Consider the following 57,671-nt stretch of genomic DNA (forward strand, 5'->3'; position numbering starts at 1 on the left):
CTCGAGGAGACCCGACGCTCCGGAGCCCGGGGCTCAGCGCGGACCGGTCCCCGGTCCAGGCCCGGAACCCCGGAGACGATCCCGCGGCCGCAGCCGCTGACCTTCGGGCACCTGCGCGCCGAACGCGTCGCCCGAGGCGCCTGGGAGGTCTCCGTGGTGTTCGGCGACGGCAGACGCGTCCGGGCATGCGCGCTGCGCCTTGAAGCCCACCGGCGGCGCTGGCGCGTGGTCGCGATGGAGCTGGGCTGAGCTCAGCCCTGGGTCGCGGTGGTGTCCTGAAGACCAGGTACGCGCAGGCGCTTGCCGGAGGCGAACAACCGTCCATCCTTGACCCCGGGGAGGTTCGGGGTCGCGGTCGCGGGCGCCTTCGCAGTGACCTCGGCGCTGAAGAGCAGACGCACCGAGTCTTCACGGACGCTGTCGGCCATGGTCTGGAAGAGCAGGAAGCCTTCACGCTGGTACTCCACCAGCGGATCACGCTGAGCCATCGAGCGCAGCCCGATGCCTGACTTCAGGTAATCCATCTCGTAGAGGTGTTCCTGCCACTTCTCATCGATCACGGTGAGCAGGACCCGGCGCTCGAGCTGCCGGATCGCGGTCTCCCCGATCTCCTCGGCCTTGTTCTCGTAGGCGACCTTGGCGTCGGAGATCAGCTCGCGCTTGAGCATCTTCGTATTGAGCTGATCGATCCCGCCGGCCTCTTCGACCAGGTCCTCGATGCTCAGCGATACCGGGTAGAGCGACTTCAGCTCTTCCCAGAGCGCCTCCAGGTCCCAGTCCTCGGAGGAGGAGGCGGTGGTCTTCTCCTCGATCATCAGGCCCACGGCGTCCTCGATGAAGTGCTGGACCTTCTCATGGACGTCGTCGCCCTCGAGGATCCGGCGGCGGTCGGAGTAGATGGCCTGGCGCTGGCGGTTCATGACGTCGTCGTACTTGAGCACGTTCTTGCGAGTCTCGGTGTTCTGACCCTCGCGCTGCTGCTGGGCGTTGGCGATCGCGGAGGACACGAACTTGTGCTCCACCGGAATCTCGTCGTCCATGGCCTTGGAGTTCATGATGCGCGCCGCAGCCGCCTGGTTGAACAGCCGCATCAGGTCATCGGTCAGCGAGATGTAGAACCGGGACTCGCCGGGGTCACCCTGACGGCCGGAGCGGCCGCGCAGCTGGTTGTCGATCCGGCGGGACTGGTGCCGCTCGGTGCCGAGCACGTAGAGCCCGCCCAGTTCGCGGACCGTGTCGCCGTCGGCCTTGGTCTCGGCCTTGGCGCGGTCGAAGACCTCGTCCCACTTGGCCTCGTAGGCCTCGGCGTCCTTCTCCGGGTCCAGGCCGAGCTTCTCCATCTCGCGGACCGCATTGAACTCGGCGTTGCCGCCGAGCATGATGTCGGTGCCGCGACCCGCCATGTTGGTCGCGACGGTGACCGAGCCCTTCCGGCCGGCCTGGGCGACGATGGCGGCCTCGTGCTCATGGTTCTTCGCGTTGAGCACCTCATGGCGGATGCCGGCCTGGGCCAGCTTCTTGGAGAGGTACTCGGACTTCTCCACGGATTCGCTGCCGACCAGGATCGGCTGACCCTTCTCGTGGCGCTCGATGATGTCCTTCATCACCGCGTCGAACTTCACGACCTCGTTCTTGTAGACGAGGTCGTTGTGGTCCACGCGCTGGCGGGGACGGTTCGACGGGATCGGGACGACGCCGAGCTTATAGGTCGACATGAACTCGCCGGCCTCGGTCTCCGCGGTGCCGGTCATGCCGGAGATCTTGTCGTAGCTGCGGAAGTAGTTCTGCAGGGTCACGGTGGCGCGGGTCTGGTTCTCGGGCTTGACCCGGACCTGCTCCTTGGCCTCGATGGCCTGGTGCAGACCTTCGTTGTAGCGCCGACCCTTCAGGATGCGCCCGGTGTGCTCATCGACGATGTGCACCTCGCCCTGGGAGACCACGTAGTCGGTGTCCCGGCGGTAGAGCTCCTTCGCCCGGATGGCGTTGTTGAGGTACTGGATCAGCGTGGTGTTCTGGGTCTCGTAGAGGTTCTCGATGCCGAGGTAGTCCTCGACCTTGTCGATCCCGGACTCCAGCACGCCGACGGTGCGCTTCTTCTCGTCGACCTCGTAGTCCTCGTCGATGTTCAACTTCTTCACCAGGGTGGAGAAGTCGGTGTACCAGCGGGAGATGTCACCGGAGGCGGCGCCCGAGATGATCAGCGGGGTGCGGGCCTCGTCGATGAGGATCGAGTCGATCTCATCGATGATGGCGTAGTGGTGCTCACGCTGGACCAGGTCGTCCAGGGACTGCGCCATGTTGTCGCGCAGGAAGTCGAAGCCGAACTCGTTGTTCGTGCCGTAGGTGATGTCCGCGGCGTAGGCCTCGCGGCGTGCGGCCGGCTTGAGGTCGTTGGTGATGGTGCCGACGTTGAGCCCGAGGAAGCGGTAGACGCGTCCCATCAGGTCCGCCTGGTACTTCGCCAGGTAGTCGTTCACGGTGACCACATGGACGCCCTTGCCGGTGAGCGCGTTGAGATACGCCGGGGCGGTCGCGACGAGGGTCTTGCCCTCGCCGGTGCCCATCTCGGCGATGTCGCCCAGGTGCAGGGCGGCTCCACCCATCAGCTGCACGTCATAGTGCCGCTGACCCAGGGTGCGGTCGGCTGCCTCGCGCACCGTGGCGAAGGCCTCGGGCAACAGGGAGTTCAGCGACTCGCCGTCGCGCAGGCGCTCCCGGAAGCGTTCGGTCTCGGCGCGCAGCTCGGCGTCGCTGAGTTCCTTGAACTCGTCCTCCAGGAGGTTCACCGCATCCGCATAGGAGCGCAGAGTCCTGAGGATCTTCTTATCCCCGGTCTTGAGGATTCGTTCAAGCAGTGTGGGCACAGCCAGTTCTCCATCAGTGTCTACTGGTTCCGCGGAGACCCACGATAGGCATGAGTCACCAGGTGTCATTCTACGCGCTCGCCCCAGGAGCCCCCGAACCGGGCCACCAGATCCCCTCCCGCACAGCGTTGAGGGGCGGATTCTGCGAGCATCTGCGCCCGCCGGGACATGAAGTCCCCGGGGAATCCGCCCCTCGACGTGGGGGTCACCCCTCTGCTGAGGGGTGATGGGTGGGTGTGGAGGTGATGGGTGGGTGTGGAGCGGGGGTCAGGAGGCCTGGTAGGCCAGTTCCTCGACCACCGGTTCATGCTCGTCGCTGCCGTTCTGGTCCAGCGAGATCACGCCGTAGGTCCAGCCGCGGCGGCGGTAGACCGCTGAGGGCTGTCCTGTTGCGGCATCCACAAAGAGGTAGAAGTCGTGGCCGACGAGTTCCATCGCATCCACGGCTGCATCCACGCTGACCGGCTTGGCCGGGAAGACCTTGCGCCGGATCTTGATGCTCGACTCCGCCTCATCCTCGGTGGGCGGCACATCATCAGCCGCCTCGGCATCGAGGACCTGTTCATAGAGCGGACGGTCAGTGGCGGCTGGGGGAACGCTCGCCATCGCGGCGGCGACGTCGGCGGCCCCATTATGAGGGGCGTGGGCGCGGGACTTCTTCTTGTCCAGGGTGCGCCGCAGCCGCTCGGTGAGCTTGTTCAGGGCGATCTCGAAGGCGGCGAACTTGTCACCGGCCTGCGCTTCGGAACGAATGACCTTGCCACGGCCGATGACGGTCAGCTCGACGGTCATGCTGGTGTCGGCTCGGCGGTGGGAATTTTCGCTGGAGACCTTGATCTCCAGGCGATGCCCCTTGTCGGTGAGCTGCTCGATCTTCTCGAGCTTCCCTTCGACGTGCTCCTTGAAGGCGGAGGGGATCGCGATATTTCGGCCAGTGAAGTTGACCTGCAGAGTCATTCTGTCCTCCTCGTATCCGATATTCAGACACAGCGGAGACAGGAACGATGTCCCCCTCGCCGCTGCGATGGGACTGTAAGAAGTACCCATACCTCAGACTAGTTCGCCGGAGCGACCCACGTCACCATTTACGCCTCGGGCGAAGCTCTCACCAGCGGAAATTCTGATTCCGCCCCAGGTCCAGGGGCTGCCGCGAAGACCGCCGCGCCGTGGATCCGGGCCCCGGCGGCGCCGAGCACCCGGTAGAGCTCGGCCAGCGTGGATCCGCTGGTGAGCACGTCATCGACCAGCAGCACATCCGCACCCGGGAGCATCTCGCGACCACGCGGGGTCAGCTCGAGGGTGCCCACCGTCCGACGGCGTCGGGCACGAGCGCCCCGGGTCTTCTGACGTCCCTGTGTCGGGTTCAGCGAGCGCAGCGCCGCCGCTCGCGTCTGGCGCAGCAGCCCCGACGTGGGCACCAGCCGCAGCTGACCGTGCTGCGGCGGCCGCGCGGACCTGGCGAGGGCGTGGCCCAGCAGCAGCTGCACCGGATCGAATCCACGGGTCAGCTGGGAGCGCAACGACGACGGCGGGCTCACCAGCAGCCAGGGATGCGAGCCGGTGGACACGGGAGCAGACCCCTGGGCGGCGCGCGCGGCGGCCAGCCGCAGCGCCCGGGCGAGCCCAGGACCCAGGGCCGCGCCCAGTCCGATCGCCCCATGATCCTTGAACGCGAGCACCGCCTGGGACAGCAGTCCCTCGTAGCGGCCGGCCGCGCTGACCGGCAGCACGGTGATCGTCTCGCCGGTCATCAGCAGCGGCAGGGCCAGAGCCTGCTGCTCGGCGGCGAACGGACTGCGGGTCAGCAGGTGCAGATCCTCGGCGCATAGCTCACAGAACACCTCGTCCTGCTCCGCGCAGCCGACGCACCAGACCGGTGTGAGGATCCCCGCCGCCGAGCGCAGCGCGGTTCGGACCACGACCCCGGCGGACCCGAACCAGAGCCGGTCAGCAGTGCGGGCGAGCTGCCCGGGGCGTCGGCGCGTCGGATCCATGCCCCGATCATCTGGCTGCCGCTGGGCCGCGCGACCACCTCCGTGGTCGCTGGGGAGAACCGGCGCGAGTCAGCGGATCCGCCAGCACCTGGGGCGGATCGCCGCGGACCTGCCCGCACCGCGTCATCGGATCAGCCGGATCAGCCGGGGAACGCGAGGTCCCGGACCTCGATCTCCTCCAGAGCCACCCAGGTGTCCCCGGAGAGGTTCTGGAAGGGCACGTCCACGGTCTCGGCGAAGACCTTCTGCTGGCCCTCTCCCACGGAGATGTTCAACAGTCCCAGCAACGGGCTGTCTGCACGGTTGGCGCCGGTAAGTGTCACCCGCTCCGGGGTCATGGTCTCCTGGTCCGAGCTTGCCCAGACGTAGAGCGCATCGGGCCCCTGCCAGCGCACCTCTTCGAGCTCCACGGTGGTCTCCAGGCGCATCGGCTGTCCGAGTCCGCGCGGGATGCCGCTGGAGTCCCGGATGACGCCGGCCACGTAGAGGTCACGTTCGCCGTCGTCGTCGAGGATCACGGCGGCGCGGGCTCCGTCCTGGGCGATGCGCAGCGAGGTGATGGTGCGGTCCTCGAGCCAGTCCGCGCTGACCTCCGCGCTGGAGGGCTCCAGGGACTCGTCATAGGCCAGGGCGTGGACCGTGGCGTTGTCCCCCTCCGAGGAGGCGGTCCAGGTCCAGCCGTAGTTGTCCATCGAGGGGCGGGTGAGGTTGTTCGCCTCCAGCACGAGATCCTCCGCCCGCTCGGGGCGCAGGTGGTAGAGCTGGTTGCCCTCGCCGTTGAGGAAGGCGAAGACCTCGTCGGAGGCGGACCCGGGGACCGCCGGGGCCTGCGGGTCGAGCTCGGAGATGTCAGGCAGGCTCCCGATGGAGAGCGTGACCTGGTCGTTCTGCCGGCGCAGGGTGCCGTCCTCGATGCCCACCTGGGTGGAGTCGACCTCCGGAGCGACCTGGATCCGCAGCTGCTCGGCCTCGGCCAGCTCCGACTCCAGCGGGATGTCCAGCTCGCGCTGGGCCACGGTGATCTCCACATCGTTGATCCGGGTGAGCGAGGTCAGGGCGAGGTCGAGCTGTTCCTGCATCAGCGCTCGTTCCGCCGGTTCGGCGTCCTCGACGCCTTCCGGGGAGAGGTCCACGGCGGCGGTGCCCTCATCGACCGGCACCGAGGCGCGTTCGAGCTCCACGCCGTCGTCGAAGGCGGAGATCACGGCGGGTTCGAGGTAGGGCGCCGGACCGGCGAGCAGCGCGCTGACGATCTCCGAGGAGATCCCCGGCCGGTTCAGGAACCAGCGCTGATCCGGCACCGCATAGCGCAGCTGCGGGTCGAAGAAGTAGAGCGTGTGGGCCTGGAAGACCTGCTGGAAGCTGCCGTCGATGAGCATCGTGCCGTCGGGAGCGTCGGTGATCCGCCACTCCCCCTCGATCTCCTCCAGGGTGAAGTCCATGACCTCGGTGGAGTCCTCGGGCAGCCGGGTCAGGATCCCGGCGCCGTCCACCACGGAGTCCACCTGGAACGGGACGCTCCAGCTGTTCTCCCCGGAGGCGAGCACCGGCGGCTCGGAGGAGTAGACCACGGTCCGCGCGTCGGGTCGCCAGTCCCTGGCCGCGTCCGGGGACATGAACTGCCGGGCGATGGCATAGTCGTCCTGGGCGCCGGCTCCGGCGCGGATGAACCCGTCGACGATCTGCTCGGCGGTGGCCCCGGTCTGCGGCGGCTGGGCCAGCGGTGCGTAGGTGAGCTCCTCGCCCGATTCTGGAGCGGAGGTGCCCACCGGCCCCTCGGTGGGCAGCAGGGGTGAGCAGGCGCCGAGCACGAGCATGAGCGCGAGCAGTCCGGTGATCAGGGTGATGAGTCGACGGCGGATCATGACTCGCCCTTCTTCGGCTGGTACAGCGCCTGCTCGTTGATCCGGTCATGTTCCTGCTCGTCGAAGGCGTCCTGGATGTTCTCGATGCGATACCTGTCGGTCGCCCGGTAGACCGGTGGCAGCGCCATCGGTGAGGCGCGATAGGGCACCGACTGCCGGCGCGGGAGCACGAGCCTGAAGCAGGAGCCCTGGCCCTTCTGCCCCCAGGCGTCCAGGGCGCCCTGGTGCAGCCGGGTGTCCTCGGTGGCGATGGAGAGGCCCAGCCCGGAGCCTCCGGTGGTCCGGGCCCGGGCCGGGTCGGCGCGCCAGAACCGGTCGAAGACGTGGGCGACCTCGGAGGGACTCATCCCGATCCCGTGGTCGCGCACGGCGATCCCGATGGCGGTGGGGCTGGAGGAGACGATCACGTCCACCGGACGGGCTTCGGCGTGCTCGATCGCGTTGTTGATCAGGTTGCGCAGGATCCGGCTGATCCGCCGGGCGTCGACCTCGGCGAGGAAGTTCTCTCCCTGGACCACCAGGCCCAGCGGGGTGTTCGAACTCTCCGCCAACGGCTTGGAGCTGATCAGGACCTCGCGAGCGAGATCGAGCAGGTCGACCTCGGCGGTGGCCAGCTCGGCGGCGCCGGCGTCGAACCGGGACATCTCCAGCAGATCCGAGAGCAGCGCCTGGAACCGTTCCACCTGGTGGTGGAGCAGCTCGGTGGAGCGCCGGTTGATCGGATCGAAGTCATCGCGGGACTCATGCAGCACCTCGGCGGCCATCCGGACGGTGGTCAGCGGGGTGCGCAGCTCGTGGGAGACGTCAGAGACGAAGCGCTGCTGCATCTTGGAGAGGTTCGCCAGCTGGGTGATCTGTTCCTGCAGGTTGGAGGCCATCCGGTTGAAGGACAGGCCCAGGCGGGCGATCTCGTCCTCCCCGCGCACGGCGAGGCGCTGGTCCAGCTGCCCGTCGGCGATCCGCTCCGAGACCTCGGCGGCCTGGGAGACCGGGCGGACCACCGAGCGGGCGACCCAGGCGGGGATGGCCATGTTGATCAGCAGGATCGCCACGCCGGCGACGAGCATGGTGCGGAAGACGAAGGCGACGTTCTCCTGCACCGGGGAGAAGTTGTAGACGAAGTAGAGCGCGTAGGGGTTGCCCTGCACGTCGACCTGGGTGCCGAACGCGATGCCCGGCTCCTCGGCTCCGTTGTTGGGGTACGCGACCGCCTGCCAGTACTGGCCGGTGCCCCCTGCCACGGCGTCATTGAGCTCATCCGAGATCAGGCTCGGCGGGAGCCCCCCGGAGGTGATCCCGTCGACGTAGAGGTTCTCTCCGCCCTCCAGCGGCAGCAGGATCACCTCGCGCTGGATCTGCGCGGTGGAGTCATCGACGTCGTTGAGGATCGACTGGATGTCCTGCTGCGCCTCGGTCCGGTTGCTGGTGCTCAGGGCCGCGAAGCTGCTCCGGATCGCGTCGAGACCGTCGGCGGCCTCGAGCTCGGCCTGATCGAAGCGCTCCTGGAAGAGCCCGGAGGTGACCTGCTGGACCAGGAAGGCGGCCACGGCCATGGTGCTGATCATGGTGAGCAGACCGGTGAAGAAGACTGCACGGATCAGCAGCGAGCGCGCCCAGAGCCGGGGCAGCCCGCTGACCTTCCGGGCGGTGCCGGCGAAGGTCCGCTTCGCGCCGGGGGCGGGCGGCTGCTCGGACTCTGCCTGCGCGGCCGCCTCGATCTCCTCCAGAGGGTCTCGGGTGCGGTCCCGGATCACCGGGATGCTGCCCGTGGAGGTCGCCGAGGACCGCGAGGCGGCCCGATCTGCGGTGTTCTCAGCGTGGACAGGAATGACTACCCCTGCCCTCCGGCCTTATAGCCGACGCCGCGCACGGTCTGGACGATCTCGGGGTTCTCCGGATCCTTCTCGATCTTGGAACGCAGTCGCTGCACGTGGACGTTGACCAGCCGGGTGTCGGCCTGGTGCCGGTAGCCCCAGACCTCTTCGAGCAGCATCTCGCGGTTCCAGACCTGCCAGGGCTTCTTCGCCAGCGCGGTCAGCAGGTCGAACTCCAGCGGGGTGAGCGAGATCCGGTGTTCGCCGCGGCGGACCTCATGACCGGCGACGTCGATGCTCAGGTCTCCGATGGTGAGGTTCTCCCCGTCGGGGCGGGCATTGTGATCAGCCGGGCGCAGCCGGGCACGCACCCGGGCCACCAGCTCGGCGGGCTTGAAGGGCTTCGGCACGTAGTCGTCGGCGCCGGCCTCGAGGCCGCGCACCACATCGGCGGTGTCGGACTTCGCGGTCAGCATGATCACCGGAGTGTCCGCCTCCTCGCGGATCTCGCGGCAGACCTCGATGCCGTCCTTGCCGGGCAGCATCAGGTCGAGCAGGACCACGTCGGGCTTGGAGCTGTGGAAGGTCTCCAGGGCATCCTCGCCGTTGAAGCAGAAGGTGGGCTCGAATCCCTCATTGCGCAGCACAATGCCGATCATCTCTGCGAGCGCTTCGTCGTCGTCGACGACCAGGATTCTGGCTTTCATCTGCTCTCCATCCATAGGGGTCCTGCGCCGCAGAGCGTCTCGCGGGCACAGGTTTGGGCCCAGTTCCATGCGGCACCTCACTCAGGATATATGAGAGCGGTAGGCTGGACGCAGAGGGCACTCGCGCAGACGCGCTTGAGGAGGGGCGATGATCCGTACAGCGGAGACACACCGGGGTGCACGGCCATGGCCGAGCACCGGTTCCGCGCCGTCTGGCGCCCAGGATCAGCCGCTGAGGCCGGGCTCGGTCTTCCCGCTGCGCCGGATGGTCGCCGATGAGCTCTTCAGCGCCGCGGTGGCGGTCATCCGCCGCTCCCCCAAAGCCGTGCTGGGCGTCCCCTTCCTCGCCGGACTCGTGAACTTCGGGTTCACCCTGGTGATGATGCTGGTGCTGCCCTCGTCCTCCTATATGCGCATGCTCACCGACCCGGGGGCCTTCGATGATCCGGACCTCGCGCTGGGCGTGGCCACCGACGCCGCCTTCCTCTGGGTGACCTTCGCGAGCTCGGCGGTGACCTCCCTGGTGATCGCGGTCGCCACGGCGTATATGGTGCTGCCCACGCTGCGCGCCGCCTACGGCCTGCACACCGGGATGGCCCAGACGGTCCGGCTGCGCCTGCGCCGACTCGTCCCGACCGTGCTGAACCTGCTGGTGCTGGGTCTGATCCTGGCCGTGGCGGCGCTGCCGGTGTTCTTCGTCGCGGTGCTGCTGCTGGTGGTCACCCTCTTCCTGGGCGCGATCGTGGTCTTCCCCGCGCTCTTCCTCGCCCTGTGCTGGGTCACCGCCGCGGTGATGTACGCCCCGCTGACCGTGGTGGTCGAGCGCATGGGCCCCTTCGCGGCCATCGCCAGGTCCTGGCGGCTCAACCGGGGACGCTGGTGGCGCAACATCGGGCTGGTCGCGCTGCTCTATGTGATCCTCGGACTGGCCTTCACGATCGCGTCGGTGCCGCTGATGCTCACCGTGGGCATCTCGGAGCTGCTGGAGTCCGGGCTGACCTCCGGGGGTGAATGGGCCGGCTTCGCGGTGTTCGCCCTCACCGAGCTCTACGGCACCGTGCTCTCCACCCTGTTCATCGGGGTCGTGGGCACCGTGATCTCCCTGATGTACCTCAACGCCCGGATCCGGCAGGAGGCCCTGGACGTCACGCTGCTCGCGGCGGCCGACCCGGTCCGCGCCTCGGCGTCGGTCGCCCGCGGCGTCTCCGGAGGGGCGAGACCGGCAGGACAGGCCGGGTGGCCGGGCGCGGCACGGCCGGCAGAGGCGAAGGGCACACCGTCTGAGGCCCTCGTGCCAGGCTCGATCGAACACCTCCACGAACACTTCGGGGAGGTGAACGCCGGTGCAGCCCGAACCTGACGAGGCGCGACGGCTCCTGGAGCAGGAGCTCAGCGATCCGCGCTACCAGCGCGACGCCACCGGCCCGCTGCGCGAGGCCGCGGAACGGTTCTTCGGCTGGCTCGACCAGCTGAGCCTGAACCTGGGACCGGTGAACCTGCCCATGGGCCCGGTGCTGCTGCTGATCCTGCTGCTCGCCGCGGTGATCCTGTGCATCGTGCTGGTCCGGCCCCGGCTGCAGCGCGGCACCGACCCGGAGGACCTGCTCACCAGCCCGGCCGACATCACCGCTGATCAGATGCGCCAGCGCGCGGAATCCCACGCCCAGACCGGACGCTTCGACGAGGCCTGCCGGGAGCTCTTCCGCGCGGTGATCCGCGCCGCCGAGGAGCGTCGGGAGCTCGCAAAGCAGGCCGGACGCACGGCCACCGAGGCCGGGGCGTCGCTGGCCCGGGCCCATCCCGCTCAGGCGCGGGCCGCCGTGCACGCCGCGGAGCTGTTCAACTACTCCCGGTACGGCGGCGGGTCCCTGCAGCGCGCCGACTACGACACCCTGCTCACCCTGGACGCGCGGCTGCAGTCCGCGCAGCCCGAGACTGCGCACCCCGAGACTCTGCTGCACGATGACTCCCACCCTGAGGGTGAGCTGCCGCGGCAGGACTCCGGGATCCAGCCGGGTCAGGGGGTGCCCCGGTGACGACGACGGCGACGCTCGGCTCCACGCTGCGCAGCGGCTTCCAGCGGTGGCAGTTCTGGCTGCTCCTGCTGGTCCTGGGGCTGCTCTCCATCGCGCTGGTCCAGGCGCTCAGAGACGAGGACATGGACCGGTTCGGCCTGGAGAACACCTCGCTGGACGGCTACGCGGCAGTGGCCGAGGTGCTCTCGGACAACGAGGTCGAGATCCACCAGGCACCCTCGGCAGAGATCGCCCGGGAGCTGCTGAGCGAGCACCCCGAGGCCCCGCTGGTGGTCCTCTCCACCGGGGACGTCCCTGATGACGCCTTCATCGAGCGGCTGCGCGACCGCGGGGATCGGTCGGTGCTGCTGCTCAGCGAGGGTCCCGAGCTGCTCAGCGCGGTGCACCCGGAGGGACCGGAGCTCTACGCCGGAGCACACCCCGACGGCGGATCCGGCTCCGCGCTCGAGGCGGGCGCCCAGTGCCCGGTCGACGCCGCGGTGAACGCCGGCACGGTCCAGGCCCCCGGGGCGCTGTTCTCCAGCGATGAGCCGGGCTGCTTCACCGGATTCTCCGACGACGCCGGGGACGCGCAGCTGCTCATCGAGACCGACGCCGGCGTGTTCTTCGGAGCACCCGCGGCGTTCACCAATCAGAACATCAGCGACGCCGGGAACGCGGCGCTGGCACTGTGGCTCCTCGGCGCCGAGGACGACCTCATCTGGTACACCCCGATGGGCCTGGACACCCTGGAGGATCAGCAGTGGGCCTCCCCCATGGACTTCCTCCCCGGCTGGGTGATCCCGCTGGCCTGGTGGCTGCTGCTCTGCGTGCTGGTGATGATGCTGGTGCTCGGGCGACGTCCCGGTCCGGTGGTCGGCGAGCCGCTGCCGGTTCAGGTGCCCGCGGCCGAGACCGCCGAGGGGCGCGGTCGGATGTATCAGAGCGCCAATGCGGTGGCCGCCTCCGCGCAGACCCTGCGCAGCGCGCACCTGATCCGGCTCTCCCGGCTGCTTCGCCTCGGCGCGGCACCGCGGGAGGCCAGCATCATCGACGCCGCCGCCCGGCAGGTGCGCCGCGACCCGACCCAGCTGGCCGAGCTGCTCGCCCGGCGGCCACGCAGCAACTCAGACCTGGTCGCCTACGCCCAGGCGCTGGCGCAGCTCGAAGATGAGGTCCAGCGCGCCGCGCTGAACCATCACCCCAGCGGCCGCCACGCCAACCCAGACCCCACACACCTGAACCACCAGCAAGGGAAGAACACCAGCAATGACTGAACCGCATATCGCCGTTACTGCGACCCACCACGCGGCACCCCCGGCCTCACCCCAGCTCGCGGACCAGGGCGCCCATCAGCTGCGCGACAAGTTCCACCAGGTCCGCGGCGAGGTGGCCAAGGCGGTGGTCGGCCAGGACGCCGCCGTCACCAGCGTGCTCATCGGTCTGCTGGTGCGCGGACACGTGCTCCTCGAGGGCGTGCCCGGGGTGGCCAAGACGCTGCTGGTCCGCGCGATCTCCGCCTCGCTGAGCCTGGACACCTCGCGGGTCCAGTTCACCCCGGACCTGATGCCCGGCGACGTCACCGGCTCGCTGGTCTATGACTCCAAGACCGGGGACTTCAGCTTCCGCGAGGGCCCGGTCTTCACCAATCTGCTGCTCGCCGATGAGATCAACCGCACCCCGCCCAAGACGCAGGCCTCGCTGCTCGAGGCCATGGAGGAGCGGCAGGTCTCGGTGGACGGGATCAGCCGCGCGCTGCCCGACCCGTTCCTGGTCGCCGCGACCCAGAACCCGGTGGAGTATGAGGGCACCTACCCGCTGCCGGAGGCCCAGCTGGACCGCTTCCTGCTCAAGGTGCACCTGGATCTGCCCCAGCGCGGCGAGGAGATCGAGGTCATCCGCCGGCATGCCGCGGGGTTCAACCCCTCCGACCTCGCCGGCGCCGGCGTGCGTGCCGTCGCCGGGGCGCAGGACGTCCTCGCCGCCCGCGAGCAGGTCCGCCAGGTGGCGATCGCCGGTGAGGTGCTCGCCTATATCGTCGACCTCGCCCGGGCGACCCGGGAGACCCCGAGCTTCCAGCTGGGCGTCTCCCCGCGCGGCGCGACCGCCCTGATGAACGCCTCACGCGCCTGGGCCTGGCTCTCCGGCCGCGACTTCATCACCCCCGACGACGTCAAGGCGCTCGCTCCGGCCTGCCTGCGCCACCGCGTCTCGCTGCGACCGGAGGCGGCGATGGACGGAGTCAGCATCGACGACGTGCTGCAGTCCATCCTGGCCACCGTCCCGGTCCCCCGCTGAGCGGCGCCCGATGGTCCTGACCCGACGATTCCTGTACCTGGCGCTGGGACTCAGCGCCGTCGTCGTCGTGTTCCCGGCCCAGGCGACGCTGCTGGTCTGCGCGCTGCTGCTGGTGCTGATCGCCGGGACCGACATGGTCCTCGCCGGCTCGCCGCGCAGCCTCCGGGTCGAACGTGTGCCCACCACCCCGGTGCGGCTGGGCCAGGCGACGACGGCGAGCACCACCATCACGCACACCGGGTCCCGCCGGCTGCACGGGCAGGTCAAGGACGGCTGGCAGCCCTCGGCGGGGGCGCGCCGGCAGATCAGTCCGCTCGAGCTGGGGCCCGGCCGCCCGGCGGGCAGAGGACCAGCGGGCGCCAGGTCGGCTGTTCCCAGGCCGGGCGCCCAGCTGGCCACCGCTCGGATCGAGACCAGGCTGCGACCCACCCGCCGCGGCGACCTGCACAGCGAGCATCTCAGCGTGCGCTCGATCGGCCCGCTGGGTCTGGCCGGGCGTCAGGTGACCCACCGGGTGCAGCATGCGCAGCGGGTGCTGCCGCCGTTCCATTCGCGCCGACACCTGCCCTCGAAGCTGCAGCGGCTGCGCGAGCTCGACGGCGCGACCGCCGTCCAGATCCGCGGGGCCGGGCACGAGTTCGACTCGCTGCGCGACTATGTGCGCGGCGATGATGTGCGCTCCATCGACTGGCGCGCCACCGCCCGGCGGCAGTCCTCCCAGGGCCAGCACCTGGTGGTGCGCACCTGGCGGCCCGAGCGCGACCGCAGGGTGATCCTCGCCCTGGACTCCTCCCGCACCTCGGCGGTGCGGATCGAGGATGAGCCGCGGCTGGACTCCGGGATGGAGGCCGCGCTGCTGCTCGGCGCGCTGGCGGCCGGCGCAGGGGATCGAGTGGACTACTTCTCCTTCGATCGCGCGCTCAGCTCGCAGGCCCGGTCTGGAATGCGCGGGGATCTGCTGCACCAGATGGCCGAGGCCATGGCCACGGTGGCACCTCGCCTGGTCGAGGCCGACTTCTCTCAGCTGCCCGGTCAGATCCGGGCCATCAGCTCCCAGCGCAGCCTGTTGGTGGTGCTGACCTCGCTGGACTCCGGATCCCTCGAGGAGGGCCTGCTTCCGGTGCTGCCGGCGCTGACCGAGCGCCACCTGGTGGTGCTCGCCGCGGTGCGCGACCCGGAGCTGGATCGGCGAGCGCGTGCCCGGGAGAGCGCCGGGGAGGTCTACCGGGCCGCCGCGGCCGAGCGGGCGCTGATCGAGAAGGAGGCGCTGCGACGCCAGCTGGCGTCGCTCGGGGTCGAGGTCGTGGAGGCCACGCCGCACCAGCTGCCCCCGCAGCTCGCCGACACCTATATCCGGCTCAAGGCCTCCGGACGGCTCTGACAAGGGCTCCGGGCCCGCAGCGGCGCCCGGCGAACCCCGCGCTGACCGGCGGGAATGCATCCACCCCCCGGATTGCTGAATACTGGGCAGCAGCACCAGCTTCGGCGCGCCCGCGCGGAGCAGACCAGCAACTGAAGAACCGGGAAGAGATTCATGAAGGTATTGGCAGCCATGTCCGGCGGGGTGGACTCCGCCGTGGCCGCAGCCCGCGCCGTCGACGCCGGCCACGAAGTCGTCGGAGTGCACCTCGCGCTGAGCCGGATGCCCGGCACGCTGCGGACCGGCTCCCGCGGCTGCTGCACCATCGAGGACTCCTCCGACGCCTGGCGCGCCTGTGAGAAGCTCGGCATCCCGTTCTACGTCTGGGACTTCTCCGAACGCTTCAAGGCCGACGTGGTGGACGACTTCATCAGCGAATACGCCGCCGGGCGGACCCCGAACCCCTGCATGCGATGCAACGAGAAGATCAAGTTCGAGGCGCTGCTGGACAAGGCGATCGCGCTGGGCTTCGACGCCGTGGCCACGGGTCACTACGCCAAGGTCTTCCGCGACGCCGAGGGCAGCCCGGAGCTCCACCGCGCCGCCACCTGGACCAAGGACCAGTCCTATGTGCTCGGGGTGCTCACCACCGAGCAGCTCGAGCACTGCATCTTCCCGCTGGGCGAGACCCCGTCGAAGGACCTGGTCCGCGCCGAGGCCGCCGAGCGCGGACTCTCGGTGGCGAAGAAGCCGGACTCCCACGACATCTGCTTCATCCCCGACGGGGACACCCGCGGCTGGCTGGCCGAGCAGATCGAGCTGCGCAACGGCCCGATCCTGGACGCCGAGGGCGCGAAGATCGGGGAGCATGAGGGCTCCGAGGCCTACACCGTGGGCCAGCGCCGCGGACTCAAGCTCGGCCACCCCGCCCCGGACGGCAAGCCCCGCTTCGTGCTGGAGATCCGGCCGAAGGACAACACCGTCGTCGCCGGACCGCGGGAGCTGCTCGAGATCGACCGGCTCACCGGCATCCGGCTCTCCTGGGCCGGAAGCCCGGTGCCCGAGGCCGCCACCGGTGAGTGGTTCTCCCTCGACCTGCAGATCCGCGCGCATGCCGACCCGGTGCCCGCCCGCGCCAGGGTCGAGGCCGAGCACCCCGAGACCGACGACGGCGCACCCCGGCTGATGGTGGAGCTCGACGAGGCGCTCCAGGGCGTCGCCCCCGGACAGACCGCCGTGATGTACCAGGGCACCCGGGTGCTGGGCCAGGCCACGATCGACACCGCGCGGTCGAAGAACTACCAGCCGGTGGCCTCGGCGGCCCAGTAGGCTGGGGGCATGAGCACTGATCCCCGCGCCGGTGAGGCCGGCACCCAGGTTGAGCCCGAGGTCCTCGAAGAGCTGCTGTCCATGCGGGCCAGCATCGACAACATCGACGCGACCCTGGTCTACCTGCTGGCCGAGCGGTTCAAGGCCACCCAGCGCGTCGGGGTGCTCAAGGCCAAGCATCAGCTCCCGGCGGCCGATCCCGCTCGCGAGAAGAACCAGATCTCCCGGCTCAAGCGGCTGGCCCATGAGGCGCAGCTCGACCCGGAGTTCGCCGAGAAGTTCCTGAACTTCATCATCGAAGAGGTCATCCGCCACCACGAGGCGATCTCCGCATCCTCGGGCGCGACGGGCCAGCCCGGGCCCGCCCGCGCCGGATCCTCCGACGATCCGACCGCTCGCTGATGCCGCTGCGCTCCGCCGCACCAGGGGTGATGCCCGGGACGAGTCTTCTGCGCAGCGCCGAGCTCCAGGCCGCCGAGCTGCCGGCACCACACCTGCCCGGACTGCCCGAGCTCCCCGGACGCGGACTGCACTCGCAGCTGCTGGCCCGCAGCCTCGCCCAGCTCTCCGAGCTCTCCGCCGAACTGACCTCCTACGGCTGGCGGATCACCCAGCGCCCCGGAGCCGATGATCAGCGCGCCCGCGGCTGGCTGCGCTCGGATGTCGACACCCTCGCCGACGTCCGCGGGCAGCGCCGTGAGTCGGGCCTGGACACCGACCACGACGGGCTCGGCGCTCCCCTGGTGCTCGAGCTGCTGGGGCCGATCAGCCTCATGGCGGGCCTGGCGCTGCACTCCGGGGAAAAGGTGCTCACCGACCACGGGGCACGCCGCGACCTCGCAGCCTCCTTGGCCACCGGGGCCGCCGAGCACCTGAGCCACGTGCGGCGGGCGGCCGCGCCGTCGTCGTCGACGGTGATCCTCAGCGAACCTGACTACATCCGCGCCCGCGGGGGCCTGATCCCCACCGTCAGCGGCTACCGGACGATCCGCGCGCTGGATCGCGAGGAGGCCCGCGGCCACCTCGGCCTCATGATCGAGACGCTGGAACGCTCCGGGGTGGATGAGATCCTGCTGGACCTCGGCGGCAGCGTGGAGTCCGAACACGTGCAGGACTTCCGGGCGGCGCAGGGCCCGAAGGCCAACGGCTTCGCGGTGGATCTGACCACCATGCAGGCACCCGAGTGGGAGCGCACCGCAGAACTGGTGGAATCCGGGGCGACCATGCTCGCCTCCACGCTGACCTCGCCCGAGACCGCTGCAGCTGCGCGGCCGGCCTCCCGGGACGCCGCCCGCCGCGGAGTGACGCAGCTCCCCCAGGTCAGCGACCTCGCTCGACGCCTGCGCGGGCCCTGGGACCGGCTCGGGATGCCGTTGGACAGCCTGGAGAACTTCATCCTGGTCGGTTCCGCTGACCGCCACCGGACGGAACCGGACCGCTCGCAGTTCGCCGCGCTGACCGAACCCGCCGCGATGCGCGTGCTCACCCGCGTGCGCGACACCGCCGAGGCGCTGCGCGACCAGATCCGCGAAGCCTGAGCGGGCCTCCCCCGCCCTTCCGGCTCTGCACCCGCCCCCTTCCCTCCATGGGGCACTGTGCGGTGGCATGGGCACCTCGGCGAAGCGCTGTTCCGCCACAGACCGCCCACTGGGTGCGCTCCGCACCCGAACGGGCGGGCTCTGCGCCCGGAGCATCGAGTTCAGCACCTGAAAGAGGCCCCCATGGAACAACGCATCTCACTGATCACCCTCGCCGTCGCAGATCTGCGCGCGACCCGCCGCTTCTACGTCGACGGCCTCGGCTGGGCGCCAAGTGTGGAGGCCCCCGGGGTGCTGATGCTGCGCGCCGGGGAGCACCTGCTGCTCTCGCTCTGGGATCGCGGCGAGTTTGAGGCCGAGGTGGCCCCGATCATGACCGGCCCGGGGGTCGCGCCGCTGACCCTGGCACATAACGTGACCACGGACCAGCAGGTCGATGAGGTGCTGGATCAGGCGCGCGACGCCGGCGCGACCGCCGTCCAGCCCACCGAGCGGCGGGAATGGGGCGGCTACAGCAGATACTTCGCCGATCCCGACGGGTTCCGCTGGGAGACCGCCTGCGCGCCGGGCGAGGTCAACGACATCGTCCTGCCCTGACCGAGACCCTCCCCCGCCTGCTCAGCGTCGGGCGGCGGCCATCCCGGCGCTGCGGGCCTGGGCGATCACCGCGGGCAGCGCGGCGGCCAGGGCGGCGACGTCGCGCTCCGTGGTCGTCCAGCCGAGGGTGAAGCGCTGGGCGCCGCGGGACTGTTCCTCGCTGAGACCCATCGCGAGCAGCACGTGGGACGGGCGAGGGACCCCGGCGGTGCAGGCCGAGCCGGTGGCGGTGTCGAACCCGGCCATGTCCAGCATGAACAGCAGCGAATCGCCCTCGGCGTCGTCCACGGTGATGTGCAGGTTGTTCGGCAGCCGCAGCTCGGGGTGCGTGCGCGGGTCCGGTCCGCGCAGCGTCACACCCTCAAGTCCGACGACGGCGTCCAGCAGCTGATCGCGCAGTCCCGCCAGGCGCTGGGCCTCCTTCGCCTGGGAGGCGACCAGCTCCTCGGCCACGGCGGCGAAGGAGCAGATCCCGGCGACGTCGAGGGTGCCGGAGCGGATGTCGCGTTCCTGGCCCCCGCCGTGCAGCACCGGGGTCAGCGTGATGTCCCGGCGGACCAGCAGCGCGCCGACGCCGACCGGGGCGCCGATCTTGTGCCCGCTGATCGCGAGCGTCGCCGCGCCGGAGTCGCGGAAGCTCATCGGGGCCGATCCTGCGGGCAGCGAGCCGAAGGCCTGGACCGCGTCGGTGTGCAGCGGCACGCCGTAGCGGGCGCAGAGCTCGCCGATCTGGGCCACCGGCTGGATCGCGCCGGTCTCGTTGTTGGCCCACATCACGGTGACCAGGGCCACCGAGTCCGCGGACGCGGCCAGGGTCGCCTCCAGCGCGGCCAGGTCCACGATCCCGCAGCCGTCGACGGCGATGATCCCCAGCTCGGCGTCCTCGTGGGCCTCGAGCCATTCGGCGGTCTCGAGCACCGCGTGGTGTTCGATCCCGGGCAGCAGGATCCGACGCCGGGCCTGATCCTCGGCGCGACGCTGCCAGTAGAGCCCCTTGACCGCGAGGTTGTCCGCCTCGGTCCCGCCTGAGGTGAAGATCACCTCGGAGGAATGGGCTCCTGCGGCGCGGGCGAGCTGCTCCCGGGCAGAGTCCACAGCCAGCCGGGCGCGGCGGCCGGAGCCGTGCAGCGACGAGGGGTTCGACAGGGCGGGCATCACCTCGGTCAGCACACGCATGGCGGTGGGCTTGATCGGAGTGGTGGCGGCGTGGTCGAAATAGGATCCGCCGGGCAGGGGGTCGGGTGCAGATGACATCGTGTCCACGATTGTACGCTTTTGGGACTATCGTGAATCCTCGATGAGCAGTGACTCCGGAGATCTCTACAGCGTGCTGGGCATCGGCCCCGATGCCGATGCCCAGGCCGTCCGCGCGGCCTACCGCAAGCAGGCCCGACGCGCCCACCCCGACGCCGGCGGCACCGCCGAGGCCTTCCACCAGGTGCAGTCCGCCTGGGAGGTCCTCGGCGATGAGGCCGCCCGGGCCGCCTACGACCGCAGGCTGCGCCAGCCGCAGCGCCCAGACACCGAGGACGACGCCCCGAGCGCCGGCCCCACCTATGGGCGCGGCGGCTCGGCTGCGGCGTTCCGGACCACCGCCTCGGGCAGCACCTCGGCGCGCTCCTGGAGCGCGGACTCTGCCCGATCACCGTCCGGGACCGCCCACCTGGCGCCGGTGTACCTCCCGGACCTCTCCGAGCCGGAGCCGCTCTCGCTGCCGCTGACCAGTCAGCGCAGCCATGGCCGCTTCGCCGCGCGTGGCCTCTTCGGCGGTGGCCGCACGCGCCGCGCCGAGCGGATGGCGGGCCTGCTGGAGAAGCATGTGCTGGCCGAGCTGCCCACCGCGCGACTCTTCAACGCGGTCGCCATCGAACCTGCAGCCAAGGATCGACGTGGAGCGAGCCGGCCCCCGCGCGGCCCGGCCGTCGACCATGTCCTGGTCTGCGGCGACACCCTGGTCGTGGTCACCTCCCTCGAGGTGCCTGCCGCGGCCGCGTCCTGGGACGGGCGGCGGCTCCACGCCGCGGGCCGATCACTCACCCTGCCCGACCTCGCGGGAGAGTCCCGGCTGCTGCGGGCCACCCTGGAGGCCGGGATGCGCGAGACCGGACGCGAGACCAGCCTCAACCTGGGTCAGCAGATCGTGCTGCTCTCCCCCGACGGCGGCATGCAGAGCCCCGTGGTCGAGTCCCGCGGCGGCGCCGGACGCGCTCCACTGGCCCCGGCGCGCGCCTTCCGCAGCATCCGTGAACAGCTCGCCGCCTCCGCGCAGGCCAACGTGATCGACCGGCACCTGCTCGCCGCGCTGCGCAGGCAGCTGCAGAACCCGCTGGAGTGACGCGTGGCCGCCGCAGTGCGCGCCTGACCTCGAGCACTCGCCTCGCCCAGCCTCTGACGTCCGGGCGCCGGTAGGATGACCGGCGTGAAGAATCCGATACGCGTCCTGGTGGACCAGCCCGAGATCCCCGGCAACACCGGCAACCTGATCCGGCTGGCCGCCGTCACCGGGGTGGAGCTGCATCTCGCGGAGCCGCTGGGCTTCGACTTCGCCGACGCGAAGCTGCGCCGCGCCGGTCTGGACTATCACGATCTGGCCGTGATGACCGTGCACCCCAGCCTGGAGGCCGCCTACGCGGCGCTGGTCCCGGAGCGGATCTTCGCCTTCACCGGCGAGGGCACCGTCGGGCATACCTCGATCACCTACCGCGGCGGCGATGTGCTGCTCTTCGGCCGCGAATCCACCGGGCTCGACGACGCGGTCAAGGCCGACCCGCGCATCACCGAGCGGGTCCGGATTCCGATGCTCGCCTCCCGTCGATCGCTGAACCTGGCGAACTCCGTCTCGATCGCCGTCTACGAAGCCTGGCGTCAGGACGGTTTCACCGGGGCTGTCTGAGCCTCAGGAGGGTGTTGGTGACGCTGGAGCGCCCCGAGGATCGCTACACTCACCAACCATGGACACCGCCTCTGACCGCTCTGCATCGGACCGCCCCGACGACCTTCCCGACGGCGGCCGGACCCCCGCAGAACACGACCGCGGATCCGAGCATCTGACCCCGGACCTCGACGACGCCGGCACCCGGGAGTCGTCCTCCCCAGATGCCTCGCCCGACTCCGCTGAGGACGCCGGCGCCGGCGCCGAGCATGGTGAGGCCGCGCACGACCATGCATCTCACAACGCCGAGTCCCGGCGCGACCCGACCCTCAGCGAGCTCCTCGCCGGGTCGGCCCGCGGTGAGCAGCCCTCCTTCGCGACCTTCTACGAGGCCACCTCCGACGTGGTCTACGGCCTGGCGCTGCTCATGCACGAGGACGCCGAGGGCGCCCTGGACTCCACGCTGGCGGTCTACCACCAGCTCTGGGAGCAGGCGGATGAGCGCGCCCAGGATCTGCGGCTGCAGTCCCAGGCCTCAGAGCTGCTCACCGACGCGCACGCCGCCGACGAACAGGACCCCGACGACGCCTTCCGACCCAGCGAGTACGAGCTGGTGCTGGAATGGCTGGTGCCGCTGGCGCACCGGATCATCGTGGAGCGCTTCCGCGAGGGCCTCGCCACACCGATCCGACTCACCGTCGTCTCGGCCGAGGAGGGCGGAGGCATCGCCGGTCTCCCCGAGGAGATCATCGAGGACATCAGCGTCCTCTCGGACTCACAGTCCCAGGTGCTGGCGCTGAGCTATCTCGCCGGCGGCACCCACCAGCAGGTCGCGGCGACGGTCGGCTCCGCCGTTCCGGCCGTGAAGTCCCGGCTGCGCGACGGCATGACCCGGCTGCACGCCCGGCGCACCACGCGGGAGGCGGAGCTGGACCCGATCCTGCGCGCCGCCGTGACGAAGAAGGACGTGGAGCGCTCCGGGGCGGTCAAGCGGAACTTCACCGAGGACATCGCCACCGACGTGGAGAACGGCCTGCTGGTGGAGCTCGCCGAGATCCACGCGCTGGACGCGATCGACAACCGCGAACGGGCGGTGCTCGATGAGGCGGCGCTGACCGCGAACGACGCCGTGGCACGTGCCTGGGACACCCGGGTGCTGGCCGCCCGGCGCACCCTCGCCGAGATCTTCACCGCCTACCCGGTGGTTCCGCCGAGCCACCTGCTCGACGAGGTGCTGCACAACCTCTCCGACCAGGACGTCGGCATGGGGATGGTGGAATCCATCTCCAGCCACACCGAGGTCGCGCCGAAGCGTGAACCAGTGGTCAAGCGCTGGATGATCATGTCAGGACTGGCCGTCGTCATCTTGGCAGCCATCGGGCTGATCTGGGGTCTCACCACAGGTCAGGACATCCAGGCCACCGCGGACGACGATCCGGAGGCCCGGGTGGTCGACGGCATCGAACTCAGCGAGGGTGGCACCGCGCGCGCGGTGATCTCCAACGCGGAGGGCGTCGGCTATGTGGACTTCTCCGATGTCGGCGAGCTCGAGGGCGACACCACCTACCAGCTGTGGCTGATGCCGCGCGATGAGGGTCAGCCCAGCTCGCTGGGCAACTTCACCGCCTCCGAGCTGGAGGAGGAGATCGTCACCCTGCGCGACATCGAGGCCAACCGGGCCCTGCAGATCACCGTCGAGACGATCCGCGGCGAGGAGCGCCCGATGGGTGAGACCGCCGGAGAGATCGAGCTGCGCGAACGCGTCACCGACGGCCCGCAGTATGGCGGATCCGTCGATGAGGACCAGGAAGAGGACGAATGAGCGGAGCATCCATGTCTACCCCGAGCCACCACACCGAGTCCGGCGCCGGCGCTGCGCCCGGCACCGCCGACTTCGCGACCTGCGACCTCTACGACGACGACGAGTCGCTGCAGTCGCTCTCGCTGCAGCTATTGAACCTCGGCGGTCGGCCCCGCTTCACCGGGCCGATCAGGACCGTCCGCTGCTACCGGGACAACGGCCTGGTCAAGGAGCTGCTGAACTCTCCCGGAGCAGGATCCGTGCTCGTCGTCGACGGCGCGGGATCACTGGACTCGGCGCTGATCGGTGACATGATCGCAGCCTCCGCGATCGAGAACGGCTGGGCCGGCGTGGTCATCCACGGCGCCGTCCGAGACCGCGAACAGCTCGCGGAGATGGACCTCGGCGTGCGGGCGCTGGGCTCGAACCCACGAAAGTCGGTCAAGGACGGAGTCGGCGAGGTCGATGTGACCCTCCAGTTCGGCGGCGTCACCTTCGTGCCCGGAGCCACCCTCTGGTCCGACGCCGACGGCGTGCTGGTCACCCCCGTCTGAGCGGCCGATTCGGGAGGCGACGGCCTGGCCCGGGGCTTCAGGCGATCCTCGCTGAGCCTCAGAAGCCGCTGATCGTGTCCGGGGCGTTGACCGTGACCCAGTGGAACTCCTCAGCGAAGCCGCGGTCCCCATGGATCGCGCGCATCTGATCCAGCACGAAGCCCTCCATCCGGGCCGCGTCGGGATGCTGGCTGAAGTGCGCCCGCAGCGCCGTCAGCTTCACCGACTCCTGGCCCGAGACGTCTAGACGCAGGTTCACCCGCTCCTGCGGCGCCGTGGTGAGCAGCAGGTGCTGGATCTTGAAGGCGTCGAGCCCTCCGGCGGCCAGCTCCGGGTACGCGAAGGGGTTCTCCACGTACGGGTAGGACGCTCGGACCACTGCCTCACCGCAGGCCAGATGATCCGGGTGGGACTTCTGCAGCCGGTCCCAGGCGCGCTCCGGATGCGGAGAGATCACCACCTCAGGTCTGACCTGACGCATGATCCGCACGATCTTCCCGACCAGCTCGGCGGTGGGTGCGACGAAGCCGTCCCGCTCGTCGAGCAGGATCACCTCATCCACCCCGAGCACCGCGGCGGCCTGGCGCTGCTCGGCCTCACGCACCCGGGCCATCTCGGCGGCGTCGCGACCGGGTTCGAAGCCCCCGGCGTCACCGGCCGTGAGCAGACACAGGGTCACCTGCACCCCCGCTGCGGTGAACGCCGCGATGCTGCCGGCCGCTCCGAAGTCGATGTCGTCGGGGTGGGCCCCGAAGGCCAGCACCCGGGTGATGCCGTGCTCCGCGGCGAGGTGCGCCGGGGTCACCAGCGCGGAGCCGGCAGGGTCCCGAGCCTCAGCGCCGGCCTCAGAGCCGGACTCAGGATCAGGTCGCGCCAAGGGTCACCTCGGTCTCTTCCTGCTGACCGTCGCGCAGGTAGCTGATCGTCACGGTCTCCCCTGCGGCGTATTCGCGGATGGTGGCGGTCAGCGCGAGGGAGTCCTCGATCCGGCGGTCGTTGACCGCGGTGATGATGTCCCCGCTGGCCAGTCCCGCCTCGGCGGCCGGGGTGTTCTCCGGCACGTCATCGATCAGGGCGCCCACGGTGAAGCCGGGCATCACCGGCGCGAGTCCGGGCTCGGTCCCCTCCGGGGTCTCCTGGGAACCGGCGGCGGCGACGGTGACCCCGAGCAGCCCGTGGGACACCTCGCCGGTCTCGATCAGCTCCTGCGCCACGCGCTGGGCATAGTCGATCGGCACTGCGAAGCCCACGCCGATGGATCCGGCCTCGGTCTCGGCGGCTCCGCCGGAGGAGGCGATGGCGACGTTGACGCCGATCACCCGGCCCTCGGCGTCGACCAGGGCGCCGCCGGAGTTGCCGCGGTTGATCGCGGCGTCGGTCTGGATGACATTGAGGTGGATCGACCCCTGGGTCGGGGAACCCTCCATGTCCGGGAAGTAGAACTCGAATCCGTCGCCCTCTTCGCCCTCTTCAGGAGCGTCGGGGGCGTCGGCGCCCTCGTCCTCCACGGCGGAGGAGGCGACGGAGATGGTGCGGTTCAGCGTGGAGACGATGCCGTCGGTGACCGTGCCGGCCAGGCCGAGCGGGGCACCGATGGCGATGGACTGATCTCCGACGTTGAGATCGCCGGAGGAGCCCAGCTCGGCCGGCTGGAGCCCCTCGGTGTTCTCCAGCCGGATGACTGCGAGGTCGCTGAGCGGGTCGGTGCCCACGATCTCGGCGTTGGAGACCGAGCCGTCGCTCATCCGGACCTGGATGTCGGGGTCGGCTGCGGCGCCACCGAGGGTGACCACATGGGTGTTCGTCAGCACATGGCCCTGATCATCGAGGACGATCCCTGAGCCAGAGCCGCCCTGTCCGCCGTCGCTGACCGCGAGGGTCACGACCGAGGGAGAGGCCTTGGCCGCCGCGGCGGTGACCACGGTGGCGGAGTCGGGGTTGTTGATCTCGATCCCGCCGGTGTTGGACGTGCTGATGGCGCCGTCGTCGAGCACCGCCTGGGAACCGGCGACCACGCCGCCGCCGAGCAGTCCGGCGAGCAGCACTGCCAGCGCCAGACCGCCGACGCCGACGGTGCGCTTGGGCCGCGGCTGCTGCTGGGAGGCCTGACCGAATGCCGCGCCGGAGCCGTGCCCGCCATAGGAGCCATAGCCCTGCCCGGAGTATGAGGGGTCCTGGTTGTAGGCGGAATGACCGTGCTGGCCGTACTGACCCTGGGTGTACTCCCCGTGGCCGTACTCGCCCTGACCGGACTGAGCCCCGTACTGGGCACCCTGCGGGTCGTTGCCGTACTGGCCCTGGGTGTAGTGACCCTCGCCGGGCTCACCCCGACCCTGCTGGCCAAGGCCCTGCTGACCAAGACCCTGCTGACCAAGACCGTGCTGTCCATGGCCCGGCTCGCCCTGGCCATAGCCGCCCTGCGCGTACGGGACGTGCTGCGAGCTTGGCGTCCCGGAGGGGGAGACGGGCCAGCCGGCGGAGTAGGACTCAACTCCGGGCTGTGTCCCGGACCCGGTCTCCGAAATGGGTGCGGTCTGACCCTGAGATTCGTGCTCCGCCGCAGCGGACGGGTCTGGACCGGGCGGGACAGGAGCGATCCGCGCCGTGGCGTCCTCCGGTGGGTCGACGTCGTCCCGCCGAGGACTGTTGTGCGGATCTGAACTCATGGTGGAACCTGCCTTTGTGGTCTTGCGGTGCAATAGTGTGGCGGCCGGAGCGTGACACGCCTGCTCTCGCGGGGCTCGACTGCTATTGTCCGCGCCCATCCTGTATCGATGACGATAACGGCCTGGATGCCTCCTGGACGATTCCAGGAGATGCCGACACCGTGCCCCTACGCTCACAGGCGAGCTGACAGTTGGCTGATAGACGATGTCATAGGCCACTTATAGACTCGGCCCATGGTGCCCGACGCAGTCCTCAATCCACCCATCACGCTCGGAATGATCGTCATCGGCCCCCTCCTGATCGGTGCCGTCATCCTCGGCCTGATCGGCCTGGGCGCGGTGTGGCTCTCCGGCGGCAAGAAGCAGGACCGACGGCTCCAGGGCTTCGCGAACAACCAGCGTCTCGCCGGCGGCCAGGACTCCGGACCCCGTTCCGCAGAGGACCGGCGGCTGGCCGGACTGAGCCTGGAGGAGCTGCGCCGCGAGGCCGGTTCGCTGCTGATCGCCGCGGACAACGCGGTGAACTCCTCCGAGCAGGAGATCCTCTTCGCCAGTGCCGCCTACGGCGATGACCAGGTCGCCCCCTTCCAGAAGGATGTGGACGAGGCCCGGGAGCACCTTCAGGAGTCCTTCCGGATGCAGCACCAGGTGGACCGGGACCCTCCGGAGGACGAGGAGCAGGCCCGCGAGCTGCTGCGCAAGGTCATCGCCAACTGCCAGCGGGTCAACGAGACCCTCGAGTCGCACCGGCAGGACTTCGAGTCGCTGCGCAGCCTCGAGCTGGACCCGCGCCCTGCCCTGGAACAGCTGCGCACCCGGATCGGCGAGCTCCATACCCGTCGAGAGCAGGCACAGAAGCGCCTCCCAGACCTGCAGTCGAAATACGACGACGACGCGCTCACCTCCTTCACCGAAGGACTGACGCACTCCGCTCGCAGCCTCGCCCACGCCGAGGGCTCCGCCCAGGACGCCGAGAAGGCGCTCACCGGGTCCACGGCCTCCGACGCCGTCGTCGCGATCCACGCCGGAGAGGAGGCGGCCGGGGAGGCCGGGAAGCTGATCGACTCCCTGGAGGAGACCCAGCTGCGGCTGCGCAGCGCCGAGCAGAACCTCGGGATCGGCCTGGACCAGACCGAGCAGGACATCGCCCAGGCCCGCGCCACCATGCAGGCCGGCCAGTCCGCAGAGCTCGCCGGACCCATCGCCGCCGCCGAGGCCGCGGTCACCCAGGTCCGCCGGGCGTTGGACTCCGGGGCGAAGACCAATCCGCTGGAGCTGCTGAACTCGCTCGAGATCGCCCATCGGGAACTCGACGAGCCGCTGAACGCGGTCCGTGACCAGCAGGCCCGGGACCGACGCGCCCGGGAAGTGCTGCAGACCGAGATCCTCACCGCCCGGCACCAGGTGCAGTCCTCCCGTGACTATCTGCGCTCCAAGCGCAGCGGGGCGACCTCCAGGACCCGGATGGCCGAGGCCGAACGCACCCTGGCCGAGGCGGAATCCATCGGAGACCGCCAGCCGGCCAAGGCCCTCGAACTGGCCACCCAGGCCAAGACCCTGGCCGTCCAGGCCGCCCAGATCGCCCGGCAGGAATCCGCCGAGGACGCGCTCAGCGGCGGAGACGGAGGCTACGGCGGCGGGTTCGGCGGATTCGGCATGCCGGGCGGCTTCGGGCATATGGGCGGTGGCGGATACGGGCATATGGGCGGTGGCGGCTCCGGGCGTCGTCGTCGGATGTTCTGAGTCTTCGTCGGGGCCGCGCCATGGCCGTGTGAAGAACCCGTGACTAGTATCGACAACGTGAGCAATCGATAGACATTGATGCACAAGGAAAGGTGAACACTGTGAGCAAGCAGTCCATTTTAGGTCGCATGTCCCAGCTGGTCCGCGCGAACGTCAACGCGATGCTGGATCGCTCCGAGGACCCGGAGAAGATGCTCGACCAGATGGTCCGAGACTTCACCAACAACATCTCGGAGGCCGAAGAGGCGATCGCCCAGACCATCGGCAACCTGCGCATGATGGAGGACGACTACAGCGAGGATCTCGAGAACTCGCGGTCCTGGGGCCAGAAGGCGCTCGCCGCCTCCCGCAAGGCGGATGAGTTCCGCGACGGCGGCAACGCCGAGAACGCACAGAAGTTCGACAACCTGGCCAAGGTCGCCATCCAGCGCCAGATGGAGGCGGAGTCCTCGGCGAAGTCCGCCGAGCCGACCATCTCCTCCCAGCGCGAGATCGTGGACCGGCTCAAGACCGGTCTCGAGCAGATGAAGACCAAGCGTCAGCAGCTGGTGTCCAAGCGCGATGAGCTGATCGCCCGCTCCCGCGCCGCACACGCCCAGTCCCAGGTCCACGACGCGGTGAAGTCCATCGACGTGATGGACCCGACCTCCGAGGTGGGGCGCTTCGAAGAGAAGATCCGCCGCGAAGAGGCCAAGGTGCGCGGGCAGAACGAGCTCGCCGCCTCCTCGCTGGACGCGCAGTTCGAGTCCCTCGAGGACCTGGGCGAGCAGGCCGAGGTCGAGGCCCGTCTCGCCGCGCTGAAGTCCGGCAGCTCGGCACCGGCGGCCCTGGGCGCCGGCAGCTCGAATGCCGGATCCTTCGACGGTCAGGCCACCGAGGACTACACCGCACAGCTCGAGGCCGAGGAGCGCGATCGCGCCTGAGCGAGGCTGTATGACGTCGGTTCAGCGGTCACGCTGAAGTGATGGAACAATGGGGAGTGAACGCGATGTTCACTCCCCATTGTCATCGCAGCAACCCAACCTTCAGGAGATCTCCGTGACCACTGAGTCCACCTCGCACACTGCTGCCGCCACCGGCGCCACCGCTGTGAACACCGGACTGGCCCAGATGCTCAAGGGTGGCGTGATCATGGACGTGGTCACCCGCGAGCAGGCCCGCATCGCCGAAGACGCCGGTGCCGTCGCAGTCATGGCCCTCGAGCGTGTGCCCGCCGACATCCGCGCCACCGGCGGCGTCGCTCGCATGTCGGATCCCGATCTGATCACCGGCATCATCGACGAGGTCTCGATCCCCGTGATGGCCAAGGCCCGGATCGGCCACTTCGTCGAGGCGCAGATCCTCGAGCACCTCAAGGTCGACTACATCGACGAGTCCGAGGTCCTCTCCCCCGCGGACTACATCCACCACATCGACAAGTCGAAGTTCAAGGTGCCCTTCGTCTGCGGCGCCACCAACCTCGGTGAGGCGCTGCGCCGGATCACCGAGGGTGCCTCGATGATCCGCTCCAAGGGCGAGGCCGGCACCGGCGACGTCTCCGAGGCGATGAAGCACATCCGCACCATCAACGGTGAGATCAACCGGCTCACCTCGCTGGCCGAGGACGAGCTGTACCTGGCCGCGAAGGACCTGCAGGCCCCCTACGAGCTGGTCAAGCAGGTCGCTCGCGAAGGTCGCCTGCCGGTCGTCCTCTTCGTCGCCGGCGGCGTGGCCACCCCGGCCGATGCCGCGATGATGATGCAGATGGGCGCTGACGGCGTGTTCGTGGGCTCGGGCATCTTCAAGTCCGGCAACCCCGCCGAGCGCGCGGCCGCCATCGTGAAGGCCACCACCTACTATGACGATCCCGCCGTGGTCGCCGAGGCCTCCAAGGGCCTGGGCGAGGCGATGGTCGGCATCAATGTGGCTGACCTCCCGGCACCGCACCGGCTGGCCGAGCGCGGCTGGTGAGCGCACCCCGCATAGGGGTCCTGGCGCTGCAGGGGGCGGTGGCCGAGCATGCTCGCGCGCTGCGCTCCGCCGGCGCCGAGGTCTCCACCGTGCGACGTCCCGCCGAGCTCGAGGGCCTGGACGGGCTGATCGTGCCCGGCGGAGAATCCACCACCATGGCTCGGCTTGCCGCCCCGGTGCGACTCATGGAGTCCATCCGGGAGCGGCACGCCGAGGGCATGGCGATGTTCGGCACCTGCGCCGGCATGATCCTGATGGCCGATCGGATCCTCGACGCCGAGGCGCTGACCGGCTTCGAGCGCATCGGCGGTCTCGACGTGGTTCTCCGGCGCAACGGCTACGGCAGCCAGCTCGAATCCTTCATCGGTCCGCTGCAGGTGTCCGGGCTCCCCGGCGATGACCCGACCCCGCTTCAGGCGGTGTTCATCCGTGCCCCGGTGATCGAATCCCTGGGCGCCGACGTGGAGGTCATCGCCTCCTGGCAGGACCGCCCGGTGGCCGTCCGGCAGGGTCGGATCCTGGCTGCCAGCTTCCATCCCGAGCTGACCCCGGATCACCGGCTGCACGAGTATTTCGTGGAGATCAGCGCGCAGCGCACCGTCAGCTGATCTGAAATTCAGGTCCGGTTCGGGCATGATGTCCCAAGAACGCCGCACGCGGGACCATCGACCCTGGAGAGAACATGACTGACGGACCACATCACGGGCAGAGCTCCTCCGGGCCGGCCGCCCGCGCCGCCGATCCGAACACGCCCCAGGTCCAGCTGCACATGCTCGCCGGAGACCACCCCGAACTCCGCCCGCTCATCGCGGGGAACCCCAACACCTACCCCGAGCTGCTGCAGTGGCTCGCCGAGCTGGGCGACCCAGCGGTCGACGCCGCGCTGGCCCGCCGATCCGCCGGGGCAGGCTCTGAGACCACCGAGTTCTCAGCCGTGCGGGACGACCACACTCAGAGGTATGCGTCCGACGCAGCGCAGGACCCGGCGGCGCAGGACTATGATCAGCCCTACGCGCAGCCTTCCCAGCCGAGCTACCCGCAGTCGCCGTCGCGGACCGGCTACTATCCCGTCGCCCCTGCGGGACCGGCTCCCTGGGAGGCGCCCGGCGCGCCGTCGTCGTTCGTCGAGCCCGGACCGGAGCCGCGCCGTCGTGGCGGCGGAGTCTGCGCCATCCTCTTCCTGATCCTTCTGATCCTCGGCGCCGGTGCGGTCGCCGCCTACTTCCTGTTCTTCAACGGACCGCTCAGCGGGGACGAGGATCCGGCCCAGGAGACCTCAGTGTCCGAGGAAGCGGCTCAGGAGCAGACCGAGGAGCAGGGTCAGGCTGACGAAGAGGCCCCAGCCACCGAAGACGGTGCCACCGAGGAGCCCGAGGCAGCCGACGCCACCGAGGACCCCGAGACGGTCCGCCCGGCGCCCGAAGGTGCCCAGGAGATTCCCGCCTTCACCGCGCCCTCCGGCAACATCAACTGCGCCCTCGGGGAGGACGAGCTCGAGTGCAGCATCCTGGACTACAGCTTTGAGACCCCGCAGGACTGCGAGGGACCGGCGCGCCTCACGGTCGGGGCCGAGGACGCGCAGCTCGGCTGCGGCAGCACCGAGGGTGCGAACTCAGCGACCCTGCAGTATGGCCAGTCGGCCAGCAACGGCCGGTTCGCCTGCGTCTCCTCGGAGTCCGGCTTCGAATGTTGGAACACCGAGACCGGCAACGGGTTCTTCATGGCGCGGGAGAGCTACCAGCTGCAGAACTGAGCCGTCTCTGCGCTGGTCAGCCGCCCCCGGATCCGGTGACCGGAGTAAACTTCGGTCGAACCGAATTGTTCGCGCTGCACGGCTGGCCTGGATCGCCGCCGTCGGGACGGAAAAGGAACGCATGGCTTCGATCGACGACGACCTCGGCGGCATCGCCGCGGATCCCCGCACCGACTGGGACACTCTGCACTGGCTCGCGGAGAACCACCCCTCGCTGCGCCCGGCCGTCGCGGAGAATCCTGCCACCTACCCCGAGCTGCTCGAGGCGCTGGCCACCCTGGGAGACCCCGAGATCGACGCCGCGCTCGCCCGGCGCGAGACCACCGCTGCGTCCACCGAACCGGCGGAGCCCCCCGCATCTGATCCGGCACACCCGGCACCCGCGGCCGCCTGGGCCCACACCCCGGGCGAGGCTGCGCCCATCGGGCATGACCAGCCCGGCGTGGAGGACACCGGTGAGATCGACGCGGTCTCCGCTGAGGACTCTCGAGCAGCACCGAGCGTGGCTGCAGGTGCGGCCGAGGGTTCATGGTTCGCCAACGGGTCCTTCGACGGCGCACCGGCGGGGTATTCCACGATGGCTCCACCGGTCCGCTCCCCTGCCGCCCGGCCTGCCGCCTACCCTCGGCGTCAGTCCAAGGCGCCGAGGTTCGTGCTGGCCGTTCTGCTGCCGGTCCTGGTGCTGGTCGCCCTGACCGCGCTGGCCCTGTCCATGCTGGACGGGGGATCCCCCGAGGATTCCACCGCGGCCGAGGCCCCGGCGCAGGCCCAGTCTTCGGAGGAGGCTGAAGGGGAGTCTGAGGACGAGTCCGCGGAGGAGCCGGAGCCCAGCCCCACCCCGGAACCTCCGACCCCGGAGGAGCTGCGCGCCGAGGTCGCGGCGCTGCCGGGAGAGTCCAGCTGTGAATCCCCCGCCGAGGACGGCGAGGTGCTCGCCGCGCTCGCCTCCGCCACCACGCAGGACGGCAGCTGGGTGGAGCCCGAGGACGGAACCCTGGTCCAAGAAACGCTGACCGGGCTGCAGGAGAGCTGCGGCAGCTCCCACGCGGCGGCGTTGTTCCTGGATCTGCGCGAGTCGGAGGAGACCGCCTCCGCACTGCGCGGCACGGCCGAGGACATGGGCTCCGCCTGGATCCAGGCCGCCGCCCCCGCCCAGGGCCTGGCGCTGACCTCCTTCGTCTCCCCCGACGGCAATGTGCTGTGCGAACTGGCAGACACGCTGCGCTGCCGGGTGCTGCAGCACAGCTTCGCCGCCCCCGATGGGTGCACCGAGGGCGTCACCTACTCCATCGCGGTCGACCGCGCGGCGGAGCCGGACTGCGAGAACCCGGTGCCGCAGCAGGGCCAGCAGGTGCTCGGCTACGGGCAGACCGCGTCGAACGAGTTCTTCGCCTGCACGTCCTTCCAGTCGCAGATGTCCTGCTGGAACCAGCTCACCGGAGAAGGCATCAACCTCTCAGCCAGCCGCAACTGGACCTACTGAGCGCTCCGCTCAGCTGCGTCGGCCGTGAGGGCTCAGACCACTTCGGGGTTGAGCGCACCGGCGCGGGCGATGAGGCTGCGGAACTCGGCATGGTCCAGGTGCTCCAGGGACGTGAAGGTCAGCGCGGCGGCGCCCACCTTCACCCGTCCGAGCCGCTCGGCGCGCTGCTGGACGAGGTACCTGCCGTCCTCTGCCGCGTTGACGTAGACGGAGAGATGCTTGGTCTGCTCGGCGAGTCCGATGAGGAACCAGTCCACAGCCGCCCCGCGGGGCCTGGGCTGGCGGAGCTTCCCGTAGCCGATGATCGTCTGATCGGTGCCGCCCCACATGCGGCCGCGCCAGAGGACCCGACTCAGTCCGGGCAGCTCCTCGGTGATCCAGCCGTCCAGCACGGTCATCTCTGCCGAGCGTCCCGCGGCCGTGAGGTAGTCATCCACGCTGTCTGTGACCGGTTCCATCACCCGAGCCTACCGGGCGGCTCGGCGGGTCTCACCTGACACGTGGCTGCCGCTCACCCGTCGGTGAGCATGGATCGGGGAAGAGCACCCGGGGCACGAACCAGAGACAGAAGATCATGCCGAGGAGCTCGACCAGGGACTGCATGACCACGACGATCGCCACGGTCTCCCAGCCCGCGGGCAGCGCCAGCGCGAGAGGCAGCACGATGAAGGAGTTGCGCGTGCCCATCGAGAACGCCAACGTGCGCCCCTGAGCCGGATCCAACCGCGCGACACCGGCGAGGGACCTCGACAGCAGCAGGCTGATCCCCAGAAAGAGGACGACCACGCCGAGCACCACCGGCAGCAGCTGCGCGCCGGCCAGGACCGAGCCGACCTGCGCGACGGCGACGAGCAGCACCACCACCGCCAGCAGCGGCACCGGCCACCAGCCGAGACGGAGGACGACGCCGGCTCCCGTTCGGCTGCGTGCGGCCCACAGCTCGGTCAACACCGCCAGCCCGAGCGGCAGCAGCACCACCACGAAGGCGGGCCAGACATCGGCAGGCGCGAACACCACGCGCAGATCAGCGTCCGCCATCAGCCACAGATACAGCGGGAGGAGCAGCAGCTGGAGCACCAGCAGCACCGGGGTCAGCGCGGTCGCCCGGGTCGCGTCGCCGCTGCCCAGCTGGCTGAAGGTGATGAACCAGTCGGTGCACGGCACCAGCAGGACCAGCAGCAGTCCCAGCTGCAGCGCCTGATCGGCGGGGATGAACTGGATCAGCGCCCAGACCACTGCGGGCAGCAGGACGAAGTTGCCCAGCAGCGCCGCCGCGATGAACCGACCCTCGGTGAACGCAGCCGGCACCGAGGCCATCGGCACCTGGGTGAACGTCGCGTAGAGCAGCAGGGCCAGCACCGGCCAGAGCAGCGCGTCCGCGGTGTCGCTCAGTCCGGGGAGGAGGCTTCCCGAGATGAGCCCCACCGCGACGGCGCCGAGATAGACCCACACCTGGTGGCGTTCAAGGGTCTCGCGTCTCATCTGTCCCCTGGGTCATGGCGGTGGTGTCATCGTCCCGGGACAGGCCCGTCCGAGAGCTCGGCACCCTCGAGCCTGCCTGCCTGTCCTGACTCCTTGGATACTAGCGGTGCGACACCGGTGAGGACGGTCCTGCCCAGGGGACCTACGCCCCTGGACGTCGTGCGCCGGCGGGCGGATGGTGGAGGCAGCGGCGGGCCTGCGACATCCGCGGCCCGTCGATGTCGCTGAGGATCGAGAGGCGCAGTGCGGATGGATGCCCAGCAATCCCGGGATCAGGAGATTGAACGGTTGTCTGCGCAGGTCGCCCGGCTGCAGGCGCAGCTGAGGACCCGGCCGGCGCCGGTCCGACCTCCATCGGCCACGCGCAAGCCCGGCCTGGGGCGCCGGTTCCTTGCGGTGCTGCTGATCACGCTCGGGGTGCTCCTCGCGCCGATCTCCGTGGTCGCGGCCTGGACGAAGACCGAGCTCACCGATACCGACCAGTTCGTCGCGACCGCGGCCCCGATCCTCGATGACCCCGCGTTCCAGACCTTCCTGGTCGATGAGGTCACCGCGGCGATCAACGAGGAGATCGACCTCGAGGCGATCACGTCTGACCTGTTCGACGGGATCGCAGGTCTGGACCTCTCCCCCAGGGCCGCCGAGGCCCTCCAGCTGCTCGAGCAGCCCGCCGTGGAAGGCGCACAGGCGCAGATCCGCACCGCCGCCGAGCGGCTCATCGCCTGTGCGCCTTCGCGCAGGTGTGGGACCAGGCGCTGCGGATCAGTCACGCCCGGATGACCGCGGTGCTCAGCGGGGACACCTCCGGGGCCGTCGTGGTCAGCGCCACGGGTGAGGTGGGCATCCAGCTTGGACCGGTCATCGCTGCGGTCAAGGAGCGGCTGGCCGCGCAGGGGTTCGCGCTGGCCGACCGCATCCCGGAGGTCGACCGGACGGTCGTCGTCGCCCAGTCCGAGGAGCTGGTCCAGGCCCGCTCGGCCTACCGGGTGCTCGTGCTGCTCGGCTTCGTGCTCCCCTGGGTGAGCCTCGGTCTGCTGGCGGCCGGAGTCCTGGTCGCGAGCGGGCGGGCGCGGGTCATGATCTGGGTGGGCCTGGGTCTGGCGTTGACGATGGCGCTCCTCGGGCTGGGCGTGACCCTGGGACGCATCTTCACCGTCGCCGCGGTCTCACAGCACCTGCCGGCGGATGTCGCCGAGGCGGTCTACGACGCTCTGGTGCCGGGGCTCTACTCGACGGCCGTCGCCGTCGGAGTTCTCGGAGCGACCTCCGCCGTCGTCGCCTACCTCGCCGGGCCGTTCCGCGGCGCAGTCACGGTCCGGCGCCTGACCGCGCAGGCGGTCGGGCGCACGCGTCGTGGTCACGCTGCTCGACCTGCTGCAGCGGCCACCGACGTGAAGGACTCCGGTGAAGAGGCCGTCGGTCAGGAGACCGACGGGGCAGCTCCCCAGGCAACGGTCACCGCGCCCGAGTGAGCAGGTCCGCGGCGTTCGGTCCCCGTCGGCGCGGCCCCTGAGCCGGGATAAGATCCGATCATGGATACCTGCAATGCTTGTCAGGGGCATTACCGCGACCTGCTGGAGATGTACCCAGACCCGGTCGTCATGGTGGCTGCGAGCGGTCTCATGGTCGCGGTCAGCGACCTGGCAGCCGAGGTGTTCGGCTACTCGCCCGAGGAGCTCCTCGGAATGCCCCCGGAGCTGCTGATCGGCGGGGCACCGGATCCCACGGCTGTGGCTCGGGCGTTGACTGCCCAGCAGCTTCTGATCTCGCGGATGAGTTCCGGCCAGGAGCTGCGCGGCCGCCGCAAGGACGGCACCGAGTTCCCCGCGGAGGTCTCTCTGCGTCAGCTGAGCGTGGGCGAGGCTCGCCTCACCCTGGCTTCGGTCCGCGATGTCACCGCGCTTCGCGAGGCCGAGGCGCAGCGCCGTGAGGCGGAGCAGGTCTTCGCGCTCGGCGCCCGCCACTTCCCGATCGGCATCGCCATTGCTGACATTGATGGACGTCTGACCCGGGTGAACCCTGCCGCGTGCACGGTTCTCGGACGCTCCGCCGAGAACCTCATCGGTCACCTGCTCTCGGAGTTCATCCACCCGTCCCACTCCGAGGAGGGGTCGCTCTTCGACCAGGTCCTCATCGACCATGCCGACAACAGCTGTCAGGTATGTCGCTATCTGCGCCCGGACGGTGAGGTCGTGCACGTGGAGAAGACCGTCGTGCTGCTGCGCGACAACGCTGGCAACCCGGAATCGTTCTATGTCCAGCTGCAGGACATCACGGCGCGCAAGAAGGTCGAGGCGGAGCTCGAGCAGCTGGCCAATCATGATCCGCTGACCGGCCTCGCCAACCGGAGGCTCATGACCGAGCAGCTGACGCGTTCGCTCGCCCGGGCGGCCCGGGTGGACGAGCAGGTGACCGTGCTGTTCATCGACCTTGATCAGTTCAAGGTGGTCAATGATGCACGAGGCCATGCCTCCGGTGACGCGCTGCTCCTGCAGCTGGCGACGCGTCTGAAGAAGCTCACCCGCCGAAGTGACCTGCTGGCACGATTCGGCGGCGACGAATTCGTCATCGTCTGCGACGACCTGAACACCGAGGGCGCTGAGAAGCTCGGCGGGCGCATCGCGGCAGCCGCTCATGAACCCTTCATGCTGGACGGCGAAGAGATCTTCGCCAGTGTCAGCATCGGTATCGCGTTCTCCGAACCCGGTGACACCGCCGACTCGCTGCTGCGCAAATCAGATGTGGCGATGTATGACGTCAAGGAGACCGGCAGGGCCGGCGCCGCCGTCTTCGATGACCAGATGCAGCGCAAGGCGACTCAGCGGATGGCGACGAAGACACACCTCGGCGGGGCTCTGCGTCGAAATGAGCTGCGCCTGCGATTCCAGCCGATCATGGATCTCAGAACCGACGCACCGGTGGGCTTTGAAGCGCTCGTGCGCTGGGAGCATCCCCAGAGGGGGCTGCTGTCTCCCTCAGAGTTCCTCCCGGTCGCCGAAGAGAGCGGCCTGATCGTCGACCTGGGCAGGTGGGTGCTGGAGAACGCACTCCGGCAGCTGCGGGACTGGGAGTCGCGGCTCCCCGACGTCCGGGACCTGTCCATCGCGGTGAACGTCTCCACGCGTCAGCTGCAGGATCCCGGATGCATCTCGTTCACCGAGGAGACGCTGGCACTGACCGGCGTCGACCCGCGACGATTGCACCTGGAGATCACCGAGACCACCCTGATGGGAGATGTCGAGGCCGCCATCCGGCACATGACTCAGGCGGCGGAGCTCGGGGTCCGCCTCGGCATCGATGATTTCTGGGTGGGCCATTCCTCGCTGAGCTACCTGCACCGACTGCCCGCTCACACGCTCAAGATCGACAAGTCATTCATCCAGGACCTGGGTGGAACCGAAACACGTCCCACGCTCATCGTCGAGACCATCATCCGCCTGGCTCACGCGCTGGGGCTGGACGTCATCGCCGAGGGGGTGGAGACCGAAACGCAGCGTGCCGAGCTCTGTCGACTTGGCAGCGACAAGGCCCAGGGCTACCTGTGGGCACGGCCGCTGAGTCCCGACGATGCGCTCGCCTAGCTCGAAGCCCGGTGGAATGGGGCAGCAACCGGTGGGGACCGCGTCGAGGTCCGAGGATGAGACGATTGAATCGCGGGACAGGCCTGCTCATCGTCGGCATCGCGGTGGGCGCGGCGGCGCTCCTGTGGTCAGCGCTGGCGCTCGGACATACCTGGACTGCCAGTGAGCCGATGGAGACGTCGCTCTTCGGCGTCTGGACCGTGCCCTACGACACCCAGGCCCCCGAGCTGAGCCTCCTCATGGCGGCCATCGCTCTCGTGCTGGTCATCGTCGCAGCTGTGGCACGCATCGATCGACGCGCGACGAACCGGTCGCGACGCTCCTCGGACCGGAGCGTGACCCCGCTGGCTCCCAAGATCGTGATGGCAGCCACCCGTGGCGTCTTCTCAGGTCCGGTGACGGTTACGGTGCTCATCCCGGCGCACAACGAAGAGGCGCCGCTGCCACTGACCCTTGCGTCGCTGGCGACTCAGTCGCACCGGCCCGCTCGAGTCATAGTCGTGGCCGACAACTGCTCCGACGACACAGTCGAGATCGCGCGAGCCGCCGGCGTCGAGGTGTTTGAGACCGTCGGGAACACCGAGAAGAAGGCCGGCGGTCTCAATCAGATGCTGGTCGAGCTCCTGCCCGGTCAGGGGCCCAATGACATCGTGATGGTGATGGATGCTGACACTCGCCTCGATGCCGGGTTCCTTGAGGCCGGGGTGGCGAGGTTCGAGAACGATCGAGCGCTGATGGCGGTCGGCGGCCTCTTCCAGGGCGAGGAGGGCCATGGGCTGCTCGGACAGTTCCAGCGCAACGAGTACACCCGGTACGCGCGCCAGATCAGACGCCGACGTGGTCGGGTGTTCGTGCTCACGGGCACGGCGTCGATGTTCCACCCCCTCGCACTTCGAACGATCGGGGAGAACCGGGGCAGGACGATCCCGGGCCGTCGGGGCGACGTCTACGACACCGCAGCGCTGACCGAGGACAACGAGCTGACCATCGCGCTCAAGTCGCTCGGCGGATTGATGATCTCTCCTGCGGAGTGCACGGTGGTCACCGAACTGATGCCGGACCTGCGTCTGCTCTGGCGGCAGCGTCTGCGCTGGCAGCGCGGAGCGCTGGAGAACATCGGCGCCTACGGCGTGACCCCGCAGACATTCCGCTACTGGGTTCAGCAGCTGGGCATCGGCTACAGTGCGATCGCACTCAGCTCCTTCCTGCTCCTGGTGCTGGTCACACTGCTCTCGATCGATCGCTGGATCTGTTTCCCCTTCTGGATGGGCGTCGGGCTGATCTTCATGGCCGAACGCGTGATCACGGTGTGGCGCGGCGGATGGCGCGCCCGGCTGCTGGCGCTGACCATCATTCCGGAGCTCCTCTTCGACCTGCTGCTCAACATCGTCTACCTCGAGGGTGTCCTCGACATCACGCTCGGCAGACGCGCTGACTGGGGAAATTCGACGTCGGCGAACCTGAAGCTGGCAGGGAACCACAGCGGAGGAGGCCTGGAACGATGACGACTCATCTCCTGATCGACAGCATCGCGCATCATGGTCTGGTGCTGCCCCCGCTGGTGCTGGAATCCTCCTGGTTCCTGGCACTCGCAGGCTTCGTCGCGATCAACACGGTGATGTTTGTTGCGCTCGCGGTCGCCAAGATGCTGCCGAGGATCTACCTGAGCGACTGGGCTCCAGGCCGTCAGCGCCGATCCGAGACGCGCAGCATCTACCCAGATTCGCCGCCCTGACCGCTGAGGAGCCCTTGGTCAGCGGGATCCCGCACCCGCCGGATCACGACCAGCTCAGTCGTTCTCGTCATCGCGGCCACGTGTGCTCGGATCCCCGCCGGGGAAGCGGCGCCGACGGCGTGGCATCCTCACCGCTGTCGCCTCTGCCGCCACCGGATGCTCAGTCGTATGCCGCTCGTACCATCGGTGGTAGGCGTCGGCCAGCGGTCCCGCGGTGAGGCCGTGGAGGGTGACGCTGAGGGCCACGGTGACGACCACCGTGGTCAGCACGACCTCCCCCTCGGGGACCCCGCGCTCGAGAGCGATGAGCCCGAACACGAGCGAGGCCAGCCCGCGCGGACCGAACCACCCGATGAAGGCCACCGTCGGCCGCTGGACCCCCTGGCCGGCGAAGGCGATCGCGACCGGGATCATCCGGATCAGGGTCAGGCTGAGCGCGGCATAGAGGAGCACCTGCCAGGTGATGTGCGGGATGACCAGGGTGAAGGCGAGCGCTCCGAAACCGATCCAGGTGACAGCGGCGAGGACCCCGCCGGTCTCTTCGGTGAGCGGGGGTAAGGGCTGACGCGCGCGCTCCCGAGACGCCGCTGAAGGCGAGGCCGCCGACGAAGGCGGCGATGAACCCGCTGCCGCCGAGCGTCAGGGCAATCGTGAAGGCGAGCAGGGCAGTCGAGAGGAGCAGGATCTGCCGCCACTCCTGGCTGATCCAGCCCCGGCGATCGGCCAGACTGAACAGAAGTCCCCCCAGGACACCGGCGGCGAGTCCACCGGTGAGCCCCCATCCGATCTGGGTGACCATGTGGCCAACGACCGCCCAGATGAATCTGGTCTGCAGTTCAGCGTTCGCGATCTCGAGCGCGACGAGGAAGAACGGCACCGCGAGGCCGTCATTGAGCCCGCTCTCCACATCCAGCGACTGCCGCACCCGGACCGGCACCGCCGGGCCGGAGACCACCTTGTGACCCAGCGCCGCGTCGGTCGGGGCCAGCATCGTGGCGAGCAGGAACACGGAGGCGAGGGCCATGGCGGAGAAGATGAGCGCCCCGACCCCGACGCCGGCGAGCATCGTGAGTGGCAGCCCGATCAGCAGGAGCCGCTTGGGCCACCCCAGCTCGCGACGCAGGGTGCCGAGGTCGAGCCGCGTGGCATCGCTGAACAGCAGCAGGACCAGCGCCACCTCGGCCACCCGTTCAACGATCGCGGCTTCCACGGAGGTGTCGAGAAGACCGAGCGCGGACCCGCCAGCCAGGAAGCCCGCGACAGTGAGGAACAGGGCAGAGGTGATCCCATGCCGGTCCAGCGGCCTGGAGAAGGCGCTCCAGATGATGATGAGCGCCAGGATCGTCGCTGCAGCCACCATGCGAGTCCCACTCTCGCTCGAGTCTTGCTCTGCTCCGTCGTTCCTTGAGCCTCCCGCGGCGGGAGGATGCCCACGATTCGGCGGAACTAGATTCGGCGGCGACGACCCCGGTTGACCGCGGCACCCACGACGGCGGCCCTCGCGACCGGTGCACGAACAACCCCTACTCTTCCCTGTCTTGTTCGCCTCAGCGGCATGTCATTCCCCTTCTATCTGGGCTTGGTCATCTGCTTCGAGGGACGCGATGATGGCCTGGACAGGGATTCGCCCATTTGCCACCAGTTGACCCCCGGCGCGGCGCGCAGCCGACGCGAAGGGTGCGGCCCACACGTTCTCATAGACGAGCACGCCCGCCACACTGCCTGGATCTATCGCGGCAGTGAGGTTCTCCATGTCCTCCGCGGCGAGCAGCTCGGCAAGCTCGCCCGTGAACACGGATTCTCCTTCAGGGAACTCCACGATCAGGAAGTCGACCGGGCCCAGCCTGTCCAGTGAAGTCTGCGTCATCGCCAGTCCAATCCTCTGGCCCGGTCTCTGCCACCGAGCGTCCGGACCCGAGGCTATCCCCGGCTCGGCCGTTGCGGCAGGGACTAAGGACCCTCGTTCAATCTCACCGAAGAGTTCGCGGGTGGGCGGTCCCTGCTACCGGCGTGTCACCAGCACGTCGAAGAACACCGTCCCATCCGAGCCCTTTCTGAAGGATCCGCTGCAGGAGACCGGCTCACCGTGACCGGTCCGCTTGCCGTAGGTCTTGCTGTACTCCCAGAGGAGCTGGCCAGAGTCGGAGAACAGGGCCGCGTCGAGCGAGCGAATGAACAGCTTCTCACCCGTGGCGACTCCCGCGTCATCGTAGACGAAGGCGATCGCTCCATGGCGTCGCACCTGCAACATCTCGTAGCCACCCTCGCCATCGGGGCACCCGACGGTGATCAGTGGAATGTCCGGTCTCATCGGAACTGCCTGGGCTGTCGTCATGCCCCCTGCGAAGATCCCTGCTGCCAAGAATGCAGCCAGAACGCCTCGACGCACCATCGCGATCACTCCCCCGCACATCACGGACGTCCCACCCGAGCGATGGCGACGTCCTGGCCCGACGCCGGATCCAGTAGCTCTTCAATGCTGGCACTGCGGGGTCGACCATGTCGATGCCTGGCTCCCTGCGGGTGAGTCACGCAGAGTCGAGGAACTCGCAGGGCACACGAGAGAACCCCCAGCACCGAAGCGCTGGGGGTTCTCGTCCTCTTGGCGAGGCAGTCCCTGAGCAAGGTTTTGGGCAAGGTTTCAGCGGCTCACCCACGTACCTCCACCAGCTGCGATATGTCGTCGAGGTCAGTGCAGTGCTCCGACGGGTCAGCGGTCCTGCCTCTGATCCACGACGTCGAAGGCGGCGTCGAGGTCGACGTGCCACTCCACGCCGTCGGCGTCGACGACTTCGACCTCGTAGGTCACACCCCGGTCGTCGCTGGCCTCGACGTCAGTAGCTGTGCCGCTGCCGACAGCCTCAAGCGCGGCCTGCTCAGCGCGTTGGCGATCGCCGGCGGCCGGCACACGGTCGTCGTCGTTGTCGTCGCGGTCGTCAGCCTCACGGGAGACCACGGCGAAGTCGGCGTCTAGGGCGAGGTCCACTTCGCTGCCGTCAGGCAGTCGGACTTCGACCTCATAGGTCACACCCCGGTCGTCGCTGGTCTCGACGTCGGTGACCTGGCCATCGGCGACAGCGTCGGCCACGGCGGCAACGACCTGGTCGCGCTCGGAGCCACGCACGTCGTCGGTCTGGGCGATGGCGGTCCAGGCACCGGCTCCGACAGCCGTCACAGTGACGGCGGCGATGGCGGGGACAAGGACGCGCTTGCTGCGGAGGTTGCTCATGATGATGCCTCATTTCGGTGTCGTGGTCTGTGTTCCACCACCATGCGACACCTACGCTGAAGCCCACCTGAACTCTCCTGAAGGTGGGTTCAGCTGGCCGGCAGCACCACTGTGAACGCCGCGCCGCCGAGCCGGCCGTCGCGGACCGTGACCGTGCCGCCGTGGGCGCGCACGATCTCGGCGACGATCGCGAGTCCGAGCCCGCTGCCTCCGGCGTCGCGGCCCCGCGCCTCGTCGAGCCGCACGAAGCGCTCGAAGACACGTTCGCGGTCCTCAGGTGCCACTCCGCGCCCGTCGTCCTCGACGACGAGCTCCACGGTCCCGTGACGCTCCCGCACCGCCAGGGCGATCTGGTCCTCGGCGTGACGAACGGCATTGTCGACGAGGTTGCGCGCGACCTGCCCGAGCGCGCTGGGGTCGCCGCGGACCCGACCGGGCGCCACGGCGTGTGTGTCGACGCGCAGGCCGGAGCGACGAACGCGGGCGCCTTCGGTGAGCGCGAGGTCGTCGACGTCGACATCTCGAGGCGTCGCTACGAGGGCACCCTCATCGGCCCGGGTCAGCGTCAGCAGCTGTCCGACGAGGCGCTCCATGCGGGCCGACTCCTCGAGAACGGCCTCACCCAGCTCACCCTCGCCCAGCGCACCAGGATGGGCTCGCGCGACCTCGGCGGTCTGCCGGATGCTCGCCAGCGGGGAGCGCAGCTCGTGGGACGCGTCGGCGACAAACTGCTGCTGCCGCTCACGCGCGTGCTGGAGCCGCCCGAGCATGCGGTTCATCGTCTCGGCCAGCCGCTGCACCTCGTCGCGACTGTCGGGCTCGGGCACCCGGCGCTCCAGACTATCGCTGGTGATGCCGTCAACCTCGGCGCGGATCCTTTCGACCGGGGCCAGCGCGCGCCCGGCCATCAGCCAGGTCGTACCACCGACGACGAGCAGCAGCAACGGCAAGCCGAGGACGAGAAGCGGAACCAGCGCGCCGACCGAGTCGTCGACCTCCTCGCGGCTCAGCGCGACAGCGATGACCGAGCCATCCTCCGTGTCGTCCGTCTCGACCAGGTAGGCACTCTCGGCACCGGAGAGCGCGAAGCTCTCGACGTCCTCCACCGGCAGCGCCTCAACGAGCGGCTGGGAGGAGAACCGCACCTGCCCGTCGGGGCCGAGAACCTGCCAGACCTCGTCCTCGGGCTCGGTGTCGGGATCCTCAACGCCGGTCGGGGTGCGTCCGTCATCGACCTCGTCGGCGATCACCGACGCGCGCTGCTCGGCGCTCGTCTCCAGTCCGTCGAGCAGCGAAGACCGCAGCAGCGTCACCAGGGCCATACCCCCGAGCACCAGGGCGACTGCGACGACGGCGACGGCCGCGGTGGTCGTCCGCACCCGTACCGAGGTGAGGCGGCTAGCCACCGTCGCTGCTCAGCCGGTAGCCCGCGCCGCGGACGGTCTGGATCGCCTCGCGGCCGAAGGGGCGGTCGATCTTGTTTCTGAGATGGCGCACGTAGACCTCGACGATGTTGGGGTCGCCCTCGAAGTCGACGTCCCAGACCGCATCCAGGACCTGCAGCTTGGATACCACGTCACCGACGTGACGCATCAGGAACGATAGCAACGAGAACTCCCGGCTGGTCAAGTAGATCTCGCCCTCACCACGCCAGGCTCGGCGCGCCGCCGGGTCGAGCCGCAGGTCGCCAGCCTCCAGGAGGGTGGGCCGCTCCCGCGCGCCCCGACGCGCGACCGCACGCAGCCGAGCAACCAGCACCGGGAAGGAGAACGGCTTCGTGAGGTAGTCATCGGCCCCCGTGTCAAGGCCCTCGACCTGGTCCCACTCACCGTCCTTGGCGGTCAGCATCAGCACCGGCGTCCAGTTCCGCTCGCCGCGCAGAGTCTCGCAGACCTTGTAGCCGTTGATCCCGGGCAGCATCAGGTCGAGCACGATAGCGTCATAGGGGTGCTCCCGCGCCAGCCACAGACCATCGGTGCCGTCGTGAGCCACGTCGACGGCGAACCCCTCGGCCTCCAGCCCTACCCGCAGCGACGACGCTAGTCGCCGCTCGTCGTCGACCACGAGCACTCGCATGCCTGTCCTCTCGCTCAAATGTGCTGTCAGTCTCCCAGAACGCGCTGAATCTGCGCTGAACAGCACCCTCCTGCTTGAACTTGCGACCTCAGAGGCCGACCGCGACCAGCTGTGACATGTCGTCGCGGTCAGTGTAGTGCTGCCGTTTCATGTCCGCGTCGTGCCCGAACAGCGAGGAACTTCGACCTCTACGAGGGTCTCGACGGTGAAGCGACCAAGGCCTAGCCTCGGGCGTTGATCTGGTCAGCACACAAGAAGAGAGGCCCTGCTCCACCGAGCAGGACCTCTCTTGGAAGCTGGGTCATCTAGTGGACTTGGAACGAATTAGACCGGCAACTGCAGCCACGGCGAAGATCGTCAACCAGGCGGCGAGAACCTGACCCCCCGTAAAGGCCAGTTCGTCTGGCCCAAGGAGCATCCACCCGATGAGGAAGATTCCCGGGACTCCTACGAAGACCTGCCAGGTGGTCCAAAACGTGCGTTTCGTTGAGTCTTGCGTCTCAGTCGTGGACATGGCGTTCCTTCCATCGGTCAGGCTGCCAGAGTAGCGAATCGACCTTCATCCGCACTATCGATGCTTACCGAGGCCTGTGAAGAGCTGCCGGAGAGGCTACCGAGACCGATTGCATTGAGCGCAATTCCCACTGCCCGGGGGTTGTTCATGATCCAACGCTGGATGACCTGTGCGCTGGCACCACCGCCTACACAACCAACAACGGCGTTGGCGATCTGCCCGGCGATATGGGCGTCGGAGCTATTCGGGTTGATCGCAGCGAGAGACGAGTATGCTCCCGCTTCACGCAGGAGGACTGCGACGAGAAGATCGCAGCGCTTCGAGGACGGTCGGAAGAGACGGTAGTGCTGCTTGATCGGACACAAGAGCTCAGCCCAACACCACATGTGTGCTGGGGCTGATCTGTGTTCCGGGGCGGCTGTGACCTCGCGGGCGGTTCAGCGATCGAAGGAGTACCCGACTTCTTCGGTCCATGTGGATCGACCCTGCTCGACACCATGTCTGGGCCCGATGATGACCGTCGCGTCCCGAACGCCGTCGATGTGCGGGGTCTCCGCAATGACCTGGATCAATTCAGCTCGGCAGCGGAGCCAGTCGACCACAGCAGCGTCTAGGACACTCGTGCAATGTGGTCTCCCCGCCCCTCCTGCGCAACGTTCTGAGCAGGGCGGCCCTCGTCTGGGCAATAAAAAGGGCCGTTGACTAGAGAATTCCTAGTCAACGACCCTTCACAGTTGCGGGGGCAAGATTTGAACTTGCGACCTCCGGGTTATGAGCCCGGCGAGCTACCGAACTGCTCCACCCCGCGTTGCGACTTGTTTAGTCTACGCACACATTTCCTGAGTGCAAAATCCAGATGAACGCCTCGGAGCGTGATCTCCGACACCCGCCTCCCCGCCCGGGCCACAAGGGTCCGGACGGGGAGATTCTGCGGGTCTCAGATCAGCCTCGAATCGTCACTCTTCCAGGTCAGCCTCGGCCTGCAGGGCATCGTCGATGGCCTGCTGCAGCTGCTCCTGGGCCTCGCCGTAGGCGGCGAAGTCACCGTCGGCGAGTGCATCTTCGGAGTCCTGGAGCGCCTGGCCTGCGCGATCCAGGGCGTCGTTCAGACGCTCCTGAGCGGGACCGGACGGCGCGGTGGGACCTTCGGTCTCCTCGGCCTCGTCCTCGGTGGTGGCCTCTTCCTCAGCGGGAGCCTCGTCCTCGGTGGTGGCGTCATCCTCAGCGGGAGCGTCACCCTCGGGCACGTCGAGCCCGGAGTCCACCGCATCACCGGTGACGCCTGCACCGTCGGCCACGGCAGCACCGGAATCTCCGCCGAAGACCTGGTCGAGCGCCTCGTCGAGGGTGTCAGCGAAGCCGACCTCCTCGCCGTAGGCCACCAGCACCTTCCGCAGCGCCGGGTAGGCGGCTGCGGTGCCGGTGGACTGCACGTAGACCGGCTGGACATACAGGATGCCGCCACCGGCGGGAAGGGTGATCATGTTGCCGTTGATCACCTCGGACGCGCCCTGACGCAGCAGGTTCAGCTCCTGCGAGATCTGCGAGTTGGAGTCGAAGTTCGCCTGAGTCTGGCCTGGGCCAGGAACAGCGGTGTCACGCGGGAGCTCCAGCAGCCGCAGCTGGCCGTAGTCCTCCGCCTTCACGCCGTCCTCGCCCGTGCCGGCGTCACCGGCGGCGGCGAGGAAGCCGTAGAGCACATTGCGCTGCTGCGCGCCCTCAGCGATCTGCGGGATGAACGTTCCGGTCAGCGAGAAGGCTGGCTCCTCCTGGCCCGGCATCTGCAGCGTCATGTAGTACGGCGGCTGAGCCACGGCGTTCTCGTCCTCGGCGGTCGGATCCGAAGGGACGGACCAGGCGTCGTTGTTCTCATAGAACGTGCCTGGATCGGTCACGTGGTATCGGCCGAGCAGCTCGCGCTGGACCCGGAACATGTCCTCGGGGTAGCGGACGTGATCCAGCAGCTCGGCGGACATGTTCTCATAGGGCTGCAGCGCGTCGGGGAACACCTGCTGCCAGGCCCGCAGGATCGGATCCTCGGTGTCCCAGGCGTAGAGCTCCACCGAACCGTCATAGGCATCGACGGTGGCCTTGACCGAGTTGCGGATGTAGTTGACCTGCCCGGTGAGCATCGGGGCTCCCTGGGTCAGCGCATCCGTGGTGGCCTGCTCCAGCTGCTGCTGGGCCGAGTACGGGAAGTTGTTGGAGGTGGTGTAGCCCTCCACGATCCACTTGACTCGGCCGTCTACGATCGCCGGGTAGATGTTCTGGTCTACATCCAGGAACGGTGCGACTTCCTGCACGCGCTCACGCGGTTCACGGTCATAGAGGATCTGCGACTCTTCGTTCATGTCACCGGAGAGAAGGATCTCTGGGGACTGGAACTGGATGGCGTAGACCAGTCGGTTGAACAGGCCGCCGACAGAGGGGCCGCCGTCACCTTCGAAGGTGTATACGGTCTCGGCCTCGGAGTCTGCTGCCGCGGGACGGTCGAGCTCCAGCGGATCAGCACCCTCGGGGGCGCCGACGATCGAGTACTCCGGGGAGTTCTGCCCGAAGTAGATGCGCGGCTCGTAGTCCGCGTCAGAGGCGAGCTCACCGCGGGTGGGGATGCCCTGCAGCGTGAAGCTGGGGCGTCCCTCCGGGGTGACGGTGTTCGCGTTGGCCGCGACCAGTCCGTAGCCGTGGGTGTAGATCAGGTGCCGGTTGACCCAGGAGGCGTCGGTGGGCACGTTCAGCTCGCGGGCCGCGATCACCGTGTCGCGGCGTTCGCCGTCGATCTCGTAGCGGTCGAAGCTCAGCGTCTCGGGGAAGGAGTAGTACTGGCGGAACTGCTGGAACTGTCCGAACGCCGCGGAGACCAGGTTCGGGTCGAGCAGTCGGATGTTCTCGGTGTTGGCAGAGTCCTCCGCCAGCGCGCCCGGAGTCGCCGAGGCATCGGCGTCGTAGCTCTCCTGCTCGATCTCGTGCAGGCCGTAGGCGTAGCGGGTCAGCTCGATGTTGCGCTCGATGTAGGGCGTCTCCAGGGTCCGCTCCGAAGGCTGGACCTGGTATTCCTGCACGAGGAACGGATAGAGGCCGCCACCGATGATCGCCGTGATCAGCAGCATGGCGGATCCGATGATCGAGAAGCGCCAGCGGCCGGTCACGGCGGTGACGATGAAGATCAGAGCGACCAGCACCGCGGCGACGGCGAGGATCGCCTGCGCCGGGATGACCGCGTTGACGTCGGTGTAGAGTGCGCCGGCCCAGGTGCCGGACTGGTTCTGCAGGGTGGCGTAGCGGTCGAGCCACCAGTTCGCGCCCTGGAGCACCAGGAACAGCGCGCCGGTGACGGCGATGTGCCAGCGGGCGGCCTTCTCGACCACGAACTTGCCGTTGGCCTCGATCCGGATGCCGCCGAAGAGGTAGTGGGTCAGGATGCCGGCGATGCCGGCGACCAGGACTGCGGAGATCAGGAAGCCATTGATGAATCCGAGGAAGGGCAGCGTGAAGACGAAGAATCCGAAGTCCATCCCGAACTCGGGATCGGTCATGCCGAAGGGCTGCTGGTTGATGAACAGCAGCACGTTCTCCCAGCTGCCCTGGGCCGCGGTGCCTGCGAAGAGGCCCATCAGCGCGGGCAGACCGATCATGAACAGGCGGCGCATCGAGTTCAGCGTCCGCTGATACCGGATGACCGATTCGTTCATCTGGTTCTGCAGGATCTGAGGGCGGTTCCGGAACGCCAGGAACAGGCTGAGCCAGACCAGGCCCGCCATCAGCAGGAACGCGACCACGAAGATCACACCGCGAGCGATGCGCTCGGTCCAGAAGACATCTTCATATCCCAGCTGGTTGAACCAGAGGATCTCGGCGTAGAAGCCGGAAGATGCCACAAAAATGCCGATCAGCGCGGCGATGATGATGATCGTCAACACCAGTGCTGACGGCCGCCGCGGTCCGGAGCTCCTCGCCGGCCGGTCGGAACCGGACCCGCCGGAGTTGTCGCCGTCGTCCCCGCCCGGACCGGAGCCGAAGAGGCCCCCGCCGAACGGGTTCGCGGACCCGAATCCCTGAGAGAAACTCACGGATAAACCCTCGTCTCTATATATGTGCTTGGATTCTCAACTGTTGCTGGTGGGTCAGCGTGCTGACCCGGCTGGACCGGCGGACCGGTTCAGCTTCCGCAGGGCTCGAGCCCCGCGAGGAAGTCTTGGTCTGAGTCGCGGACCGCCTCGACGATCGCGCGTCCCTCAGAGACGTCGTCGACGGCGTATGTCGCGAGCCCGTCGGGCACCCGCCCGTCGAGCTCGGTGCAGTTCGCCGTCGGGACCAGGAAGTTCTCGATCCCTTGGGAGCGTGCGCCGACGACCTTCTGGGCGATTCCGCCGATGGGCCCGACCGTGCCGTCCGGGTCCACCGTGCCGGTGCCGGCCCAGTTCTCGCCGCCGGTCATGGATTCCTCGGTCATGGAGTCCACGAGGCCGAGAGTGAACATCAGCCCCGCGCTGGGACCGCCTACGCCGTCGAGCTCGATGTCGACATCCACAGGGAAATCGAACTCGTTCTCGAGCATGATTCCCACGTAGTAGTCGCCATCTGCCTCTTGGTAGGTGGGGACCTCGTAGTCGAGTTCCTCACCGTCGCGAAGCACTGTCAATGCTACCGGCTGACCTGCGGCGGTGTTGACTGCGTCACGCAGTCCTTCGAGCCCGGTGATGGAGCTGCCCGCGGCTGCGGTGACCTGATCGCCGGGCTGGAGCTGCTCATCGGTGCCGACCTGGACCGCCTCAGCGGTGAAGTCCACGACGGAGAGCTCCTGGTTGTAGTCGATGCCCAGCTCATTGAGCGCCGCGGCCACCGCGAGATCCTGGGAGCTGGTCATCGCGGCGGTGTTCTGCTGCTGGACCTGCTCGGCGGTGGTGCCCGAGGGGTAGATCAGCTCGTGCGGCTGGATGTCGGTGCCGGAGTTGAACCAGCCGGTCACGGCCTCGGGGACGCGCACCGTGGAGGTCGGCGCCCCCGCCACGAACACCGTGGTCAGGTTCAGCGAGCCCTCGGTGGGATAGGTCTGTTCGCCACTGACGGAGATCACCGCCTGGTCCTCGATCTCACCGATGGTGTTGAACATCGGACCCGGGCTCTCCACCAGGTACGGGCTGGGCAGGGTCAGGCTCAGCAGCCCGATGATGAGCGCTGACGTGCCGGCCACCGCCTGCAGGCCTCTCCGCAGACTCGGCCTCTTCGGTTTCAGGGGGCGCTCAGTCATGATGATCGTCACCCATCATCTCATCTGAGACCAGCGACACAGGAAGATGACGTCAGACCTCCGGGGACTTGCCGTCATAGCCGCCGTCGAGCAGCTTCTGCAGCTCCTCGTCGATCTTCGCGGTCTCTTCCTGCCGTTCCGCGCGGCGCTTCTGGAAGCCGGTGGGATCGTCGAGGTCCTGCTCATCGGGCTGGACGTCGGGGTGACCCCAGACGTCGTCGCGGCCGGACATGCCTTCGGTCTCGCGCAGGTGCGCCCAGAGTGCGGCGGCGTCGCGGAGCCGGCGGGGACGCAGCTCCAGCCCGACCAGCGCGGCGAAGGTGTCCTCCGCCGGTCCCCCGGAGGCGCGACGGCGGTTCATCGTCTCCCGCAGCCGGGACAGCGACTCCAGGTGCTCGGCGGCCTGGGTGACGACGTCGTCCACCCAGCCCTCGACCAGCGCCAGCGTGGTCTCGATGCGCTTGAGCGCGGCCTCCTGCATGGGGGTGCGCTCCTCCGGGAAGAGGCCCTCGCCGAGGATGGAGTTCATCGCCTCGGGGTTGTTGGGGTCCATCTGGCTGGCGGCCTCTTCGATCCGGTTCATGTCGATGTGGATGCCGGCGGCGTACTGGCCGACGGCGTTGAACAGGTCCTGCTCCAGCCAGGGAGCGTTGTTGAACAGGCGCATCCGGGCGGCCTCGCGCAGCGCCAGGTAGAGCAGCACCTCGCGCTTGTCCACGCTGAGGCCCTTGCCGAACTCGCTCACGTTCTTGGGCAGCAGCGCGGTGGTGTTGCCGGCCAGCGGCAGGCCGGTGTCCGAGGAGGAGACGACCTCCTTGGCGAGCTCACCCACGGCCTGGCCCAGCTGCATGCCGAAGGCCATGCCGCCCATGGACTCGATCATGCCGGTGATCTGCTGCGCGCCGGCGCCGCCCATCATGGACTCCAGCTCCGGGGGAAGGCCGGAGCCACCCTCACCGAGCTGGTCCTTGATCGCGGCGGAGAGCGCCTTGGAGACGGACTCGGCCACCGGTTCGGTCAGCCTCTTCCAGGAGTCGAAGGTCTCCTCGACCCACTGCGCGCGGGACCAGGCCTGCCCGATCTGCCCGGCGGTCTCGAAGGTGGTGGCTCCGTCGAGCCACATGTCGGCCAGGCGCAGGGCGTCGTCGATCTCCTTGCGCTCGGCGGCCGAGACGCTGGGGTCATCGCCGGCGGCGGCCTGACGGGCGGCCTGGCGGGCCATGGACCAGTTGACCGGGCCCTTGTCCTCATCGGAGGGGTTCTGCATCGCGGAGAACATGGACTGGACCTGTCCCATGATCTGCTGCATCATCTGCGGGTTCATATCGGCCATGCCGGGGATCTGGGAGGGATCGAACCCGGGAGGGAAGCCGGGGAATCCGCCCTGGTCGCCGGAGCCTGTGGCGCCGGGGGCACCGGGCGTGCCGGTGAAGCCGATGCTGGGGCCGCGCTTGGCGGCGTCGCCCTTGTCGGCGTCGTCGCCGGGGGTCTGCCCGGGCATCTGCCCGCCGAAGAGCTGTTTGAAGAACTCCTCCATGGGGTCACGTGGGTCTTCCCCGTTGCCCTGGTCGTTGTTGCCGGAGTTGTTCTGGCTCATCGGACGCTCCCTGTGGTGATCCTGGTTCGGCCTGAGAGACTCCAGCGTATCCAGCACGGCTCGGTGCTGTCTGCACGAGCGCGGTGAGTTCGCCACAGGATGAAGTCGCGGGTTCTGCGTTGACGCCGGCGTTCCCGCTCTTTACCGGCGTCGTCCGCCATCCCGACATCGGCACGGGTCTTCTCGCCCGATGCTTCACCGGGTCTCCTCCGGGGGGTCACCTGGCGGTGGCGGTGTGCAGCCGGCAGTCGCATTCCGAGTGTGGGGTCACCGGCACCAGGCTGAGCTCCCCGGTGCGCAGGGAGAGCCCGATCATCCGGGAGGCGGTCTGCGGGGTGAACTCACCATCGACCGCCAGCTGGATCTCCCGGGCCAACAGGCTGGCGAGCACCGCGGCGGACTGCGGCTCATCCGAGGGCACCGGGCGGTCCGTGATCTGATCCTGGGCCGCGCCCTGTTCTGCGAGCGCGGTCTGCACGGCTGCGAAGTGCGGGTCGACTGCGGTGCCATGGAGCAGCAGGCACCGGGGGCAGGGTCCATGATCCCGGCTGAGCAGCGGCCCGATCTGCCAGTGGGCAGAGTGCTGGACCACCGGCAGCACCAGCTGGGCCCGGCTGGCCGCGGCAGTGAGGTGCGCCGGAGCGACGGCGCGCTGGGCGAAGATCACCTGGATGTCCACCGGCTCCTGGGGCGGCGCGGCTTGAAGGTGCCGGGGCGCTGCGGCATCAGGAGTGGGCACGGTGTCAGCGGGCCAGGCGTCAGGAGTGGGCGCTGCGCAGACGACGGCCGCCTCGGAGTTCTGCCGCAGACAGGCGCGTCGGACCGCGGCCGCGCGGGTGAGGCCCACCGCCGCGGCGGGGTAGCCGGCGGCCAGGTCGCCCCGATCCACGGGGTGGTCGTCGCGCAGCAGCAGCAGGCCCAGGTGCAGGTCGGTCAGCTGTTCGGCCAGCAGCGCCGCCGGTCGGGGCAGGCCATCGAGAAGCACCGCCGCGAGCTGCCGGCGGGCCCGCACCCGGATGGCCCGGTCGGCGGGCGGGGCGCCGTCGTCGGTCTCGTCCTCGGCGTCGGACTCGGCCTCGGCCTCTGGGCTGGTGGTGCTGTCCGGGTGTTCCCGGAGTCGTCGCAGCGTCTGCTGCGCCGGGCCGATGATCCGGACCGTCTGGTCTCCGGCGCGGAGCTGGACGGTGTGCGCGTCGAGCATGAGCGGCTCCTGCCAGTCCGTGGGTGCCGTCCGCGCCGTCATGGACCTATGGTGCCAAGGTCCTGAGGACTCGGCGGAGTTTTCCACAGTCCTGGGCCGGGCTAGGCTCCTCTGCATGGCGTCGCGGCAGCTTCAGGAGCAGATCACGGTGGATGGCCAGCAGGTGCTGGTGATCCGTTCGGCTCGGCGCACCCGGACGGTGACCGCTGATCAGGTCCAAGGGACGCTGCGGCTGCGGGTCCCGGTCCGGCTGAGTCGTCGAGAGATCGAAGATCACGCCCGGGCCTTCCAGAAGAAGCTCAGTCGCCGCGCCGCCCGGCGGCCGCGCAGCGACGAGGAGCTGCTGGATCGCTCTCGTGCGCTGTCCTCGCGCTACCTGGACGGCATCCCGCAGCCGGAGGCGGTGAGCTGGTCCACCCAGCAGCACCAGCGCTGGGGGTCCACGACGTCGACCACCGGCACCATCCGGCTGTCCGCCCGGCTGCGTGAGATGCCGGCCTGGGTGCAGGACTCGGTGCTCATCCACGAGCTCGCGCATCTGATCGAACCCGGCCACGGGCCGCGCTTCAAGGCGCTCATCGCGAAGTACCCGCGCACCGGAGAGGCCGACGCCTTCCTGGCCGGCGTCAGCTGGGCCGACCACAACGCCGAGCCCCCGGCCAGCCAGCAGGAGTGAGGCTCAGGCTTCCTTGAGGATCTCCCGGAGCCGCTCGCCGTGCTTCTCGAGCTTGCGCTCACCGATGCCGGGGACCTTCAGCAGGGCCTCGTCGGAGGTGGGCCTGCGCTCGGCGATGACCTCCAGCGTGGCGTCGGTGAAGATCACGAAGGCCGGGACCTCGAGCTCCTTGGCGTAGTCGGACCGCCAGGCGCGCAGCTTCTCGAAGAGCGCCTCGTCGTAGCGGGCGGGGCAGCTCTCACACCGGCGCCGCTTGACCTCGGTGCCGTTGGTGAGGATCTTCCCGCAGGTCGAACAGGTGGACGCCTTCTTCTTCCGCGCCGAGGCGTTGGGGCTCAGCCCTCCCCCGGACGGGATGATCTTCCGGCCCGGCTCCTCGATGCCCATCTCCTTGCGCAGCGGGCGCAGGAACCGTGACGGGGTGCGTCGGCCGCGGCCGCCGGTGTGCCGTGAGGCCGCCGAAGACAGGAAGAGGAACTTCCGCGCGCGGGTGATCCCCACGTAGAACAGCCGGCGCTCCTCGTCGACCTCTTTCTGGGTCTTCGCGAAGGTGATCGGCATCAGGCCTTCGGAGAGTCCGGCGAGGAACACCGCCTCCCATTCCAGACCCTTGGCGGAGTGCAGCGAGGCCAGCGTGACGCCCTCCACGGTGGGGGCGTGCTGCGCGGCGGAGCGTTCCTCCAGCTCGGTGATGAAGCTGCGCATGGTGAAGTCTTCGCGCTCGGTGGAGAGCTGGTCCGCCAGGGCGACCAGCGCCGCCATGGACTCCCAGCGTTCGCGGACCGCGCCGGTGGCCTCGGGGGCCTTCGCGGAGTAGCCGTGGGAGGAGAGGATGTCGCGCACGCTCTTGGAGACCGTGTCTCCGGCGTCGTCGACCAGCGACGAGGTGCGCAGCGCGGCGAGCGCCTCGCGGACCTCGCGGCGGGAGAAGAACCGTTCGGAGCCGCGCAGCTGGTAGGAGATCCCGGCGGTGGCCAGGCTCTGCTCGAAGGCCTGGGACTGTCCGTTGGTGCGGTAGAGGATCGCCACCTCCGAGAGCGGGACCCCCTGGTCCTGCAGCGCCTTGATCTCGGAGGCGATCCAGCCGGCCTCGGTGTCGTCATCCGCGTGCTGGATCAGCTTCGGGATCGGTCCGCGCTCGCGCTGGGAGATCAGCTGCAGCGGCTCGGGCCAGGGCGCCGGGTCGTTGAGCTTCACGGACTCCCGGGTGCGGTCGGCCAGCAGCGAGTTCGCCAGCTTCACCACCTCCGGGGTGGAGCGGTAGTCCCGGACCAGCTTCACCAGGTTCGCCTCCGGGTGGCGGCGCTTGAAGCCGAGCAGGTAGTCCGGGGTGGCGCCGGTGAAGGAGTAGATGGTCTGGGCGGCATCGCCGACGACGCAGATCTCGTCGCGTCCGCCGAGCCAGAGGTCGAGCATCCGCTGCTGCAGCGGGGAGACGTCCTGGTACTCGTCGACCACGAAGTGGCGGTACTGCTGACGCACCTGGGCGGCCACCCGCTCGTCGTCCTCGAGGATGCCGACGTTGAGCAGCAGCACGTCCTCGAAGTCGATGAGGTGCTTGTCCAGCTTCACGTCCTCGTAGGACTGGTACAGCTTCGCGAAGGTGCGGTGGTCCACTCCCCCGGGCGCGGGCCGGCCGGCGCCTTCGGCGGTGGCGACCTCGAGGTAGGACTCCGGGGTCAGCGTGGAGACCTTCGCCCATTCGATCTCGCTGGCCAGGTCGCGCAGCGCGGCCCGGTCGGTGGTCACATGCAGCCGGCGTGCGGCCTCGGCGAGCAGCCGGACCTTGTGGTCGAGGATCTGCGGCATGGTCCCGCCGATCGCCACCGGCCAGAAGTACTGCAGCTGGCGCAGCGCGGCGGCATGGAAGGTGCGAGCCTGGACCCCGGGGGCGCCCAGCGCGCTGAGCCGGGAGCGCATCTCGGCGGCGGCGCGGGCGGTGAAGGTCACGGCGAGCAGCCGGTGCGGGTCATAGACCCCGGCGCGGACCCCGTAGGCGATCCGGTGCGTGATCGCGCGGGTCTTGCCGGTCCCGGCGCCGGCGAGGATGCACAGCGGGCCTTTCAGCGTGGAGGCTGCCAGGCGCTGCTCCTCGTCGAGACCGTCGAGGATCGCCTCGGGCGGGGCGGCGGCCAGCTGGGTCGCTGACATGGAGTGTCCGGTCGAGGAGCTGGAGGTGAAGGCGGGCTGACTCATCGAGGCTGCTGTCCTCGCTGACCGGGCCGATCGTCGGCGGCACCGTTGGCTGCGCCGTCAGCTGCGCCATTCGCGGCGGAGGCCGGGCGCGGCTTGGCGTCGGAGACCGCGTCGATCATGGAGCCGCGCCAGCGTTCGATCAGCGCCCGGGAGATCGAGGAGCGGGTGGGCAGGCTGACCTCTCCGGACTCGGCCGCCGCGGCAAGCTCGGCGCGGGTGAACCAGCAGACGTCGCGGATCTCGTCACCGTCGGGCCGGGCCATGGAGGGATCCTGGGTCACGGCGAAGTGCCCGAGCATCAGCGAGCGCGGGAACGGCCAGGACTGTGACCCCATATAGCGGATATCTGAGACGACGACGCCAACCTCCTCCTCGATCTCCCGGGCAAGTGCGGCTTCCACCGACTCCCCGGCCTCGACGAAGCCGGCGAAGGTGGAGTAGCGACTGGTCTCCCAGCGGTACGCCGAGCCGAGCAGGAGCCGGTCCTCGGTGTCCAGCACCGCGGTGATCACGGCCGGGTCGGTGCGCGGGAAGGTCTGCGTGCCGCAGCTGGGGCAGGTGCGGCGCCAGCCGGAGACCTCCACCTCGGTGGCCGTCCCGCAGGAGGCGCAGAACGGGGTGCGGGCATGCCAGGCGGTGATCGCCAGCGCCTGGGTGAGCAGGGCGGCGTCGAGCGGGGTCAGCTGGGATCCGGCGAAGGCCAGATCCGCCCAGGTGGTGCCGGTGGTCCCGGCGGCGGGCTGCTCATCGGCGGGTTTCGGGTGCGCGACCGTGACCACATGCACCGGCGCGGCCACGCCGGGCTCCGCGGTGGCGGCAGCATCGGGCAGCTCGGCCGGATCCACGGCGCCGAGCGCCACGGCACCCTCGGGCAGCGGCCCGGAGGCGGCTTCATAGTCCAGCCGGTTTCCGCTGAGCCGGGCGCGGCGG

General features: G+C 69.2%; 48 protein-coding genes, 1 tRNA gene and 2 pseudogenes (2 of these 51 cut by a window edge). 26 read left to right on the forward strand and 25 right to left on the reverse strand.

Going from position 1 to position 57,671, the window contains the following annotated elements; all coding sequences use genetic code 11:
* Positions 1 to 249, forward strand: the 3' portion of a protein-coding gene (locus BCL67_RS10795; protein ID WP_106123446.1) for an Rv3235 family protein. The gene continues 162 nt to the left of window position 1, outside the view; only the last 249 of its 411 coding nucleotides appear in the window; the start codon falls outside the window, past its left edge; it ends in the stop codon at positions 247 to 249.
* A 2-nt stretch (positions 250 to 251) separates the two neighbouring features.
* Here BCL67_RS10795 and secA read toward each other — a convergent pair whose 3' ends face one another.
* The 6 genes from secA to mtrA form a co-directional block, all read right to left on the reverse strand.
* Positions 252 to 2,864 carry a preprotein translocase subunit SecA gene (gene secA, locus BCL67_RS10800; protein ID WP_106123447.1) on the reverse strand — a complete coding sequence of 871 codons (2,613 nt, stop codon included), beginning with the start codon at positions 2,862 to 2,864 and terminating at the stop codon, positions 252 to 254.
* A gap of 267 nt (positions 2,865 to 3,131) precedes the next feature.
* Complete coding sequence (hpf, locus tag BCL67_RS10805; protein ID WP_181255981.1) at positions 3,132 to 3,821, reverse strand: ribosome hibernation-promoting factor, HPF/YfiA family; 690 nt, start codon at positions 3,819 to 3,821, stop codon at positions 3,132 to 3,134.
* Between the two features lie 128 nt (positions 3,822 to 3,949).
* Positions 3,950 to 4,858, reverse strand: coding sequence for a ComF family protein (locus BCL67_RS10810; protein WP_106123448.1), 909 nt, complete (start codon positions 4,856 to 4,858; stop codon positions 3,950 to 3,952).
* 140 nt (positions 4,859 to 4,998) lie between these two features.
* Positions 4,999 to 6,723 (reverse strand): LpqB family beta-propeller domain-containing protein, encoded by a 1,725-nt coding sequence (locus BCL67_RS10815; RefSeq protein ID WP_106123449.1) that lies wholly within the window; start codon positions 6,721 to 6,723, stop codon positions 4,999 to 5,001.
* Positions 6,720 to 8,477 carry an MtrAB system histidine kinase MtrB gene (gene mtrB, locus BCL67_RS10820; protein WP_258174973.1) on the reverse strand — a complete coding sequence of 586 codons (1,758 nt, stop codon included), beginning with the start codon at positions 8,475 to 8,477 and terminating at the stop codon, positions 6,720 to 6,722. Before mtrB ends, BCL67_RS10815 begins: the two co-directional genes overlap by 4 nt.
* 77 nt (positions 8,478 to 8,554) lie before the next feature.
* Positions 8,555 to 9,244, reverse strand: coding sequence for an MtrAB system response regulator MtrA (mtrA, locus tag BCL67_RS10825; RefSeq protein WP_036473691.1), 690 nt, complete (start codon positions 9,242 to 9,244; stop codon positions 8,555 to 8,557).
* A gap of 148 nt (positions 9,245 to 9,392) precedes the next feature.
* Here mtrA and BCL67_RS10830 point away from each other — a divergent pair, with 148 nt between their 5' ends.
* From BCL67_RS10830 to BCL67_RS10870, 9 genes are all read left to right on the forward strand, one after another.
* Entirely contained in the window at positions 9,393 to 10,604 is a 1,212-nt protein-coding gene (locus BCL67_RS10830; protein WP_146131139.1) for a hypothetical protein, read from the forward strand.
* A complete protein-coding gene (locus tag BCL67_RS10835; RefSeq protein WP_106123451.1) occupies positions 10,588 to 11,280 on the forward strand; it encodes a DUF4129 domain-containing protein in 693 nt (230 codons plus the stop codon). Before BCL67_RS10830 ends, BCL67_RS10835 begins: the two co-directional genes overlap by 17 nt.
* The gene (locus BCL67_RS10840) at positions 11,277 to 12,536 is read left to right on the forward strand and encodes a DUF4350 domain-containing protein (RefSeq protein WP_106123452.1); all 1,260 of its coding nucleotides are present in this window, start codon (positions 11,277 to 11,279) and stop codon (positions 12,534 to 12,536) included. Before BCL67_RS10835 ends, BCL67_RS10840 begins: the two co-directional genes overlap by 4 nt.
* A complete protein-coding gene (locus BCL67_RS10845; protein ID WP_106123453.1) occupies positions 12,529 to 13,557 on the forward strand; it encodes an AAA family ATPase in 1,029 nt (342 codons plus the stop codon). The genes BCL67_RS10840 and BCL67_RS10845 overlap by 8 nt, the downstream gene beginning before the upstream one ends.
* A 10-nt stretch (positions 13,558 to 13,567) precedes the next feature.
* Positions 13,568 to 14,938 carry a DUF58 domain-containing protein gene (locus BCL67_RS10850; RefSeq protein ID WP_106123454.1) on the forward strand — a complete coding sequence of 457 codons (1,371 nt, stop codon included), beginning with the start codon at positions 13,568 to 13,570 and terminating at the stop codon, positions 14,936 to 14,938.
* A 153-nt stretch (positions 14,939 to 15,091) separates the two neighbouring features.
* Positions 15,092 to 16,246 carry a tRNA 2-thiouridine(34) synthase MnmA gene (gene mnmA, locus BCL67_RS10855; protein ID WP_106123455.1) on the forward strand — a complete coding sequence of 385 codons (1,155 nt, stop codon included), beginning with the start codon at positions 15,092 to 15,094 and terminating at the stop codon, positions 16,244 to 16,246.
* 9 nt (positions 16,247 to 16,255) lie between these two features.
* Positions 16,256 to 16,648: a chorismate mutase gene (locus BCL67_RS10860; protein WP_106123456.1), complete on the forward strand. Its 393-nt coding sequence runs from the start codon at positions 16,256 to 16,258 to the stop codon at positions 16,646 to 16,648.
* Complete coding sequence (locus tag BCL67_RS10865) at positions 16,648 to 17,784, forward strand: hypothetical protein (protein WP_106123457.1); 1,137 nt, start codon at positions 16,648 to 16,650, stop codon at positions 17,782 to 17,784. The genes BCL67_RS10860 and BCL67_RS10865 overlap by 1 nt, the downstream gene beginning before the upstream one ends.
* Positions 17,785 to 17,967: 183 nt before the next feature.
* Positions 17,968 to 18,381 carry a VOC family protein gene (locus BCL67_RS10870; protein WP_106123458.1) on the forward strand — a complete coding sequence of 138 codons (414 nt, stop codon included), beginning with the start codon at positions 17,968 to 17,970 and terminating at the stop codon, positions 18,379 to 18,381.
* A gap of 21 nt (positions 18,382 to 18,402) precedes the next feature.
* On the opposite strand, the gene BCL67_RS10875 is transcribed toward BCL67_RS10870, so the two are convergent.
* Positions 18,403 to 19,635, reverse strand: a complete 1,233-nt coding sequence (locus BCL67_RS10875) for a cysteine desulfurase family protein (RefSeq protein WP_106123501.1) — start codon at positions 19,633 to 19,635, stop codon at positions 18,403 to 18,405.
* A gap of 43 nt (positions 19,636 to 19,678) precedes the next feature.
* Between BCL67_RS10875 and BCL67_RS10880 the strand changes: the two genes are divergently transcribed.
* From BCL67_RS10880 to rraA, 4 genes are all read left to right on the forward strand, one after another.
* The gene (locus BCL67_RS10880; RefSeq protein ID WP_106123459.1) at positions 19,679 to 20,716 is read left to right on the forward strand and encodes a J domain-containing protein; all 1,038 of its coding nucleotides are present in this window, start codon (positions 19,679 to 19,681) and stop codon (positions 20,714 to 20,716) included.
* 75 nt (positions 20,717 to 20,791) lie between these two features.
* Positions 20,792 to 21,274 carry a tRNA (cytidine(34)-2'-O)-methyltransferase gene (locus tag BCL67_RS10885; RefSeq protein ID WP_106123460.1) on the forward strand — a complete coding sequence of 161 codons (483 nt, stop codon included), beginning with the start codon at positions 20,792 to 20,794 and terminating at the stop codon, positions 21,272 to 21,274.
* 58 nt (positions 21,275 to 21,332) lie between these two features.
* Entirely contained in the window at positions 21,333 to 23,075 is a 1,743-nt protein-coding gene (locus BCL67_RS10890; RefSeq protein ID WP_106123461.1) for an anti-sigma factor domain-containing protein, read from the forward strand.
* 11 nt (positions 23,076 to 23,086) lie between these two features.
* Positions 23,087 to 23,608: a ribonuclease E activity regulator RraA gene (rraA, locus tag BCL67_RS10895; RefSeq protein ID WP_106123462.1), complete on the forward strand. Its 522-nt coding sequence runs from the start codon at positions 23,087 to 23,089 to the stop codon at positions 23,606 to 23,608.
* A gap of 58 nt (positions 23,609 to 23,666) precedes the next feature.
* On the opposite strand, the gene BCL67_RS10900 is transcribed toward rraA, so the two are convergent.
* Positions 23,667 to 24,413 (reverse strand): PIG-L deacetylase family protein, encoded by a 747-nt coding sequence (locus BCL67_RS10900; protein WP_258174981.1) that lies wholly within the window; start codon positions 24,411 to 24,413, stop codon positions 23,667 to 23,669.
* Positions 24,414 to 24,471: 58 nt separating this feature from the next.
* Positions 24,472 to 26,274 (reverse strand): S1C family serine protease, encoded by a 1,803-nt coding sequence (locus tag BCL67_RS10905; protein ID WP_106123463.1) that lies wholly within the window; start codon positions 26,272 to 26,274, stop codon positions 24,472 to 24,474.
* A 234-nt stretch (positions 26,275 to 26,508) separates the two neighbouring features.
* Between BCL67_RS10905 and BCL67_RS15500 the strand changes: the two genes are divergently transcribed.
* The 6 genes from BCL67_RS15500 to BCL67_RS10935 all read left to right on the forward strand — a co-directional run bounded on the left by BCL67_RS15500 (position 26,509) and on the right by BCL67_RS10935 (position 33,203).
* Positions 26,509 to 28,017, forward strand: a complete 1,509-nt coding sequence (locus tag BCL67_RS15500; RefSeq protein ID WP_181255982.1) for a hypothetical protein — start codon at positions 26,509 to 26,511, stop codon at positions 28,015 to 28,017.
* A gap of 101 nt (positions 28,018 to 28,118) precedes the next feature.
* Complete coding sequence (locus tag BCL67_RS10915; RefSeq protein ID WP_106123465.1) at positions 28,119 to 28,940, forward strand: PspA/IM30 family protein; 822 nt, start codon at positions 28,119 to 28,121, stop codon at positions 28,938 to 28,940.
* A gap of 115 nt (positions 28,941 to 29,055) precedes the next feature.
* On the forward strand, positions 29,056 to 29,967 hold the full coding sequence (pdxS, locus tag BCL67_RS10920; RefSeq protein WP_258174976.1) for a pyridoxal 5'-phosphate synthase lyase subunit PdxS: 912 nt from the start codon (positions 29,056 to 29,058) through the stop codon (positions 29,965 to 29,967).
* Positions 29,964 to 30,575, forward strand: coding sequence for a pyridoxal 5'-phosphate synthase glutaminase subunit PdxT (gene pdxT, locus BCL67_RS10925; RefSeq protein WP_258174977.1), 612 nt, complete (start codon positions 29,964 to 29,966; stop codon positions 30,573 to 30,575). The genes pdxS and pdxT overlap by 4 nt, the downstream gene beginning before the upstream one ends.
* 74 nt (positions 30,576 to 30,649) lie before the next feature.
* Complete coding sequence (locus tag BCL67_RS10930) at positions 30,650 to 31,720, forward strand: variant leucine-rich repeat-containing protein (RefSeq protein ID WP_106123468.1); 1,071 nt, start codon at positions 30,650 to 30,652, stop codon at positions 31,718 to 31,720.
* 121 nt (positions 31,721 to 31,841) lie between these two features.
* A complete protein-coding gene (locus BCL67_RS10935; RefSeq protein ID WP_106123469.1) occupies positions 31,842 to 33,203 on the forward strand; it encodes a variant leucine-rich repeat-containing protein in 1,362 nt (453 codons plus the stop codon).
* Positions 33,204 to 33,235: 32 nt separating this feature from the next.
* On the opposite strand, the gene BCL67_RS10940 is transcribed toward BCL67_RS10935, so the two are convergent.
* Positions 33,236 to 33,661 (reverse strand): DUF1801 domain-containing protein, encoded by a 426-nt coding sequence (locus tag BCL67_RS10940; RefSeq protein WP_106123470.1) that lies wholly within the window; start codon positions 33,659 to 33,661, stop codon positions 33,236 to 33,238.
* 31 nt (positions 33,662 to 33,692) lie between these two features.
* Positions 33,693 to 34,685 carry a bile acid:sodium symporter gene (locus BCL67_RS10945; protein WP_106123471.1) on the reverse strand — a complete coding sequence of 331 codons (993 nt, stop codon included), beginning with the start codon at positions 34,683 to 34,685 and terminating at the stop codon, positions 33,693 to 33,695.
* A 249-nt stretch (positions 34,686 to 34,934) separates the two neighbouring features.
* Here BCL67_RS10945 and BCL67_RS10950 point away from each other — a divergent pair, with 249 nt between their 5' ends.
* From BCL67_RS10950 to BCL67_RS10970, 5 genes are all read left to right on the forward strand, one after another.
* The gene (locus tag BCL67_RS10950) at positions 34,935 to 35,465 is read left to right on the forward strand and encodes a hypothetical protein (protein WP_106123472.1); all 531 of its coding nucleotides are present in this window, start codon (positions 34,935 to 34,937) and stop codon (positions 35,463 to 35,465) included.
* On the forward strand, positions 35,462 to 36,157 hold the full coding sequence (locus BCL67_RS10955) for a hypothetical protein (protein WP_106123473.1): 696 nt from the start codon (positions 35,462 to 35,464) through the stop codon (positions 36,155 to 36,157). The genes BCL67_RS10950 and BCL67_RS10955 overlap by 4 nt, the downstream gene beginning before the upstream one ends.
* Positions 36,158 to 36,217: 60 nt before the next feature.
* Entirely contained in the window at positions 36,218 to 38,266 is a 2,049-nt protein-coding gene (locus BCL67_RS10960) for a putative bifunctional diguanylate cyclase/phosphodiesterase (RefSeq protein WP_106123474.1), read from the forward strand.
* A gap of 65 nt (positions 38,267 to 38,331) precedes the next feature.
* A complete protein-coding gene (locus BCL67_RS10965; protein ID WP_258174978.1) occupies positions 38,332 to 39,771 on the forward strand; it encodes a glycosyltransferase family 2 protein in 1,440 nt (479 codons plus the stop codon).
* Positions 39,768 to 40,001: a hypothetical protein gene (locus BCL67_RS10970; RefSeq protein WP_106123476.1), complete on the forward strand. Its 234-nt coding sequence runs from the start codon at positions 39,768 to 39,770 to the stop codon at positions 39,999 to 40,001. Before BCL67_RS10965 ends, BCL67_RS10970 begins: the two co-directional genes overlap by 4 nt.
* A 54-nt stretch (positions 40,002 to 40,055) precedes the next feature.
* Here the strand turns inward: BCL67_RS10970 and BCL67_RS15505 are convergent.
* The 12 genes and pseudogenes from BCL67_RS15505 to BCL67_RS11035 all read right to left on the reverse strand — a co-directional run.
* A pseudogene (locus BCL67_RS15505) lies at positions 40,056 to 40,535 on the reverse strand (cation:proton antiporter domain-containing protein); the annotation flags it as partial.
* Positions 40,536 to 40,638: 103 nt separating this feature from the next.
* Positions 40,639 to 41,361, reverse strand: a pseudogene (locus tag BCL67_RS15990) (cation:proton antiporter domain-containing protein); the annotation flags it as partial.
* A gap of 198 nt (positions 41,362 to 41,559) precedes the next feature.
* The gene (locus tag BCL67_RS10985) at positions 41,560 to 41,868 is read right to left on the reverse strand and encodes a hypothetical protein (RefSeq protein ID WP_106123479.1); all 309 of its coding nucleotides are present in this window, start codon (positions 41,866 to 41,868) and stop codon (positions 41,560 to 41,562) included.
* A gap of 135 nt (positions 41,869 to 42,003) precedes the next feature.
* Entirely contained in the window at positions 42,004 to 42,336 is a 333-nt protein-coding gene (locus BCL67_RS10990; protein WP_146131140.1) for a hypothetical protein, read from the reverse strand.
* Positions 42,337 to 42,711: 375 nt separating this feature from the next.
* The gene (locus BCL67_RS10995) at positions 42,712 to 43,230 is read right to left on the reverse strand and encodes a PepSY domain-containing protein (protein ID WP_106123481.1); all 519 of its coding nucleotides are present in this window, start codon (positions 43,228 to 43,230) and stop codon (positions 42,712 to 42,714) included.
* An 89-nt stretch (positions 43,231 to 43,319) separates the two neighbouring features.
* Positions 43,320 to 44,636 (reverse strand): sensor histidine kinase, encoded by a 1,317-nt coding sequence (locus BCL67_RS11000; protein WP_219886493.1) that lies wholly within the window; start codon positions 44,634 to 44,636, stop codon positions 43,320 to 43,322.
* On the reverse strand, positions 44,629 to 45,306 hold the full coding sequence (locus tag BCL67_RS11005) for a response regulator transcription factor (protein WP_106123482.1): 678 nt from the start codon (positions 45,304 to 45,306) through the stop codon (positions 44,629 to 44,631). The genes BCL67_RS11000 and BCL67_RS11005 overlap by 8 nt, the downstream gene beginning before the upstream one ends.
* Positions 45,307 to 46,554: 1,248 nt before the next feature.
* A tRNA-Met gene (locus tag BCL67_RS11015) sits at positions 46,555 to 46,628 on the reverse strand.
* Between the two features lie 148 nt (positions 46,629 to 46,776).
* Positions 46,777 to 49,890, reverse strand: a complete 3,114-nt coding sequence (locus BCL67_RS11020) for a UPF0182 family membrane protein (RefSeq protein WP_106123484.1) — start codon at positions 49,888 to 49,890, stop codon at positions 46,777 to 46,779.
* An 89-nt stretch (positions 49,891 to 49,979) separates the two neighbouring features.
* On the reverse strand, positions 49,980 to 51,014 hold the full coding sequence (locus BCL67_RS11025) for a YlbL family protein (protein ID WP_258174979.1): 1,035 nt from the start codon (positions 51,012 to 51,014) through the stop codon (positions 49,980 to 49,982).
* Positions 51,015 to 51,123: 109 nt separating this feature from the next.
* Positions 51,124 to 52,668, reverse strand: a complete 1,545-nt coding sequence (locus tag BCL67_RS11030; RefSeq protein WP_106123485.1) for a zinc-dependent metalloprotease — start codon at positions 52,666 to 52,668, stop codon at positions 51,124 to 51,126.
* 217 nt (positions 52,669 to 52,885) lie between these two features.
* Positions 52,886 to 53,911: a hypothetical protein gene (locus tag BCL67_RS11035; RefSeq protein ID WP_146131141.1), complete on the reverse strand. Its 1,026-nt coding sequence runs from the start codon at positions 53,909 to 53,911 to the stop codon at positions 52,886 to 52,888.
* 73 nt (positions 53,912 to 53,984) lie between these two features.
* On the opposite strand from BCL67_RS11035, the gene BCL67_RS11040 reads away from it, so the two are divergent.
* Positions 53,985 to 54,545 (forward strand): M48 metallopeptidase family protein, encoded by a 561-nt coding sequence (locus tag BCL67_RS11040; protein WP_106123487.1) that lies wholly within the window; start codon positions 53,985 to 53,987, stop codon positions 54,543 to 54,545.
* A 3-nt stretch (positions 54,546 to 54,548) separates the two neighbouring features.
* On the opposite strand, the gene BCL67_RS11045 is transcribed toward BCL67_RS11040, so the two are convergent.
* Positions 54,549 to 56,696 (reverse strand): ATP-dependent DNA helicase UvrD2, encoded by a 2,148-nt coding sequence (locus BCL67_RS11045; protein ID WP_106123505.1) that lies wholly within the window; start codon positions 56,694 to 56,696, stop codon positions 54,549 to 54,551.
* Between the two features lie 41 nt (positions 56,697 to 56,737).
* Positions 56,738 to 57,671: the 3' portion of an NAD(+) diphosphatase gene (gene nudC, locus BCL67_RS11050; protein WP_106123488.1), read on the reverse strand. The gene runs 152 nt beyond the window's last position; 934 of the gene's 1,086 nt are visible here — the last part of the coding sequence; its start codon lies off the right edge, out of view; the stop codon is at positions 56,738 to 56,740.

It is taken from the genome of Nesterenkonia sandarakina (assembly GCF_003003175.1).
GTDB classification, from domain to species: Bacteria; Actinomycetota; Actinomycetes; order Actinomycetales; family Micrococcaceae; genus Nesterenkonia; species Nesterenkonia sandarakina_A.

Coding starts and splice junctions, on each gene's coding strand:
- BCL67_RS10930 (WP_106123468.1), top strand. CDS start 30,650: ATGACTGACGGACCACATCACGGGCAGAGCTCCTCCGGGCCGGCCGCC.
- BCL67_RS10850 (WP_106123454.1), top strand. CDS start 13,568: ATGGTCCTGACCCGACGATTCCTGTACCTGGCGCTGGGACTCAGCGCC.
- BCL67_RS10970 (WP_106123476.1), top strand. CDS start 39,768: ATGACGACTCATCTCCTGATCGACAGCATCGCGCATCATGGTCTGGTG.
- mnmA (WP_106123455.1), top strand. CDS start 15,092: ATGAAGGTATTGGCAGCCATGTCCGGCGGGGTGGACTCCGCCGTGGCC.
- BCL67_RS10865 (WP_106123457.1), top strand. CDS start 16,648: ATGCCGCTGCGCTCCGCCGCACCAGGGGTGATGCCCGGGACGAGTCTT.
- BCL67_RS10945 (WP_106123471.1), bottom strand. CDS start 34,685: ATGAGACGCGAGACCCTTGAACGCCACCAGGTGTGGGTCTATCTCGGC.
- BCL67_RS10890 (WP_106123461.1), top strand. CDS start 21,333: ATGGACACCGCCTCTGACCGCTCTGCATCGGACCGCCCCGACGACCTT.
- BCL67_RS11045 (WP_106123505.1), bottom strand. CDS start 56,696: ATGTCAGCGACCCAGCTGGCCGCCGCCCCGCCCGAGGCGATCCTCGAC.
- BCL67_RS10995 (WP_106123481.1), bottom strand. CDS start 43,230: ATGAGCAACCTCCGCAGCAAGCGCGTCCTTGTCCCCGCCATCGCCGCC.
- BCL67_RS10830 (WP_146131139.1), top strand. CDS start 9,393: ATGATCCGTACAGCGGAGACACACCGGGGTGCACGGCCATGGCCGAGC.
- BCL67_RS15500 (WP_181255982.1), top strand. CDS start 26,509: ATGGTGCCCGACGCAGTCCTCAATCCACCCATCACGCTCGGAATGATC.
- BCL67_RS10885 (WP_106123460.1), top strand. CDS start 20,792: ATGACCGGCGTGAAGAATCCGATACGCGTCCTGGTGGACCAGCCCGAG.
- BCL67_RS11030 (WP_106123485.1), bottom strand. CDS start 52,668: ATGAGCCAGAACAACTCCGGCAACAACGACCAGGGCAACGGGGAAGAC.
- BCL67_RS10990 (WP_146131140.1), bottom strand. CDS start 42,336: ATGACGACAGCCCAGGCAGTTCCGATGAGACCGGACATTCCACTGATC.
- BCL67_RS10845 (WP_106123453.1), top strand. CDS start 12,529: ATGACTGAACCGCATATCGCCGTTACTGCGACCCACCACGCGGCACCC.
- BCL67_RS11035 (WP_146131141.1), bottom strand. CDS start 53,911: ATGACGGCGCGGACGGCACCCACGGACTGGCAGGAGCCGCTCATGCTC.
- BCL67_RS10905 (WP_106123463.1), bottom strand. CDS start 26,274: ATGAGTTCAGATCCGCACAACAGTCCTCGGCGGGACGACGTCGACCCA.
- BCL67_RS10810 (WP_106123448.1), bottom strand. CDS start 4,858: ATGGATCCGACGCGCCGACGCCCCGGGCAGCTCGCCCGCACTGCTGAC.
- BCL67_RS10940 (WP_106123470.1), bottom strand. CDS start 33,661: ATGGAACCGGTCACAGACAGCGTGGATGACTACCTCACGGCCGCGGGA.
- hpf (WP_181255981.1), bottom strand. CDS start 3,821: ATGACTCTGCAGGTCAACTTCACTGGCCGAAATATCGCGATCCCCTCC.
- BCL67_RS10985 (WP_106123479.1), bottom strand. CDS start 41,868: ATGACGCAGACTTCACTGGACAGGCTGGGCCCGGTCGACTTCCTGATC.
- BCL67_RS10875 (WP_106123501.1), bottom strand. CDS start 19,635: ATGTCATCTGCACCCGACCCCCTGCCCGGCGGATCCTATTTCGACCAC.
- BCL67_RS10880 (WP_106123459.1), top strand. CDS start 19,679: ATGAGCAGTGACTCCGGAGATCTCTACAGCGTGCTGGGCATCGGCCCC.
- BCL67_RS10815 (WP_106123449.1), bottom strand. CDS start 6,723: ATGATCCGCCGTCGACTCATCACCCTGATCACCGGACTGCTCGCGCTC.
- BCL67_RS10950 (WP_106123472.1), top strand. CDS start 34,935: ATGGATGCCCAGCAATCCCGGGATCAGGAGATTGAACGGTTGTCTGCG.
- BCL67_RS10860 (WP_106123456.1), top strand. CDS start 16,256: ATGAGCACTGATCCCCGCGCCGGTGAGGCCGGCACCCAGGTTGAGCCC.
- mtrA (WP_036473691.1), bottom strand. CDS start 9,244: ATGAAAGCCAGAATCCTGGTCGTCGACGACGACGAAGCGCTCGCAGAG.
- BCL67_RS10935 (WP_106123469.1), top strand. CDS start 31,842: ATGGCTTCGATCGACGACGACCTCGGCGGCATCGCCGCGGATCCCCGC.
- BCL67_RS10870 (WP_106123458.1), top strand. CDS start 17,968: ATGGAACAACGCATCTCACTGATCACCCTCGCCGTCGCAGATCTGCGC.
- BCL67_RS11005 (WP_106123482.1), bottom strand. CDS start 45,306: ATGCGAGTGCTCGTGGTCGACGACGAGCGGCGACTAGCGTCGTCGCTG.
- BCL67_RS10955 (WP_106123473.1), top strand. CDS start 35,462: ATGACCGCGGTGCTCAGCGGGGACACCTCCGGGGCCGTCGTGGTCAGC.
- rraA (WP_106123462.1), top strand. CDS start 23,087: ATGTCTACCCCGAGCCACCACACCGAGTCCGGCGCCGGCGCTGCGCCC.
- BCL67_RS11040 (WP_106123487.1), top strand. CDS start 53,985: ATGGCGTCGCGGCAGCTTCAGGAGCAGATCACGGTGGATGGCCAGCAG.
- BCL67_RS10960 (WP_106123474.1), top strand. CDS start 36,218: ATGGATACCTGCAATGCTTGTCAGGGGCATTACCGCGACCTGCTGGAG.